Here is a 53,550-nt window from a genome sequence, read left to right as displayed (position 1 = left end):
ACATTCAGACTTCCCCTTTTTGCCCCCCGACTCGTCACTTTGGGGAAAAAACCTGGCCAAGGGAAGAGGGCGCTGCGGCGAACACTTTTTGTTCCGCCACGGAACCGGGACCGGCAGCTTCGAGTTCCCTTCGCGCGATCCCCGGATTGGCAATAGTAGAATGTTCTTAATTGTGCATCGCGATAAGTAAGGGTTAATTGGTCAGATCGACTCACGTACTGTGACAGTTGCAAGTCAGCCGGCGAAAGCTTGGTAATGCGTGCGGTTCGAGCCGGTGATGGGGGCATTCATCAACGGAGACTAAGCTCATGCGTGGTATTCTGACAGGTGTGATGATTGCGTACGCGTCCTGCATCCAGATCGGTTCGGCCAGTGCCCACGAGGCGCACAGTTCGACCGGCGTGACCTGGAAATATGACGGATTCTGCTGCAACGGCGACAACCATACAGGCGACTGCCAGATGATCGCGACCAAGAACGTCAAGATCATCGATGGCGGCTACGAGATCATTCTAGGTCCGGGCGATCATCGGCTGATCACGCGCCCGCATGATTTCAAACTGCCGCAGAGCCAGGCCAGGAGAAGCCAGGACGAGGAATACCATCTCTGTCTCTATCCGACCGAGGATACGCTGCGCTGCTTTTACGCGCCGGATATGAGCTATTAGAGGCCGTCAACGGCCAGGAGTAACAAGTCCAGCCAGTTTTCCGTCCAGCAAAGCGGCGGATAGAAAACTGACTGCTAGTCCCGGAATGTCGGCATGGTTTTCCGCATGAAGTCGCGGAAGGCACGGATTTTCTTGGAATTCCGGCGGGCTTCCGGATAGACCAGCCAATAGTCGCTCCCGTCATAGCCGAGAATGTCGAATGGCTGGACCAGCCGCCCGAGCGCGATATCGTCGGCATAAAATTCCGGCTGCAGAATTCCGACCCCCTGGCTGGCGATCGCGGCGGCGGCTTCGAAGGCCTGCGCGCCCATTCTGCTCACCGGCCGGCCGCTGAGGTCGACATCCGGCACCCCGGCTGCGGCAAACCAGAACGGCCACCATGGATCGCCGGGATCGATGATCCTCAGCTTCAGAATGTCTTCAGGCGTCTTTACGCCGCGGATCGTGGCGGCCAGATCCGGGCTTAGCATCGGCGTGAAATGATTTCGCATCAGAAAATGCCGGCGCAAGCCCGGCCATTCATCCTTGCCGCTGCGAATCGCGATGTCCGCCTGCGAGCGCGAAAAATCGATCATCTCCTGCGATGTCTCCAGCCTGACGGCAATGCCGGGATTTTCGAGCTGAAAGGTGCCGAGATGGCGCGCCAGCCAGCGCGAGGCGAAGGTCGCCGTCGAATGGATGGTCAGCGTGCCCTCCGATGCGTCGTGCAGAGTGGAGAGCGCATCGCCCATGATCGCGAAGGCCTCCGCGATCCTCGGCGCCAGCCGTTCGCCTGCCTCCGTCAACGAAACCTGCCGGGGCCGTCGCAGGAAGAGCTGTTCACCGATCGTGTCCTCGAGCAGCTTGATCTGGTAGCTCACAGCCGTCTGGGTCAGCCCGAGCTCCTCTCCGGCCCGGGTGAAGCTCATCAGCCGCGCGGCGGCCTCGAACACCCGAAGCGCATTCAGAGGAAACTGTTTCGACATCTTCATGGATAAGGTCTCTTGATCCGTGCAGACGGTAATTCGATTGGATAACCGACGCTTTGGCGCGCAATCTACCCTCCGAAAGATCAAATGAAAACGGGGTATCCCGTTGGAGGCAAGAGATGTTTTCGATCCTCAACCGGCCGTTCGAGCAGTTCATGCCGAAGCTCGGCATAGCCGATGCCATCCGCCGCCGGCTGGCGGTCCGCCGCAACAATCTCGATCTCGAAGAAATGCCGGAATCATGGCAGCGCGACCTCGGACTGCTCGATGGCCGCGACAAGCGTGGGCCGCAGGACGAGGGTGCCTTCCGCGCCGCAAGGCTTCTCTATTCGCAGCGGAATTTTTGATTGCGCAGCTGGCGGGAGGGCCGGTCTGCTTGGCCGGCCGACCCCTATTGAGCGGCGGCCTCGCTGCGATTTGCTCCCATGGCCGCGAGGTCATGGGCGAGCGCCGTCTGGAGCCAGGTCGCAAAGGCCGTGATCTTCGCCGCATTTCGCCGCGCCGGCGCGTAACACAGCCAATAGGTCTTGCCGTCGCCGACGCAGAGGTCGAAAGGCTGGAGGAGACGGCCGGATGCCAGATCTTCCCGGAATAGGAACGGGCTCAGCATTGCCACGCCATGGCCGGACATGGCGGCCCTTGCCTCCAGGTCGAGCGCGCCGAGAGCGTTCAGGCTCGTGTGCCTGATCTGCTTCGAGTCGATTTGAGTAGCCTCAAACCACTCGTGCCACCAGTCACGGGTGTCGGTGATCCAGGGCAGTTTCAAAAGATCGGAAGGCTGCCGTATGCCACCCACGCTTTCCGCCAGTTGCGGAGACAGCATGGGCGCATAGTTCAGCCGAAAGAGAGGATGGCTGATCAACCCGTCGGATGGCCGGGCGCTGATACAGATCGTGATATCGGCCGAGCTATGGTGGTGGTCGTTATCCAGTTGGCGCAGCAGGCGGACCTCGATTTGCGGGTGCAGGGCCTTGAAAATGTGGAGATGCGGCGAGAGCCATTGGGCCGCGAATGTGGGCGGCGAGTGGATTTCCAACGTTTCCTCGATGCCGTTGCGCGTCGATTGCACCGCCTCGGTCAGCAGGGTGAAAGCCTCCGCCACTTTCGGAAGCAGCTTTTCACCCGTTTCGGTGAGTTTCAGCGCCCGTGGGCGGCGCAGAAAAACGGTGTCGCCGAGAAAATCCTCCAAGAGCTTGATCTGGTAGGTCACCGCCGTCTGGGTCATGCCGAGTTCTTCCGCGGCACGGGTGAAATTTTCCAGGCGCGCGACGGCCTCGAAGACCCGAAGTGCATTCAGCGGAAACCGGCGTGATAATTTCATCGATAAGTTCTCTTGATCGCGACCGACTGTATTTGAATTGGAATTTCCCGGCAATCGGCTCCATTGATGGTTGCAACCAAATAATCCTTTCCTGTCGATGTGGAGCAACCATGCTGTCCGCGGACGCCTATCCGTTGCCTTTGAAATCCTCCCGCCCGGTGTCCGCCTGGCGGCAGCTCGGCCGGTTTTTCCGCAGGCTCCTGCAGCCCGCGGGTCCAAGCATCCCGGCACTGCCGGACGATCTGCGCGGCGATGTCGCGCTCCCGGAAGCCGGGGCGCAAAGCCGCGAGGCGGCATTCTGGGACGGGAAACGGCGCTCAGGCGGTCGGGATCTGCCGCTTTGAGGTCTGCGCCTGCCGAGCGGCGTAAGTTTCCAGCAATTCGGCGGCGACGAGTGCTGCGATCACGGCCGGTCGCTTGTCCCTGACCGCCGTGCCGCCGATCGGCAGCACGAGACGGGAGAGCAGCTCATCACCGCCGCCCTCTCGCTTCAGCCAGTTGGCGAAGGTGGCGCGTTTGGTCCGCGAGCCGATCATGCCGACATAGGTTAGATCGGCGCGTGCCAACGCGCGCTGGGCAATCAGGAAATCCAGTGCATGGTCGTGGGTGAGGATGATCGCCGCGCCGCCGGCGGGGATCTTTTCGACAAAGGCTTCCGGCATCGCGGTCAGGTGTTTTTCCGTTTCGGTCGGCAGGTCTTCCAGCGCCTCGGCGCGGGTTTCGACGACTGACACCGAGAAGGGCAGGGGGGCCAGCGCCCTTGCTAGTGCCTGGCCGACATGACCTGAGCCGAACAGCGTCACAGCCGGGCGATCGTCCTCCTCGTCGCGCAGGCGTCTTTCCAGCATCTCGGCGAGTTCAGGCGTCAACGGCCGGAACGCAAGCCGGGTATGGCCGCCACAGCACTGGCCGATCTCCGGTCCGAGCGGAATGTCCATCACCGCCTCGCCGCCACCCGACAGCATCGCCCTGGCATTGTCGATCGCCATATATTCGAACTGCCCCCCGCCGATCGTCCCCCAGATCGCCTTGGTCGCGACCAGCATGAAGGTGCCGGCCTCGCGGGGGGTCGAGCCTTTCGCCCGGGTGATTTCGACGAGGATAGATTTTGAATGGGTGGTGGTGAAGGCAGTCAGGAAGAGGTCGCGCACTCGGCACCCCCCTCTGTCCTGCCGGACATCTCCCCCTCAAGGGGGGAGATCGGATGTGGCAAGGTCTCGCTCCCTTTCAATGGGATGGGCCGACGCCGTATATGAGGTTCAAGGTGGAGCGAGACGGTGCGCCTTGCCAATCTCCCCCCTTGAGGGGGAGATGTCCGGCAGGACAGAGGGGGGTAGCAACATCTACTCAAAGCGCTCGATCCCGATAATCCGCAGAAGGTGCATGCACACGTCGTCGATATGGCCGTGCACCTCGTCATTGGTGAATCTTATCACCTGCCAGCCGAGCGACGCCAATTGCTGATCTCTCGCCGAATCCCGCCTGATGCTCTGGTCGTAGGAGTGGCTCGCACCATCAATTTCGATGATCAACTTATGCTCCGGGCAGGCAAAATCGACAATATATCCGGCGATCGGCATTTGCCGCCGGAAGCCAACCCCCATGAGGCGGTGGGCGCGCACCGTATTCCAGAATTTCAGCTCCGCTTCGGTCAGCGCCCGGCGCATGTTCCGGGCGTTTTTCCGATTGGCGTCGCGGACATGGAAATGCGGCATGCGCGCTCCATCACATCGCCTTCAGCCGTTCCACCGCCATCAGCACCCGTTCCGGCGTCGCCGGGGCGTCGAGCCTCGGGCAGACCGAGTAGTCCGCAACGCTCGCAACCGCCATCGACAGGGCTTCGAGCACCGAGATCGCCAGCATGAAGGGCGGTTCGCCGACGGCCTTGGAGCGGCCGATCGTCGGTTCGGCGTTTTCGGCCCATTCAGCGAGTTGCACGTTAAAAATCTTCGGCCGGTCGGAGGCAAGCGGGATCTTGTAGGTGGAGGGCGCGTGGGTGCGCAGCCGCCCCTTGTCGTCCCACCACAACTCCTCGGTGGTCAGCCAGCCCATCCCTTGCACGAAGGCGCCTTCCACCTGGCCGATGTCGATCGCCGGGTTGAGCGACTTGCCGACGTCGTGGAGGATGTCGGTGCGTTCGACCATGTATTCGCCGGTCAGCGTGTCGATCGAGACTTCCGACACTGCGGCGCCGTAGGCGAAATAATAGAACGGTCGGCCGCGGCCCGCCTTGCGGTCCCAGTGGATGCGCGGCGTCTTGTAGAAGCCGGCGGCGGAGAGCTGCACGCGGTCGTAATAGGCGGCCCGGATGAACGTGTCGAAGGGCACGATCTCGCCGCCGATGCGCAGCCGGTTGGGCAGGAATTCGACCTTGTCGCGGCCGACCTTCCATTGCCGCATGGCGAAATCGATCAGCCGTTCCTTGATCTGGCGGGCGGCATCATAAGCGGCCATGCCGTTGAGGTCGGTGCCTGACGAGGCGGCGGTGGCGGAGGTGTTCGGCACCTTGGCCGTGGTCGTCGCGGTGATCTTTACCCGGTCGATATCAACCTGGAACGTATCGGCCACCACCTGCGCCACCTTGGTATAGAGGCCCTGGCCCATCTCGGTGCCGCCGTGGTTCAGGTGGATCGAACCGTCGTTGTAGATATGCACAAGCGCGCCCGCCTGGTTGTAGGCGGTCATGGTAAACGAGATGCCGAACTTCACTGGCGTCAGCGCGATGCCCTTGCGGATCACCGGGCTGTGTGAGTTGAACTCGAGGATCGCCTGCCGGCGGGCCTGGTATTCGGACGAGGTTTCCAGCTCGTCGACAACCCTCGCGATGATGTTGTCCTCGACGTCCTGATGGTAGGGCGTCATCGTCCGGTTCGAACCGCGCTGGCCATAGAAGTTCAGCTTGCGGATTTCGAGCGGATCCTTGCCGACCGCATAAGCGATCTCCTCGATGATCCGTTCGCCGCCGAGCATGCCCTGCGGCCCGCCGAAACCGCGGAAGGCGGTGTTCGAGACGGTATGGGTTTTCAGCGGTTGCGAGGTCAGCCGCACATGCGGATAGAAATAGCTGGAATCGGCGTGGAAGAGGGCGCGGTCGGTGACCGGGCCGGAGAGGTCGGCGGAAAAACCGCAGCGCGCCGCATAGATCGCGTCGACCGCGTGGATACGGCCTTCCTCGTCGAAGGCGACGTCGTAATCGACACGGAAATCGTGCCGCTTGCCCGTGATCGACATATCCTCGTCGCGGTCGGGGCGGAATTTCACCGCCCGCTTCAGCTTCTTGGCGGCGATTGCCGCGAGTGCCGCAAACTGGTTGCCCTGCGTTTCCTTGCCGCCGAAACCGCCGCCCATGCGGCGGGTCTGGACGGTCACCGCATTGTTGGCGACACCGAGCACGTGCGCCACCATGTGTTGCACCTCGCTCGGATGCTGGGTGGAGGACCAGACGATGACTTCATCATCCTCGCCGGGCACGGCGAGCGCGATGTGGCTCTCCAGGTAAAAATGCTCCTGGCCGCCGATATACATGTGGTTCTGGACCCGCAGGGGCGCGTTTTCGATCTCGGTTTCCGGCTCGCCGCGCTTCAGCGTCATCGGTTCGACGACATAGGGCGCGTCGTTTTCGCGGGCGCTGTCGATATCGGTCCAGTGGGGCAGGTCGCGGTATTCGATCTGGGCAAGTTTCGCGGCACGGCGGGCCTGGTCGCGGGTCTCGGCGATGACGGCGAAGATGATCTGGCCGTGGAACTGCACGTTGGTGGTGGCGAGCAGCGGCTCGTCGTGCTGGCCGGTCGAGGCGACGTCGTTGAAGCCCGGAATGTCGTCCGCGGTGATCACCCAGACGACGCCGGGTGCCGTCTTCACGGCCGAAAGATCGACCGAGACGATTTCCGCATGCGCCCGGTCGGCAAGCCCGAGGCCGCCATGCAGCGTACCTGCGGGTTCGGGAATATCGTCGATATATTCGGCGGTTCCGGTGACGTGCTTATGCGCTGAATCATGTTTCAGCGAGACGTGCATGCGGCCGTTGATGATCGGTTTGGTGTCGAACGTGGTCTTGTCCATCACGCCTCCTCCATCTCGAACCGGCGGAGTTCCGCGGGCGCTCCGGCGGTTTCCAGGAAAAAGCGGGTGAGCAGGTTACGGGCAGTGAGGCTGCGGTATTCCGCTGTCGCCCGCCAGTCGGTGAGGGGCTGGTAGTCCTCCACGAACGCATCGCGCACGGCAGAGATGGCACCCCAGCTCCAGACCTCGCCGAGGAGCGCGTCCTCGACGTGTTTCGCCCGTTTCGGGGTCGCCGCCATGCCGCCGAAGGCGATGCGGATGGTCTCGACCTTGCCGTCGGCATCGAGCAGCAGATGGAAGGCGCCGCAGAGCGCCGAGATGTCCTCGTCGCGGCGCTTGGAGATCTTGTAGACGGCGAAATGGCTGCCCTCGGCCGGACGGGGGACGAAAACCTTCTCGACGAATTCGGTCGGCAGCCGGTCCTGCTTCCCGTAGCTCAGGAAATAGTCCTCGAGCGCGATCGTGCGGCGGCCGGAATGGGAGCGCAGCGTCAGTTCGGCTCCGAGCGCGATCAAAGGCGGCGGGGTGTCCCCGATCGGCGAACCGTTGGCGATGTTGCCGCCGATCGTGCCCATGTTGCGCACCTGTTGGCCGCCGATCCGGTCGATCAGCCGGCCAAGCGACGGGATCTCGTCGGACAACACGTCGAAGGCCTGTGTGTAGCTGACGCCGGCACCGATGGTGATGCCGGTCTCGTCCGTTACGATCGACTGCAGTTCGGTCAGGTGGTTGATGAAGATCACCGGGTTGAGGAGCCGCATCTGCTTCGTCACCCACAGGCCGACATCGGTCGCGCCGGCGACGATCGTCGCCTCGGGTTCGTCGGCGAGGATGTCGGCAAAGGCAGCAACCGAAGCCGGCACGATCGAGCGGGCGCCATCCTTGGTGATGATGGTCGTGTCGTTGCCCGAATGGATGCCCCAGAGTTTCGCCATGATCTGGATACGGTCGCGCTCCAGCGGATCGAAGAGCGAGCTCGGTCGATTGACGGAGATGTGTTCGGCCGCCTTGACGATCGGCTCATAGCCGGTGCAGCGACAGAGATTGCCCTGCAGCGCGCTTTCGATATCGGCGCGCGTCGGCGTGCCGTTGGAGAGCCACAGGCCGTAGAGGGACATGATGAAGCCGGGGGTGCAGAAGCCGCATTGCGAGCCGTGGAAATCGACCATCGCCTGCTGCACCGGATGCAGCGCGCCGTCACGGCCGGCGAGATGCTCGACGGTCACCACATGGGTGCCGTGCAGGGAGCCCAAGAATCGGATGCAGGCGTTGACGCTTTCGTAGCGCAGCCCGTGTTCCGTCAACCGCCCAATCAGCACCGTGCAGGCGCCGCAGTCGCCCTCCGCACAGCCTTCCTTGGTACCTGTCAGCCGCCGCCTCAGGCGAAGATAGTCGAGAAGGGTTTCCGTCGGACCAAAATCTCCAAGGGTTATCTCTTCTCCATTCACGATGAAGCGGATGGCTTCGCTCATGTCTCTCCTTCGTCCGCCGTTGCCGGCTCTTGTATTCCGTTACCGGTCGGTCCGGTTACTGCTTTGTTCAGTTATTGGGCGGTCCAGCCGCCGTCTATCGAGATATGCGTGCCGGTAATGCTCTTCGCCGCATCGCTCGCGAGATAGATCGCGGCCTGCGCCACTTCATCGATCGCCACGAATTCCTTGGTCGCCTGCAGCTTCAGCATTACCTCGGTCTTCACCTGTTCCTCGGTGATGCCGCGTTCGCGGGCGGTATCGGGGATCTGCTTCTCAACCAGCGGGGTCAGCACGTAGCCCGGGCATATCGCATTCACGGTAATCCCGAATTCCGCAAGTTCCAAGGCCGCCGTTTTGGTTAGTCCTAAAATACCATGTTTGGCAGCCACATAGGCGGATTTGAACGGCGAGGCGACCAGCGCATGGGCGGATGCCACGTTGATGATACGGCCCTTGCCGGTCGCCTTCATCAAGGGAATGGAATGGCGCATCGTGTGGAAGGCCGAGGTCAGCAGGATGGCGATCAGCTGGTCCCACTTTTCCGGCGGGAATTCCTCGATCTTCGCCACGTGCTGGATGCCGGCATTGTTGACCAGCACGTCGACCGTGCCGAAGGACTTGACCGCGGTTGCGATCAGGTCCTCGATCTCGACGGGCTTGGTCATGTCGGCGCCGTGATAAAGCACCGTGCCGGCGCCGAGCGCATCGAGTTCGCTACGCGTCGCCTCGATCGCGTCAGCCGGTCCGAAACCGTTGATCACCACATTGGCGCCCTCGGCCGCAAACGCCTTTGCAACGCCGAGCCCGATGCCGCTCGTGGAGCCGGTGACGACGACGGTTCTGCTCATGCCCAAATCTCCCTGCGATCCAGCCTTCCGGGCGGCGTTCTGTTGCGCCGCGACGATCCGGGCAGGTTATGCCCAAATTCCCTGCGATGGCAATCAGGATCGCCGATCTCGATCGTCGGGGAGATGCTGGCCGTTGGCGACCATGGATAGTGGTGGCGCCGCAGCCTGAACACCGCTGGAGGAGCGGCCCGGACACGGCACATTGGTGATGACACCAAAACCCCGAACTGCTATGAGTCCCCAAAGGGTAGCGAAAGACCTGGGAGGGTCACATGGGACTGTTTGATGGTCTTGGGAGTGTGATCAGCGATGCCTTGGGCGGCAAGCCGGTCAATATACTGGCGGTCGCCGAAAACATCTTTCAAAATGCCGGCGGCTTCAACGGGATCATCGCCCAGCTCAACCAGGCGGGGCTTGGCGAGCAGGTGTCTTCGTGGATCGGTACCGGCTCCAATCTTCCGGTTTCCGCCGACCAGATCAGGTCGGCGCTTTCTTCCGAGCAGGTGCGCAGCCTGGCAAGTGCCTTCGGCATTAATGTCGATCAACTGCCCCAGCTTCTTGCAGATCACTTGCCGACCGCAGTCGACAAGGCGAGCCCGAACGGGGTTCTCCCGTCCTGACGGGGCTCCGTAACTTTCTCCTTAAATCAGAAATGTAGGAAAGATCATGTCTGGGAAATTGATTCTTGCTGCTGCCGGTACGATCCTTGCTGCCCTGACATTTTCATCGCCCGCCAGTGCGCTGACGATGAAGGAGTGCAGCACGAAATATCAGGCCGCAAAGGCTGACGGCTCCGCCGCCACGATGAAGTGGAACGACTACCGCGCCAAGTTCTGCGGCGCTGAAGCCGCGGTCGCGGACAAGGCCGACGAGGACGAAGTCGCAAAGACCGCCGAGAAGGAGCCGGAAAAGCCGACCATGGTTGCTCCGAAGGGCACCAAGTTCCCCAAGGCGGTCGACAAGAAATACGCAACCGAGACGCCTGCCAAGGGACGTCTGCACACCTGCGTCGACTCCTACCATGCCAACAAGGATGCCGGCACGCTCAACGATCTGAAATGGATACAGAAGGGCGGCGGTTACTGGAGCCTGTGCAACACGGCCCTCAAGGCGGCAGGCTGATTGGATGCCGACGGATAGGGAAAGGCGCGTCGCGCCCTTCCTTTTCCGTTTGACAGGCTTTTGCCGTTTCTGTTCAAACCAGTTCCAAAGCATTGCATGAACTGGGAGGGACGGCATGGGTGGTTATGTTCTGGCGATCGATCAGGGAACGACGTCGACGCGGGCGATCGTGTTCGACGGCGACATGCAGATTGCCGGCATCGGCCAGAAGGAATTCACCCAGATCTTCCCGAAATCCGGCTGGGTCGAGCATGATCCGGAGGAGATCTGGGAAACTGTGCTCTGGGCGGTCAAGCAGGCGCTCAAGGAAGCCAAGCTGAAGGCCTCCGAGATTGCCGCGATCGGCATCACCAACCAGCGTGAGACGGTCGTCGTCTGGGAGCGCGAAAGCGGCAAGCCGATCCACAACGCCATCGTCTGGCAGGACCGCCGCACCGCCAGCTATTGCGAAAAGCTGAAACGGCAGGACCTCGAAAAGCTGTTCACCCGCCGCACCGGTCTGCTGCTCGATCCCTATTTTTCCGGCACCAAGCTTTCCTGGATGCTCGCCAACGTAAAGGGTGCGCGGGCGAGGGCGGCCAAGGGCGAACTCTGCTTCGGCACGATCGACACCTTTCTGATCTGGCGCCTGACCGGTGGAAAAAGCTTCGTCACCGATGCGACCAATGCCTCGCGCACACTGATCTACAACATCGCCGATAACCGCTGGGACGAGGACCTCCTCAAAATCCTGCGCATTCCCGCCGCCATGCTGCCGGAGGTCAAGGATTGCGCCGACGAATTCGGCATCACCGACGAAAGCCTGTTCGGTGCGGCGATCCCGATTCTCGGCGTCGCGGGCGACCAGCAGGCGGCTGTCATCGGCCAGGCCTGTTTCGAACCGGGCATGATGAAATCCACCTACGGCACCGGCTGCTTTGCAGTGCTGAATACCGGCGCCGATATGGTGCGCTCCAAGAACCGGCTGCTCACCACCATTGCCTACCGCCTGAACGGCGAGACGACCTATGCGCTGGAAGGGTCGATTTTCATCGCCGGTGCAGCAGTGCAATGGCTGCGCGACGGGCTCGGCATTATCGAAAGAGCTTCCCAATCCGGGGAGTTGGCGCAAGAAGCCGATCCTCAACAGGAAGTCTACCTGGTACCCGCCTTTACCGGTCTCGGCGCGCCCTATTGGGATGCGGAAGCGCGCGGCGCGATGTTCGGCCTGACGCGTGCGACCGGTCCTGCGGAAATCTCCCGCGCTGCGCTGGAGGCGGTCTGCTACCAGACCCGCGACCTCTACGACGCGATGCAGAAGGACTGGCGCAACACCAACGGCAGCACGGTCCTGCGCGTCGACGGCGGCATGGTCGCCTCCGATTGGACGATGCAGCGGCTCTCGGATCTGATCGACGCTCCTGTTGACCGGCCGACCATCCTCGAGACGACGGCGCTTGGAGCCGCCTGGCTCGCCGGTTCCAAGGCGGGCGTCTGGCCGGACCAAAAAGCGTTCGCGAAAAGCTGGGCGCGGCAGCGCCGATTCGAGCCACAGATGGATGAAAAGACCCGTTCCGCGAAGATTCGCGGCTGGAAGGATGCCGTCAGGAGAACATTAACAAATGCGTAAGTACTTATTTTCAATTAACCATTTATCGAGAATTAGAATCAAATGCGAAACGCGTCATTTTCGCACCATGTTCGTTGCCTTATCCTCACTGAGGACGGTAAGAGGGTAGGCATGTATCGAATTCCGCAGATTTTGGCATTCCTGTTGGTGCTTGGCGCCTCTCTGGCGATCAGCCGTTCGGCAGAGGCCGGTTACGCCCATTTCATCTATGACGCGAAGAGCGGCAAGGTTCTGGCGTCGGAGAATGCCGACGAGATCAACCACCCGGCATCGCTCACCAAGATGATGACGCTCTACATGACCTTCGAGGCGCTGCGCGAAGGCCGCCTCAAATGGGACCAGGACATCGTCGTGACGCCGAACGCGGCGTCGAAGATCCCCTCCAAGCTCGGCGTGCCTGCCGGTCGGATGATCACCGTACGCGAGGCCGTGCTTGGCATGGTCGTACGCTCGGCCAATGACGCGGCGGCGACGATGGGCGACTATCTCGGCGGTTCGGAAGACCGTTTCGGCGAGATGATGACCAGGAAGGCCCGCGCGCTTGGCATGAGCCGCACCGTGTTCCGCAATGCGTCCGGCCTGCCGGACGACGAACAGGTGACGACGGCGCGCGACATGGCCCAGCTGGCGCTGGCGCTGATCCGCGACTTCCCCAGGGAATATCAGCTCTTTTCTTTGAAGAACATGGAGTTCCGCGGCAAGCGCCTGCGCGGCCACAACAACCTGATGTATCGCTATCCCGGAATGGACGGCGTCAAGACCGGCTTTACCAACGCTTCCGGTTACAATATCGCCAGCGCCGTCACCATCGACGGCCGGCGGGTGATCGGCGTGGTGATGGGCGGCAAGAGCGCCCGCAAGCGCGACGACCAGATGGCGGCGCTTCTCGACCGCTACGTGCCCGGCAACAATGCCGCATCCGGCGGTCTGGTGGCATTCGAGACCCAGAAACGACCGGCCCAAGACACGCTGCCGCTCGCGTTTGCGACGCCTTCGCCACGCAAGGAGATCACGCTCGGCGTTGCGCCCAAGACCGCGATTGCCAATCTCTATGCCGCGCCTCCGAACGCCGTTCCCCAGACCGCGCCAGTCCCGACTGCCCCATCCCGGATGGCGTCGTCTCAGACAATGACGTCGCAGCAGCCGGTCGGGTCGCTCTGGCGCATCCAGATCGCAGCCGCCGCCAGCCGCGACCAGGCATCCGCGCTGCTGGAAAAGGCAATGCCGCTGCTCGCCCAAGGTTATGGCCGCGTTGCGCCGAGCGTCGAAAGTTATGCCGATAGCGGCAAGGAAATCTTCCGCGCACGTTTCGTCGGTTTTGCCGACGGCGACGCCGCCACGCGCGCCTGCTCGGCCCTGCAGGCCAAGGCGATCAACTGCTTCGTGGTGCGCTGACTGGTCAAAGCCCGCCGCCGGATCACCGGCGGCGCGTTGCTTCCCCGACGGATCTCAGCCCTTGACCGGCGCGTTCATCGCCCAGGCGACGCCGAAGGGATCGCGGACCTGGCCGTAGCGGTCGCCCCAGAACATCACCTGCAGCTCGGTCTCCACCGTCATGCCGGCATCGACGGCGCGTTTCCACCAGAAATCGATGTCGTCGACCGGCAGCATCATGGTGAAGGCCTGCGGTTTTTCGAGCGGGTGGCCGTAATCCGGATAGGGATCGCAGAGCATTACCGAACTGCCGTTGATATAGAGATGGATGTGCATCGTGCGGCCCTGGTCATCCACCGGATGAAAGGATTCGATCTCGGCGCCGAGGGCGTTTTTGTAATATTCGGCAGCCTTCATCGCCCCGTCGAGCTGAAGATAGGCGACCACGCCGCCGCGGACGGGCGATGCCACCTGCTTGTCGTTCGTCTGGGCACTCGTATCCATGATTTTCCCTCCTGTTCAGGTCGTTCTCGTCCATGCCGGACAATACAAGGACGAACGAGAGGAGGAGACGCCGACATGGGGCGGCGAAAAAAACTAGTCCCGGCCCGCAAATTCCTTCGCCAGGCCCTCATAGGCTTCCATCGGCGGGAAGGTTTCGTAGGAATGCACGGCCGGCGTCGTCGCCCAGGGCAGCCTTTCGGACGTATAGGTCTCGATGAAGGGCACGAACCATTGCGGGTCGTCGAGCATGGTCGGACGCAGGTTGACGAACCAGTCCATGCCGACCGGCCTGGTGAACATCCAGCTCTTGCAATGCGGGCAGTGATAGTGGTGGGCGTCGTCGCCATGCAGGCCGCCGATCACCGGCTCGCCTTGCGTCACCTCGAACCCTTCGGACGGGATCGCAGCGGAGAGCGAGAAAGCGCTGGCGCTCATCTTCTGGCAGCCGGTGCAATGGCAGGCCATGGTCAGGATCGGCGGTGCGCTGATCTTCAGGCGCACCTGCCCGCAGCGGCATGAACCTTCCATGGGGAGAGTGGGTTTCGGCATGTCTTACCTCCATCTCCCCATGAATTAGGGCGGCTATGCTGTTTGATCAGGCCGGACGCTTCGGGATATCCAGGCCGCGCTGGACGGCTGGCCGTGCTAGGCCGCTCTCCAGCCATTCCGGCACGCGTTTCAGCTGGTCGTATTCCACGAATTCGCCGGCGCCGTAGAAGCCGATCAGGTTGCGGACCCAGCCGAGCATGGCGATGTCGGCGATCGAATATTCGTCGCCCATCACCCAGTCGCGGCCTTCGAGGCGGGTCTCCAGCACGCGGATGATGCGGTGCGATTCCTTGGCATAACGGTCGCGCGGGCGCTTGTCCTCGATGTCCTTGCCGGCGAACTTGTGGAAGAAACCGAGCTGACCGAACATCGGCCCGAGACCGGCCATCTGGAACATCACCCACTCGATCGTCTCGTAGCGCTTGGCCGGATCCGACGACATCAGCTTGCCGGTTTTTTCGGCGAGATAGATCAGGATCGCGCCCGACTCGAACAGCGCCAGCGGTTTGCCGCCGGGGCCGTTGGGATCGAGGATCGCCGGGATCTTTCCGTTCGGGTTGAGCGACAGGTATTCCGGCCCCCAGGTCTCATTGGCGCCGATATTGATGAAATGCGGCTCGTAGGGCAGGCCGATTTCTTCCAGCATGATCGACACTTTCACGCCGTTCGGTGTCGGCGTCGAATAGAGCTGCAGCACGTCCGGGTTTTCGGCGGGCCATCTGGAAGTGATCGGAAAGGCGGAAAGGTCGGCCATGTCGGGGTTCCTTGGGAGGCAGAGTTTTCGTTCCCGCGGAATATAGCCACCGGCGCGCGATGCGCCAGTGGCGATCTCATCGAAGTCAGCGGGCGCTGGCCGGGAAAGCCGGCAGCTTGCCGATATCGTCTGCGTCGTGCTGGACGACCAGCTTTGCGTTCAGCTGCTTGGCGATCCGGTTCATGCGCTCCATCGAGGCGAGGCTTTCGGCCCGGTCGATATTGAAGGGCGGCACGCCGTTGTTTCCGATCTGCTCTTCGAAATGCACGACGTCGCCGGAAAGCAGGACCGGTCCGCTCTGCGGTAGTTTGACGAGCAGCGCCGTCTCGCCCTTGGTGTGGCCGGGCATGGCCAGCATCATCACCGAACCGTCGCCGAACACGTCGCGATCACCCGAGGCAGGGTCAATCTTTGCCTTGCCGTCCATCCAGGGCTGGACGAGCGCCGGCATGACCCCGAAGGGCAGGGGATTTTCATGCAGGCTTTCCCAGTCGCCGGCGCCGATCATCATCGTTGCCTTCGCAAACGTCGAGGCCTGGCCGAGATGGTCGAAATGGTTGTGGCTGATGCCGACGATGCCGATCTGGTCCGGCTTGATACCGATCTTCGCGAGCTGGGTCGGGATGTCGACGGAAAGCGATGGCGCGAGCGGCTGGGTGAGGTCCGGCGCCTTGCCGATCAGGGCCGCCGGCAGGCCGGTATCCCAGAGCAGGTAATCTGCACCGTGGCGGATCACATAGCAGCTGTCGGTCAGGGTGCGGCTTTCGCCTTTATAAGCGAACGTATCGGAAAAGCTCGACAGGTCCTTGACCACGATCGAGCCGCAATCGAGCCGCCACAGTTCGAGATCGGCTGCGGCGCGAGCGGAGCCCGACAGGGTGAAGAGGGCGACGCCCGCGGCCAGAACGGAAGCGCCAAGGGTGGAAAGAGTGGCTAAGGTCTTCATTAAAAGTCTCCTGCGTTAAAGCCACGGCCTTCTGCCTGCTTTCCTTCCTCTGTCAGGGCCGGATTTTTACCGGGTTGAGCCCGAAACGCTCACTCGAAGTGTTTTTCATCGTCGGTCCTGCGCTATACTGCGGCCATGAACCTGATCGTCACCCAGCGTCTTCCTGATCTTTCCCGCGGCCTGCTCGACCGTCTGCGCCCGATGGTGGCGGGGCGTCTCAAGCCCGGCATGAACGCTTATGCGGAACAGCTGTTCATCTATTGCTGTTTTGACCGGGAAAAGGTGAAGGCGCTGGAGCTCGAAGATCCGATGATCGGCATCGTGCTCTACGGGCAGAAGGAAATCTGGTTCGGCGATCGGACGCATGCCTTCCCGCCGGGCTCCGTCTTCGTCCTGCCGCGCAAGGTGCCAATGGATGTCGTCAACATTCCCGACGAGACGACCGGGTTCTACGTCGCACTGCGCCTCGACGTTCCGTCGCTGCCGGAAGGGATACCGCCGCTCTCGACGGCGGAGCGGCTGAAGGGCGGGGAACTTGGCAATTTCGGCGTGCCGCTCAGCGATGGTCTGGTGGAGGCGCTCTGTCATGCGGCCACCACGATTGCCGACGGGGCCATCGGCGAAACGATCAAGCGGCTGCGGATGGCCGAGGTGCTGGCATTGCTCCGCCCGCTGCCGGAAGCGCGGCTGCTGTTCCGCCAGAGCCTTTCGGACGAGATCGCCTGGCTTATCGCCACAGCCCCTTCCGAACAGTGGAGCATAACCGAGGTCGCCGAACAGATCGGCATCGGTGCCTCGACGCTGCGGCGTCGCCTTTCCCTGGAGGGTGGCTCGTTCCGAGCGATCCTGCGCCGGGAGCGGCTGAAGGCGGGCCAGAACGCCATATCCTCGGGCGCCTCCAGCATCGCTGCGGCGGAGGCGGCCGGTTATGCCTCGCGGTCGCATTTCTCCCGCCGTTTTCGCGAGACTTTCGGCACCAGTCCGACCGGTCGGCCCTGATCCATCAAAAAATTGCTGCGTCCTGTCGGATGAGCCGCTAATCCTTCGTCTTCATCAAGAGAGGGAGATACGCATGCTTTACGCCATCCTTTGCTACGCCCACGAGGAAACCGTCTTCGCCTGGTCCAAGGAGGAGGAGGATTCCGTCATGGCGAAGCTCATCGAGGTGCAGACGCCTTACGCGCAGGCCGGCAAGCTCGGCCCGGTCGGACGGCTGATGCCGACGACTGCCGCCACCACCGTGCGCAAGGGCAAGGAAGAGCCGCTGGTGCTCGACGGGCCGTTTGCGGAAACCAAGGAAGTGCTGCTTGGTTTCTACACGCTCGATGTCGAGACGCTGGAAGAGGCGGTCGCCTTCTCGAAGGCGCTTTCGGCGGTCAATCCCGGATCCAGCTCATACGAAATCCGGCCTTTCTACGTCTTCCATCCCGGCGAAATCAAAAATAGCGAGACCAAGACATGACAGATATTGCCTGGATCGATCTTGCCCTGACGGCCGCCCGGCCGCAGGCGCTCGGCGCGCTCCTTCGCTACTTCCGCGATCTCGATATCGCGGAAGAGGCCTTCCAGGAGGCGTGCCTGCGCGCCATCAAGACCTGGCCGGACAAAGGCCCGCCGCGCGATCCGGCCGCCTGGCTGATCTTCGTCGGCCGCAACAGCGGCATCGACGTGGTCCGCAAGCGCTCCAAGAACGATCCATTGCCGGAGGAGGAAGCCTTCTCCGATCTGTCCGATGCCGAAGGCGACATGGCCGACCGGCTCGACAATTCCCACTACCGCGACGACATCCTGCGGCTGATGTTCATCTGCTGCCATCCGGACCTGCCGGCGACCCAGCAGATCGCGCTGGCGCTCAGGATCGTCTCGGGCCTCAGCGTTGCCCAGATCGCCCGCGCCTTCCTGGTCGGCGACAGTGCCATGGAGCAGCGCATCACCCGCGCCAAGGCGCGCGTCGCCAAGGCCGGCGTGCCGTTCGAGACGCCGGGGCCTTTGGAACGGGCAGAACGGCTCGGCATCGTCTCGTCGATGATCTATCTGGTCTTCAACGAGGGGTATTCGGCCGGCATCACCAATCCCGACAGTGCCGCATTCTGCGATGAGGCGATCCGGCTTGCCCGGTTGCTGCTGCGGATCTTCCCGTCCGAACCGGAGATCATGGGCCTTTTGGCGCTGATGCTGCTGCAGCATTCGCGCGCCAGAACGCGCATCGACAAGGATGGCCAGATCGTGCTGCTCGAGGACCAGGATCGCAGCCGCTGGGACAGCAAGCTGATCAACGAGGCCTTGGCGCTGCTCGACAAGGCGATCCGCCACCGCAAGCCTGGCCCCTATCAGGTGCAGGCGGCGATCTCGGCGCTGCATGCGCGCGCGCTCACTCCGAAGGACACCGACTGGAAGGAAATCACCATGCTTTACGGACTGCTGGAGCGCATCCAGCCGTCGCCGGTGGTGACGCTCAACAAGGCCGTCGCGGTCTCCAAGCTTGAAGGCCCGGAGGCGGCGCTCGAGATGATCGCGCCGCTTGCCGACAAGCTCGACGGCTATTTCTATTTCCACGGGGTCCGGGGCGGGCTGATGATGCAGGCCGGCCGCAGGCCCGAAGCCCGCGAAGCCTTCGACCGGGCGATCGCGCTTGCCAATTCCGCTGCCGAATGCGCCCATATCCGCCAGCAGATCGACAAGCTCGGCGTTGCCGATACGTAGCCGTGTTAGGCAGTTTCTGTATTGGGGTCCGGAATGGGCGCGCTGCTGAAGCGAAGAAATAATTCTCCGTAGTCATAAATAATATTTTCGATCTCTAATTTATAAACTCCCGATGGTACTCGCTTGCAGAGACAAGATACAGTTGACTCATCTTGTGAGCTAGGTAATTCTATCCATGGTAGTGGGGCATCAGAGATTAGAAATACCGTCAGCTAGTGGGTTGTAGTGCCGGCTGGGTGGTGCTCACGCAAAAAAATCTAGCGCGGGTGAACCCCATGGTTATTCCTCCAGCCGATAATCATCCACAAGGTCTAATCGACGGCAAAATCAATATAAACAATCTGCTCGGGTTCGGTTTCGGCGTCTTCTTCGTCACCGTCATACTGGTATTCGCTGTGGGGTTTCCAAATCCCACGCAGTTTCAATACTACGTTTTTATTGTTGTTCTTTCGCTTGCTGCTGCTGGTGTCGGAGCGATTCTACCGGGTGCACTTGGAATAGAGTGGGGCGGCGCCATTGCCGGCGTTCCTGTGGTTAAGGCGGGCGGCGCGCTCGGTCTATTTGTTGTGGTGCTGGCGTTCAGTCCGGTCTTGCAGACCGCGGCCGTTCGGTTGGTGGAGCCTACGGTTCCGGTTGAACCCGTTGCCCTTACCTATCTTCAAGCGACAGATACAGGTGACATGCAGAAGGCATGGAATCTTATGGATGAAGAAGCCAAAGGACTGGTCGTGCCGAATGTGCAGGACTGGGAAGTCACATACCGGAATTTCCGGGTGCCGCTCGGTTTGTTGGAGTCCCGCTTGCTGGTTGGAACGACAGGAATGAACTCTCCGACGGGTGTGCCCATCGGTCTCTATCGAGGGCTAACTTACAAATCAAAATTCAGTGCCGATGAGGGCCAGTGCCGTGCCGAGGTCGTTGTCTTGCGTGCAACTCAAGATTTGCAATGGAAGGTCTTTAGCCACCAAATTTCACCCACACGCATGCCGTGCTGACATATGAGGTCGACAATGAAGCGCCGTCAGCTACTCAAGTCATTTGCCGCATTGGGAGTGGGCTCTCTCGTGTCTCCGCAGGCCAGTTACGCCTATAGTCGCTGTATGGCCGCAATGAATCCGATGGGGAAGGTTTGCGAATCCGGAGTTAAGCTCCCACGGGTTCAGCACTCCTATCGAGATCAGGAGCTCAATCAGTGGTGCTGGGCTGCATCCATTTCGATGATCTTTGCATTCCACGGGTATCGCATCTCACAGCGCGAGATCGTCAAGGCTGTCTACGGTCGAGAGGTCAATCTGCCAGCAATGGCCGGTCGCACCATTTCCTCTCAGCTCAGCCGGGACTGGGTTGACAATGATGGCCTTGAGTTTTCAGTGGAAATTGAAGGCTTGTATGATTTCGACGCCGGCATCACCGGTTTGACCAATTCGATGATCATCGACGCGTTGAATGATGAACGGCCATTGATTATGGGAACTCGATCCCATGCCATGGTATTGACCAGCATCGCGTATGTTCCTGTCCCTGGAAACCCGCAGATTTTCAATATCGGTTTAGCCGACCCGTGGCCTGGTGCCGGTCTCCGGGGTGCGCGGAATCAGGGAGAATTATATCCCATGCATCTTGGGGGTGATCTGCGTTACTTGGCGCTCCCTAAAGTTGTCTGATGGCTTCAATCGGCCTCCCCAGGCTTAACGATCGCCGGATTCGCACCGGTCTTGGTTGGGGCTGCTGAATTTTCCCAAAATTTTTCGCGGCGCCTGTCGGGTTTCATCTCAGCCACACGTCCTAAGTCCAGCATCGGATGAGATGTTTTGTAAAACTCAAGGGAGACCGACGATGACCGCCAATACCGCCAAATACGCCCTGCAGATCGTCCGCGAGATGAACGTGCCGGCCGACAAGCTCTACAAGGCCTGGACCACGCCGGAACGCATGGGCGAATGGTTCTGCCCGCAGCCCTGGAAGGTGACCGAAGCCCGGATGGACATCCGTGCAGGCGGATCGAGCTTCATCCTGATGGAAGGGCCGAACGGCGAGAAGATCCCCAATTACGGGATCTACCTGGAAGTGGTGCCGAACAAGAAACTGGTCTTTACCGACGCCTATACCAGCGCCTGGGTTCCGTCGGAAAAGCCGTTCATGACTGCGGTCGTCGAATTCGAGGACCTCGGCAACGGCCGCACGAAATATATCGCGACGGCCTATCACTGGACGGAGGAAGACAAGAATGCTCATCAGCAGATGGGCTTCGAGGAAGGCTGGGGCATCGTTGCCAGACAGCTCGAAGAGATCGCCAAGACGTTCTGAAAACCCTGAATCAAATCCGGGGGATGAAGCGATCTCCTCGGGTTCCGATTCAATGCCTCCGCCGTGCCGGCGGAGGCGGGCTTCGGCTCAGGCTTTTGAAGCGAGTAAGGTCAGTCGCGATGGCGTAGCGCGTCGACGACGAGGACGAATGCCGCCGATGCCTGTCGGCGGCTCGGATAATAGAGGTGGTAGCCTGGAAACGGCGCGCACCAGTCTTCCAGGACGCGGACCAGACGGCCGGCCGCGACATGCTCGGTGACGATGTCTTCCGGCAGGAATGTCAGGCCAAGGCCGGAGAGCGCCGCGTTCAGCCGCAGTGCGACATTGTTGAAGACCAGCTGGCCCTCGACGCGCACGCGAAGCTCGCGACCATCCTTTTCGAACTCCCAGGCATAGACGCCGCCATGGGTCGGCAGGCGCAGGTTGATGCAGCGGTGCTCGGTGAGCGCCTGCGGCGTCAGCGGCTTTGGATGATCGGCGAAATAGGCGGGGGAACCGACTACTGCCATGCGCATTTCCGGACCGATCCTGACTGCGATCATGTCGCGGGCGACCTGTTCGCCAAGGCGTACTCCGGCGTCGTAACGCTCGGCTACGATGTCCGTCAGGCCATAATCGACGGTGATTTCGACATGGATGTCGGGATAGTCCGGCAGCAGTCTCGCCAGCGCCGGCCAGAGGATGGTGTCGGCGGCGTGTTCGCCGGCGGTGATGCGGATGGTGCCGGCCGGTCTTTCGCGGAATTCGCTGAGCGCGGCAAGCTCCCGCTCGATCTCGTCGAAGCGCGGACCGATCGAGAGGAGCAGGCGCTCCCCGGCCTCGGTTGGCGAGACGCTGCGGGTGGTGCGCATCAAAAGCCGAAGCCCGAGCCGGGTCTCCAGCCCGCGGATCGTGTGGCTGAGCGCGGATTGCGAGACGCCCAACCTGGCCGCGGCTTTGGTAAAACTCCGCTCGCGTGCGACAGCGATGAAGGCGGCGAGATCGTTGATCGGCTGGCGCGGCATTCATGAAACCTTCTCATAGGGCCATGCCGGTTTTACCACCTAATAGAGGGTAATCACACGCGCTAAATATCCCTCCAATAGCGGCCGCATGGATCGCCGCCCTTTGGACAAGGACATGTCATGAATATCAAGCGCAACGGATCGATCCCTTCCGCCAGGGGACCACAAGACTATTTCAGCGGCACGGTGCGCATCGACGCGCGGTTCAACGCGAGCGAGCCTGCACGGGTCGGCGGCGCGACGGTGACGTTCGAACCCGGTGCCCGCACGGCATGGCACACCCACCCGCTCGGCCAGACGCTGATCGTGCTTGCCGGAACCGGCCGGGTTCAGCGCCAGGGCGGGCCGGTCGAGGAGATCCGGCCGGGCGATATCGTCTGGTTCGAGCCCGGCGAAAAACACTGGCACGGAGCAGGGCCGGATACCGCCATGACCCATATCGCCATTGCCGAAGCGCTCGACGGCAAGGTCGTCGACTGGATGGAACACGTCACGGACGGCGAATACCGCGGATAATCGAGCGTCGGAGCAATCCGGTCCAGCAAGGAGACAGGACAATGCAGAAACGCACACTTGGAAAAAGCGGTCTCGAAGTCTCGGCCATCGGCCTCGGCTGCATGGGAATGAGCTATGGATATGGCCCGGCCACCGATACCGGGGAGGCGATCAAGCTGATCCGCACCGCCTATGACCGCGGCGTCACCTTTTTCGATACGGCCGAAGCCTATGGGCCCTACAGGAACGAGGAATTGCTCGGCGAAGCGCTGGCGCCGTTCCGCGACAAAATCGTGATCGCCACCAAGTTCGGCTTCAACTTCAATGCCGAGGGCGGGCAAAGCGGCATGAACAGCCGGCCGGATCATATCCCGGAGGTGGCCGACGCGGCGTTGAAGCGCCTCAAGACCGATGTCATCGATCTCTTCTACCAGCACCGCGTCGATCCCGAGGTTCCGATCGAGGACGTCGCAGGCACCGTCAAGGAGTTGATCCGCGAAGGCAAGGTCAAGCATTTCGGGCTTTCGGAAGCGGGTTCTCGTACTATCAGGCGCGCGCACGCCGTGCAGCCGGTGGCCGCGCTGCAGAGTGAATATTCGCTGTGGTGGCGCGAGCCGGAGGCGGAGATCATTCCAACGCTCGAAGAACTCGGCATCGGCTTCGTGCCGTTCAGCCCGCTCGGCAAGGGGTTCCTGACCGGCGCGATCAGCGAGACGACGAGGTTCGATGCCAAGGATTTCCGCAATGTCGTGCCGCGGTTCTCGCCGGAGGCGCGCAAGGCGAACCAGGCGCTGGTCGATCTGCTCGGCAAGATCGCAGCGGACAAAAAGGTGACATCGGCGCAGATCGCGCTTGGATGGCTGCTCGCCCAAAAGCCCTGGATCGTGCCGATCCCCGGTACCACCAAGATCCAACGCCTGGAGGAGAATATCGGCGCCGCCGATGTGGACCTGACGGGCGAGGATCTGCAGGCGATCGAGGACGCCGTCTCGAAGATCACGGTGCAGGGGCATCGCTATCCGGCGCATCTGCAGGCCCGGGTCGACAAATAGGGGTGCCGCGATGACAGGTTGGAACGGATTGTCCCGGCGGATGACGCTGAAAGGCTCGCTTCTGCTGCCGCTTACGGCCGGCATGACCTTTGCCGGCGGTTCCGCCGGCGCCCAGGGAGCGTCTCCGAACGCAAGGGCGCTGGTCGCCTATTTCTCGCGCAGCGGCAATACGCGCGTCATCGCCGGGCAGATCGGCCGGGCGCGGAGCGCGGATGTCTTCGAGATCGAGCCGGCGGAGCCCTATCCAGCCGACTACGACGAGACTGTCCGCCAGGCAAAACGCGAAACCGAGACGGATTACGAGCCCCCGCTGCGAGGCTCGGTTCGCGACATCGGCTCTTACGATGTGGTGTTTCTCGGTTTTCCGATCTGGGGCATGACGGCGCCACCGGTAATCCGGTCCTTCCTCTCCGCCCATGACCTATCGGGCAGGACAATCGTACCCTTCGTCACCCACGGCGGTTATGGCCTCGGGCGAAGCCTTTCGGTCGTCGCCGAACATGCGCGCCAAGCGCGGATCGTCGAGGGGTTCACCAAGCAGTCGGAGCAGGAGAGGGAAACGCTGTCTCAGGTGACGCGTTGGCTGGGGGAAGTCAGGCTGGAGTGATCCGATCGTCCAGGCTCGGTCGGTTTTGGCCCGCTTTCAAGTGTTCTCGGATCGATTCCGAAACCCGCCGCAAGTCATTGAAAATGGATTCGAATTGCGCCGGCAGTGCTCAGTTCGCCTGAGGGATCAGCGCTTCCGGTATTGTCAGGCTCGAATAGACGCGGTTGCGGCCGTTCTTTTTTGCCATGTAGAGAAGCTGATCGGCGGCGTTGAGCTGGTTGCCGAAGGTCTCGCGCTCTTCCATTTCCATGACGCCGATGGAGATCGTTACCGATATGTCCTTGTCCTGCACCGGGATACTGGTGGCCTGGATGCGGCTGCGCATCTGTTCGCAGAACGAATGAGCCTGGAAAGCATTGGTATCCTTCATGTAGACCGCAAATTCCTCGCCACCGAGGCGGGCGGCGAGATATCGGTTCTCGGCGGTCATCTCGCTCAGGATGCCGGCAAGCCGCTTCAGCACCTGGTCGCCGGCCTCATGGCCGTAGGTGTCGTTGACCGACTTGAAATGGTCGATGTCGAGGATTGCCACGGCGTCGCTTGCCGGTGCGGGCTGAAGGAGCGGGTTCTTTTCGAAGAAGAAGCGGCGGTTTGCGAGGCCCGTCAGATGGTCTCGTTCCGCCAGATAGCGCAGCCGCTTCAGCTGGGTGAGCGTCTCGACATTGTTGTCGATGCGGCATTGCAGCTCTTCCGGAACGAAAGGGCGGTAGATGAAATCCGATGCGCCGGCCTTCAGGAAGCTTGCGGAAAGGCGTCGGTCGGACGAGGACGAAACGCCGATGATGCGCAGTTCGTCCGAAGGCCGGGTAACGCGAATGCGCCTCGTCAGTTCGTGTCCGTCCATGTCAGGCATGTGGTAGTCGGTGATCACCAGTTCGATCGACGGGTTCCGGGCAAGGATATCCAGTGCCTGCTTGCCGGAGAGCGCTTCAAGGACCCGGAAGTTCTGCCGCTGCATGATCTCGACCAGACCGGAGCGCGCCGATCTCGCGTCATCGACGACGAGAACGGAAAACGCGCTGTTGGTCAGGATGCGGTTCACGGTCCTGACGACCGTATCGACCGTTCTGTTGTCGCTCTTGACGATATAGTCGATGATCTTCCGCTCGGCGTAACGGGTGCTGGTCTCCGTGTCCGATGTCGCCGTGAAGACGATTGTCGGAACCCCATGTTCGGCGAGCAGGCCGAGGATTTCGCCATTGGGCGCATCAGGCAGGTTGAGGCCGGTCACGGCCATGGTGAACTTCTGCGCAGTCAGCAGTGCGCGGGCCTGAGCCAGGCTCGCACAACAAAAGGTTCTGCCGGTCGTCTCCCGCTCGAGCCGTTGCCGCAGCAAGGCCGAAAGGGCGGCGGAATCCTCCACGATAAGGATGTCATTCGATGATTGCAGGTTCGGAACGTCCGAGTCCGGCCGATTTCCGGTGCCGTCATTCATTCGATTTACCTAAACTATTGTCTCTGCTGGCCGGGGAGTCTATGCCCGATCGATTACCATTCCCTTAGATACTAAACCTATATTTGTGTCCGAAATCTTGCAGTCCCGTGCGAGTTGTTAAATTATGGCACAGGTGCTGCCGGTCGGCCGTGCACCTATCCATTCCATCGAACGATGCCTTCGAAAGAATAGCATTTGCGTCGAAGGTGCCCGATAACTATCTGACGGACATCAACGAATGGATTTCTTCAAGATGGAACTCGGACTTCATACTTTTGGCGATGTCGATGCCGCAGCACTGGACAAGGGCGCGGAAGGCGCAAGGCGGATCAAGGATCTGCTGGAGGAGATCGCACTTGCCGACCAGGTGGGGCTCGATGTGTTCGGGCTCGGCGAACATCACCGCCCGGACTATGTTGTCTCGTCGCCCTCGACCGTGCTTGCTGCGGCCGCTGCGATCACGAAAAATATCCGGCTGACGAGCGCCGTCTCGGTGCTCTCGTCCGACGATCCGGTGCGGGTCTTCCAGCAGTTTTCGACCGTCGATCTGATTTCGAACGGAAGAGCGGAGATCATGGCGGGCCGCGGCTCGTTCATCGAATCCTATCCGCTGTTCGGCTACGATCTCGGTGACTATGACGATTTGTTTTCCGAAAAGCTCGACCTGCTGCTCGCCATCCGCGATCAGGAGATCGTCACCTGGCAGGGGGAGAAGCGCGCGCCGATCAACGGCCGCGGCGTCTACCCGCGCCCGCTGCAGAAGGAATTGCCGATCTGGATCGCCGTCGGCGGCACGCCGCAATCGGTGGCGCGGGCAGGGGCCATGGGCCTGCCGCTCGCGGTCGCCATCATCGGCGGCGAGTATCCGCGCTTCGCACCCTTCTTCAACCTCTACCGGGAGGCTGCCCGCCGCGCCAGCCAGGATCCGGCCAAGCTGAAGACCAGCATCAACGTGCATGGTTTCATCGCCGATACGACCGAGGCCGCTGCCGACCAGTTCTACGGCCCGCAGGCGGAGGTGATGAACCGCATCGGCCGCGAACGCGGCTGGGGGCCGACCAACCGGGCGCATTTCGACGAGGCGCGCTCGACGCTCGGCAATCTCTTCCTCGGCGAGCCGGAACTGGTAGCCGAAAAGATCATCGCCGCGCACAAGGTGTTCGGCATGGATCGGTTCCTGCTGCAGATGGCGATCGGTCCGATGCCGCATGCCCAGGTGATGCGCGGCATCGAACTCTACGGCACGAAAGTCGCGCCGCTGGTCAGAAAAGAACTGGGGTCGTCAGAAAAGAATTGACGGGCTCGGCCGATGGCGCGAAACCGGCCGCCTGATCGAGTTTGAACACGTTGGGACGTTAGGCAGACCATGGTTATCTCCACCGAAGACGAACTGGCCAAGCTGAAGGATATCGGCAGGCTTTGCGCGCAGGCGATGGAGACCATGGCGAAGGCACTGGAACCGGGCATCACCACCCGCGAGCTCGACGCGATCGGCCGCAAGTTCCTCGAAGCCAACGGCGCGCAATCGGCGCCGGAGACCTGCTATCAGTTCCCCGGCGCCACCTGCATCAGCGTCAACGAGGAAGTCGCCCATGGCATTCCGGGCGACCGGGTGATCCAGGCGGGCGATCTCGTCAATATCGACGTGTCGGCGGTCAAGGACGGTTTTTTCGGCGATACGGGTTCCTCCTACGCGGTGCCGCCGGTGAAGCGCGAGATCGAAAAGCTCTGCCGCGACGGCCGCCGGGCGCTGTGGACCGGGCTGCAGCAGGTCAAGGCCGGCAAGCCGCTATCCGGCATCGGCAATGCGATCGGGACTTTCGCCAAGAAGAACCGCTATACGCTGATCACCAATCTTTCGAGCCACGGCATCGGGCTGACGCTGCATGACGAGCCGAAGGAAATCCCGACCTGGCCGGATCGCCATGAGACGCGCTCGATGGAAGACGGGCTGGTGTTTACCATCGAGCCGTTCCTGTCGCTCGGCGCCAACTGGGCCGAGGACGGCGGCAATGGCGACCCCTGGGCGCTCTACAGCGACCCCAGGGCACCCACCGTGCAATACGAGCATACGATCGTCGCGACCCGTAACGGGCCGCTGATCCTGACGCTTGCAGATTGAGGGAGACCTGCCGTTACGGCAGATCGGTCAGTTGTGCTTGTTGGCGCCCGACACGGCGTCGACGCGACGATAGAAGGCGTCGGCACGCTCCGTCTGAAGGTTTCCAAGCATCTGGCGCGCATAGACGCGGGACGCACTCTGCAGCAATTGCGCGAAAGCGGCGTAACCGACAGCGTCGGCCTGGCGAAGCTGGGCGATCAACGGATCGACGAGCACTTCGGATAGGGTCAGGTCATGTTCCATGCGCATGCCTCCGCGCCCCGATGGCGATATCCAGCAGAGTGTCCCGCATTCATGTCAGCAGCAAGACAATTTCGTTAATGCGCTGCACCAATTCGTCGCGGCATATGCGCTATCGCGTATATACGGAACCATCATCCCGGCGCATCGCTGCAATGAAAATTCCTGATTTGCCGCGACCCGCTTCGGCTGCCATAACCGTTCCATGCTGCAGATCAATACGAGCTATTCCAGTCGGCCCCTGCTGATCGGCTTTGCCGGCGCCATCGCCATGGCGGCGGCGATGGGTTTCGGGCGTTTCTTCTACACGCCGATCCTGCCCGGCATGATGACCGGCATTCCGCTTTCGGCGGCCGATGCGGGGTATATCGCGGCGGGCAATTTTGCCGGTTATCTCGCCGGCGCCATTCTCTCCGCCTATGGCTGGGCGGCGGGGCGCGAGCGCAATGTGGCGCTCGGCGGGCTTCTGGCGACCGCGATCCTGCTTGCCGCCATGGCCGCGACGGACTCCGTCATCGCCTTCATCGTCATCCGGTTTCTGGCAGGCCTTGCGAGCGCACTTGCGATGATCTTCACCTCGTCGATCGTGCTGCCCTATGCGGTCGGCCGCGACAATGTGAATGTTCTGCATTTCGGCGGCGTCGGGCTTGGCATCGCGCTCTCCTCGGCGCTGGTCTTCGTCGTCAATACGATGGTCGGCGATGGCGCGCACGGCTGGCGGATAAACTGGATCGCCGGTGCGGCGATCGTGCTCGTCGTGCTCGCTGTCGTCGCGTGGATCCTGCCGAAACAGGCGATCGGCACCGGCTCAGCGGTCGAGCCGCCGCTTAAATGGCGCAGGCCGCTCGTGCTGCTCACCGCCTCCTATGGGCTGTTCGGCTTCGGCTACGTGATCACCGCGACCTTCCTCGTCACCATCGCGCGGATGGGGAATGCCGGTCCGGTCGTCGAATTCCTCGCCTGGTTCCTGACCGGCTCGGCGGCCGCCGTTTCACTCCTGCTCTGGCGGCCGGTGGTCAACCGCTTCGGGCTCGGCAAAACCTATGCCACGGCGCTCGGCCTGCAGATGGCCGGGGTGCTCGGTTCTGTCATGCTGCCGCCGACGGCGGGTGCGCTTGTCGGCGGGCTGCTGCTCGGCGTCACCTTCATGGTGATCACCGCCTACGGGCTGCAGATCGGCCGGAAACTTTCGCCGGAAAGCCCGCGCCGGGCACTCGCCTCCGCCACCGCCGCCTTCGGCACCGGCCAGATCATCGGCCCGCTGGTCGCCGGCTGGATCGCTCAAGGGAGCGGCAGTTTCGTCGCCCCGACGCTTCTTGCGGCGGCGGCCCTTGTCGTGTGCGTCCTGCTCGCACTCCCGGTTGCGCGCAGCGCTTCCTAATAATCCCGTGGTTACAATTACGTAACAAAATGACGGGGCCATTGCCGCTCCCTTGGAACTGCCTTAGTTTCCGGCTCAACAGTCGTTTCCGACATCCCGCCGACTCGAACTCAGGAAAGCCAAAGCTCCGTGTTCCACTCCTTCTTTCCCCGGCCGAAACTGTTCGCACTTTCGGGCGTCGTTTGGGCCATTGTTACCATCTTGGCCTGGTATTTCGTCTTCGACGGTGTCGGCGCATCCTTCGGATATGTGATGCCGGAGCGGGAACCTTACGATCTTTCCTATTTCCTGGTGCCGGCGAACCTTTGGTTCTATGCGTATTTCGCAGTCTGCCTATTGCTGTTCGGGGGTACCTGGAGCGTGATTGCCCATGACCATCCCTGGAAGCGCTGGTCGGTCTGGGGCTCGCTGCTGATCATCGCGGTGACCTATTTCGGGGTGCAGGTTTCGGTGGTGATCAACAACTGGCGCCGGCCGTTCGGCGATCTGCTGCAGAATGCCCTTTCGAAACAGCCCGGCATTACCGCCTGGAATTTCTACGATCTTCAGATCGTCTTCGCCCAGATCGTCTTCCTCAGCATGGCGGTCTCGATCCTGACGGACTTTTTCACCAGCCACTACATCTTCCGCTGGCGCACAGCGATGAACGACTTCTACATGTCGAAATGGGAAAAGCTGCGCCACATCGAAGGCGCCTCCCAGCGCGTCCAGGAAGATACGATGCGGTTTTCCGCAACGCTCGAGGGTCTCGGCATCAACCTGATCAACGCGGTGATGACGCTGGTCGTCTTCCTGCCGATCCTGTTCGCGCTGTCCGGTTATGTCTCCGAGCTTCCGTTCATCGGCGAGGTGCCGCATGCGCTGTTCTGGCTCGCCATCTTCTGGTCGGCGTTCGGCACGATTCTTCTGGCGACGGTCGGCATCAAGCTGCCGGGATTGAACTTCCGCAATCAGCGTGTCGAGGCGGCCTATCGCAAGGAACTGGTCTATGGCGAGGACCATGCCGACCGCGCTCGGCCGGCGACCATCAACGAGCTCTACAGCAACGTGCGGAGGAACTATTTCCGCATGTACTTCCATTACCTCTATTTCAACGTGGCGCGGTATTTCTACATTCAGGCCGACGCCGTGTTCCTGCTGCTGATGCTGGTGCCGACGATCGTCGCGGGTAAGATCACCTATGGTATCTACCAGCAGATTGCCACCGCCTTCGGCCAGGTGAGCAACTCGTTCCAGTACCTCGTCACATCCTGGACGACGATCATCGAGCTGCTCTCCATCCACAAGCGCCTCAAGGCTTTCGAAGCGGCGATCGACGACCAGCCACTGCCGACCATCGACCAGCATTACCTTGATCGCGAAGCCGAAGCCGGCGAGATCGCGGCCGACCGGCCGTATTGATCGTCATCTGAACGCAAGCAGTTTTGGCCGCGCCGGGCGTCACCCCGGCGCGGTTTTGGTTTGGGAATGGGGCAGGCGGTGTCGAGTATATGGGAGGTAGGTGGTTTTGCCTGCCCCGGCCGGTTGCTGCAGCTTTTTGGGAGTTGTCAGTTCCCGTTCCACCACATTCGACGGCCATCACCGGAAACCGGGGTCCGAAAACCCTTGAGGAGAATGCCGGTTCGCGAACCCGGTTTCCCATCCGATGACGGGGTGATTATGAAGCGGGTTCGGGAGGCGGGGACGGACGGGGACGTGAATGCGGGTAAGGAGTTGATGCCGTTGGGCTGGTTTTCCGCAGACGCCGGAAATCGTCCCCGGCAAAGACCCCTATAGCCCTGACGCCACCCGTGGTTTCTCCCGCTCGTGGATCAGCCTGATCGCCTCCGAATAACTGACGCAGGCGACGTCTTGCTTGCCGCAGACCTCGGTGACCAGCCGTTCCATCGCCCGCCAATAGGCGCCGCCGTTCATTTCGACGAAATGCAGGCCGATCTGAAAGGGGATGCGGTCGCCGTCATACTCCTTGTCGAAGGCTGCCTTGAAGGCGGAGTAGGCGCGTTCCTCGAATTCGGCGGAACTGCTCGGATTGTCGATGCCGCCGGAATGGCGGATGAAGAGGTTGTAGTCCATGGCGATGATCGGCCGATTGGACGGGCCTTCCGGAATGAGCGGCAGGCCGAAGCGGATAAGCCCGCCCTTTTCCTCCGGCATGACCGGCCCCTTGGTGACGAGGCTGGCGTCATAGCGGATGCCGGCCCGTCTTTCGGCTTCGACCAGGCCGGGGCTGGTGGAAAAATAGGGCGCGCGGAAACCATTGATCCCGGTCGCGACGAAATCCTTCCAGCCGGCGGGCTCCTCCGATCCGGCGCCGGCGGTCTTCCAGGCGTTGGTCAGCACGTCATGAAAGGTATTGAATTCGGCGGACCAATCTGCCGCTGTCCAGTCCTTGCCGTCGAAATGGCCACAGGTATGGCTGGAAATGTCGTGGCCTTCGAGATGCGCCTGCCAGACGTGGCCGAGCCGTTCGCGGGCCTCTGCGGCCGTTTGGGCAAAGCCGATATTCGACTTGCCCGGTTTCTCGTTCGGCCCCTGGTAGCTTTTGGCATTGGCGCGCTCGATCACCAGCGTGCAGGAGAGAAAGTAAGTGAAATGGGCGTTGGTGCGCCTGGCAAGATCGCGGCTGCGCTGCCAGAGGTTATTGGCGCCGGCGCCGTCGAACGAGACCATCACCAGCTGTTTCGGCTTGCCAGCGGCATTGTCGGCGGCGTTGGCTGCGACGGGCGCGGCGAGAAGACAGAGGGCGAGGGGAAGGGCAAGCGAACGCATAAGGTACCTGAATCATGGCGAAGGGCAGCGGGCTTTGTGGCCGCAGAATAAGGCGAAGCTTTGAGCGGCTAGCTTTAAGTGTGGATTCCGCCCGAAAGGTCGCCCACGAGTGTTCCCGAGCGGATGTTTTCGGGGTTGCGCTTGCCGACTTTGCAAAACCGGCGACCACTTTTGCGCGACGGGAGTTAAGGGGGGCCTTACATCTCCGGGAAAATAGGCTAGAAGGCGCTTTTCCGCATGATGGGCCGGTTGGGCCGGAGACTTTGATGGCGCAGGACGACGACAGTTTTATTCGCGAAGTGAACGAGGAGCTTCGTTCCGATCAGTTCAGGGGTGCATGGCAGCGTTACGGCAGGATTGTGATCGCGGTCGCCGTGCTGATCGTCGTCGGTACGGCTGGCTATCGTGGCTATGAATACTGGAACACGCATAATTCTTCGCAATCGGGCGACCGTTTCCTGGCGGCCCTGAAGCTTGCTTCGGAAAACAAGAACGACGAGGCGCTGGCCGCCTTCGGCGCGCTCGAAAAGGACGGCAGCGGCGCCTATCCCGTGCTCGCCAAGCTGCGCGCCGGCTCGGTGCAGCAGTCCAAGGGCGACGCCACTGGGGCGATCGCCACCTTCTCGGCGGTCGGCAAGGATGCCAAGGCGCCACAGTCGATGCGCGACCTTGCCCGGATGCGTGCCGCCTGGCTGCTGATCGACAACGGCACCTATGAACAGGTGGCCGTCGAAGTGCAGACCATGGCCGTGCCTGCCAATCCGCTTGCCAATTCCGCCCGCGAGGCGCTTGGTCTTGCCGCTTACAAGGCCGGCAAGATCGCGCAGGCCAAGGAATGGTTCCAGCAGATCGCCAATGACGCCTCTGCGCCGCGCAATGTTGCCAACCGCGCGCAGATCATGCTCGACAACATCGCCTCTTCAGGCAAGGCGCCCTGACGGTTTTCGCCCAGGGCTTTAAGGATATAGAATGAGCTTCACCGTCGCCATCGTCGGACGCCCGAACGTCGGCAAGTCCACGCTTTTCAATCGCCTGGTTGGAAAGAAACTGGCGCTTGTCGACGACACGCCGGGCGTCACCCGTGACCGCCGTCCGGGCGACGCGAAGCTCATCGACCTCAAATTCACGATCATCGATACCGCCGGTCTCGAAGAGGCCGGGCCGGAAACGCTCGAAGGTCGGATGCGCGCCCAGACCGAGGCTGCGGTCGACGACGCCGACCTGACGCTGTTCGTGGTCGATGCCAAGTTCGGCCTGACGCCGCTCGACAAGACGTTCGGCGAGCTCCTGCGCCGCAGCGGCAAGCCGGTCGTGCTGGTCGCCAACAAGTCGGAAGCGCGCGGTTCCGACGCGGGTTTCTACGACGCCTATACGCTCGGCCTCGGCGAACCGGTGCCGATCTCGGCCGAACACGGCCAGGGCATGATCGACCTGCGCGACGCGATCGTCGAGGCGCTCGGCGAAGAACGGGCGTTTCCGGAGGCCGACGACGAGGCGGAGACCAATATCGACGTCCGCGATTCCGATTTTGCCGGTGACGCCGACGAAGAGGCCGAGCCGGAATACGACGAGACCAAGCCGCTGCGCGTCGCCATCATCGGCCGCCCGAATGCCGGCAAGTCGACGCTGATCAACCGTTTCCTGGGCGAGGACCGGCTGTTGACCGGCCCTGAAGCGGGCATTACACGCGATAGCATCTCGGTCGAATGGGAATGGCGCGACCGCACAATCAAGATGTTCGACACCGCCGGCATGCGCAAGAAGGCGCGCGTCCAGGAGAAGCTCGAAAAGCTGTCTGTTGCGGATGCGCTGCGCTCGATCCGGTTTGCCGAAACGGTGGTGATCGTTTTCGACGCGACCATTCCGTTCGAGAAGCAGGACCTGCAGCTCGTCGACCTGGTGCTGCGCGAAGGCCGGGCCGCGGTGCTTGCCTTCAACAAGTGGGACCTGGTCGAGGACACGCAGGCGGTACTCGCGGATCTGCGCGAAAAGACCGAGCGGCTGCTGCCGCAGGCGCGGGGCTTGCGTGCGGTGCCGATTTCCGGCCAGACGGGCTACGGGCTCGACAAGCTGATGCAGAGCATCATCGACACCGACAAGGTGTGGAACAAGCGCATCTCGACCGCCAGGCTCAACCGCTGGCTCGACGGCGTGCAGACCCAGCATCCGCCACCGGCCGTTTCCGGCCGTCGCCTGAAGCTGAAATACATGACCCAGGTCAAAGCCCGTCCGCCGGCCTTCATGGTGTCCTGCACCAGGCCCGACGCACTGCCGGAAAGCTATATCCGCTACCTGATCAACGGGTTGCGCGCCGATTTCGATATTCCGGGTGTACCGATCCGCATGCATTTCAAGGCGGGTGAAAACCCGTTCGAGGGACGCAAGAAGAAGCGGTGAGGGGTTTCTGGGTTTGTATCTGGCGTTTTTGGCTCTCCCGCGAGGCGGGAGGTCATCGCCTGTGAGGAACGGGGCAGGGCAGAGGGGGGTGTCGCGGCACACTCTTCTGCCGCTGTATTTGCCGAACCGTCGTCACCCCCCTCTGTCACTTTCGTGACATCTCCCCCTCAAGGGGGGAGATCATTGGGAGACTGCCGCACCTTCTCTTTTCCTCACGGGCGAATATCGTCGTATGCAGGGAGAGCGCGCCTTGCGAGGCGAGAGCGGATGGGGATTGGCGGTTATACCGCCGAAGGCCGTACGCCCCCGCGCGGCGCCGGCAGCTTCGGCCGCCCCTGCGCGATCAGCACGTTGTTCAAAAACTGTTTCGACGCCGCTTCCCAGGTGAACTTGCGGGCGAGCTGCCTTGCATTTTCGCGCGAGCAGCCGAGTGCGGCAAGGCAGGCCACGCGCAGATCTTCGTTGAGCGCCCCGGCGCCCGAGCCTTCCTCGATGATATCGATCGGGCCGGTGACCGGGTAGGCGGCGACCGGCACGCCGCTGGCCAACGCCTCAAGGATCGTGTTGCCGAACGTGTCGGTCTTCGACGGGAAGACGAAGACATCGGCCTGGGCATAGGCGCGGGCGAGATCCTCGCCGGTCTTCATGCCGGTGAACAGCACGTTCGGATACCGCTTTTGCAGGTCAGCGCGGGCCGGGCCGTCGCCGACCACGACCTTGGAGCCGGGCAGGTCGAGATCGAGGAAGGCCGGCAGGTTCTTTTCCACCGCGACGCGGCCGACGGTCATGAAGATCGGGCGCGGCAGGTCGAAGGGACGCTCGTCGAGATCCATCGGGTGGAACATCGTCTGGTCGATGCCGCGGCTCCAGCGCAGCAGGTTTTTGAGGCCGAGCTTGGCGAGTTCGCGCTCAAGGCTGGCGGTCGCCACCATGCAGCCATTGCCGGCATTGTGGAACCAGCGCACGAAGCCGTGCAGCCAGCGGACCGGGATGGGGAACCGCGCCGCCACATATTCCGGAAAACGGGTATGGTAGCTGGTCGAGAAGGGTATGTTGTTCTTCAGGCACCAGCGGCGTGCGAGCAGTCCGAGCGGACCTTCGGTGGCGATGTGAACGGCAGTCGGCATCGACGCCTGAATGGCGCTGGCGATCTGCCAGCAGGTGGCGACCGAAAGGCGGATTTCCGGATAGGTGGGGCAGGGAACGCTGGTAAAGTCCTGCGGCGTCACCATCGTCACGTCGACGCCCATCTGGGCGAGTTCCCGGTTGGTATTCTCGATCGAACGGACGACGCCGTTCACCTGAGGGTACCAGGCATCCGTCACGATGGTTATTCTTGTCATGGAAGGTCGAGCCCGGTTGCCGATCCGTCCACGACTCGCGCCAACGGACACGTTTTCAGCCCTCTATCGGAAAAGTTTGTTACAGGCTGATGAAGGCGCGCGGTGGGTTTTCCCGAACTCGACCGGATCCGGTGTCGTTCCGGATCGCCGGCTGACCTCTAAGCGAGGCAGCCGGCGCCGGGGTGGTTAGTTGGCGGCGATGGTGAATTCCTGATCGAAAGTCGAGGTCTGGTCGCCGCTCATGTCGTGGATCGTGTAGGTTAGCGTGTATTTGCCTGCCGGCGCGCCCGTCAGCGTCAGGGTGAAATCCATCGAGAATTCCATGTTGGCGTTGTGGCTCTGGAGGACATTGGTGGAGAACGCCTTCTGGTCGAGCATGACCTCGCCGTTCGCAGCCTTGATCTTCAGGTCCGACACGAAGTTGAGTTCGTACATGTCGTGGGGAAGCTCTTTCCACCCAAATCCGATTGGTTCGACATAGGTGATGACCTTTTCACCCGGCTTGAAAATGCTGGACTGCTTTTCCTGGTAGATGCCGTAGCCGGTGGAGGGCGCGGTGACGAAAGTCACCAGCCGTTCCGTCAGGCCGAGCTTTCCCCATGCCTCGTAGGTCTTCGTTTCGGCCTTGGTCAGGGCGTCGATCGGAGCGGAGTGTGCAGCCGGGGACAGGGCCAGCACGGTCAGGAAGGCAAGAGCGATACGCATTTTCATTTCCTCGTTGGGAGCGATCGTTTCATCGCTGCCGACCCTTTCACATAATGACTGAAAATTGATTTATGACGCAATGCGGAAAGCCGACGGGCAACTGGCGCCGATCTCGGTCTCTATCGTCGGTGGTCGGCAGTCCGGTCCCTGTCGGTGTTTCACCCCGGCAGCAACGCCGGGCTGATCAGCGCGCCGTGGTGGCCGATGACGACGGACGCGACCGAGGCGCCGTAGGCGGCGGCCTGCGCCGGCGGGATGCCGCGGACGAGGCGGGAGAGGAAAGCGCCGTTAAAACTGTCGCCGGCGCTGGTGGTATCGACGAGTTGGGCCGCCTTGACCGAAGGGACATGGATGGATGCGGTGCCGGCAAAGCTGAGCGTCGCGCCATCCGCGCCGTTCTTGACCACGACGTTCTCGACGCCGAGCCGATGATAGTGGGCGATGGTGTCGGCCACCGTTGCGTCGCCGAAATGGGTTGTCTCGTCGTCGAAGCTCGGCAGGACCAGCGAGGCCGCGCGGGCGCCAGCCTCGATCGTCTGCAGCATATAGTCCCTGTTCGGCCAGAGGCGGGGGCGGATGTTGGGATCGAAGGCGACGGTCTTGCCGGAAGCCTTTGCGCGGCGCAGTTCCGACAGCAGCGTCTCGATCGCTTCGGGGCTAAGGATGCCCAGCGTGATGCCGGAGAAATAGAGGATGTCGGCAGCCTCGATGGCGCTGCGCAGATGGTCGGGATCGTCGGCGAGCTTTTTTGCGGCGGCGGTGTCGCGCCAGTAGCTGAAGGTGCGTTCGCCGTTCTTCAGCGTGATCAGGTAGAGGCCGGGCGTCTTGCCTTCGATGCGGCGGATGAAGCCGGTGCCGATGCCGGCATCCCTCATCATCGACAGCATTTCGGTCGACAGGGGATCGTCGCCGACCGCGGTGAAATAGTCCACCGACCATTCGGCCGGCAGGCAGGCGCGCGCATACCAGGCGGTGTTGAACGTATCGCCGGCAAAGCCCTTGCGCAGCAGGCCTTCGCCCGCCTGCGACAGCTCCACCATGCACTCGCCGATCGAAAGAAGCCGTCCGCCCAATTGCATCCCTCCCGCATTTTTAAACTCGCATAGGCCGAAGTTTCAGCCGTGGCAAGAGAGTGGTTCGGGAACTTCGCAGAGCCTTGCTTATGCGTTGTCTTTTGAACGGGGGGCACTAGGTTGGGCTGGAACATTTGAGGAAGGAGAGTCGGACGATGGCGACACAGGCGGTGAAGGCAGTCGATGCAAATTGGTGGCGCGGCGCGGTGATCTACCAGATCTATCCACGCTCCTTTCAGGACACGACCGGCGACGGGATCGGCGACATCAAGGGCATCACCGCACGCCTGCCGCATGTCGCCTCGCTCGGCGTCGACGCGATCTGGCTTTCGCCCTTCTTCACCTCGCCGATGGCCGACATGGGCTACGACGTCTCTGACTACTGCAATGTCGATCCGATGTTCGGCGCGCTTGCCGATTTCGACGAGATGATGGCGGAGGCCGAACGCCTGGGGCTGAAGGTGATCATCGACCAGGTGATTTCCCACACCTCCGACCGGCATCCGTGGTTCGTCGAAAGCCGATCGAGCCGCACCAATCCGAAGGCGGACTGGTATGTCTGGGCCGATCCGAAGCCGGACGGCACGGCGCCCACCAACTGGCTGTCGATCTTCGGCGGGCCGGGTTGGGAATGGGACGGGGTGCGCAAGCAATATTACATGCACAACTTCCTGATCGCCCAGCCGGACCTCAACTTCCACAATCCCGACGTCCAGAACGCCATGCTGGATACGGTGCGCTTCTGGCTCGATCGCGGCGTGCACGGGTTCCGGCTCGATACGGTCAACTACTATTTCCACGACAAGCAACTGCGCAACAACCCGCCGATGGTCTACGACACGGACGGCGCCGGCATGGAGACGGATACCAATCCCTATTCCATGCAGAATCACCTTTATGACAAGACGCAGCCGGAAAATATCGACTTCCTGAAGCGGCTGCGTGCACTGCTCGACAGTTACCAGGGGCGCGCGACGGTGGGCGAGGTGGGAGACGGGCCGCGTTCGCTCTCGACGCTGGCGCTCTACACGACGGGCAATGACAAGCTGCACATGTGCTACACCTTCGATTTCCTCGGCCCCGCCTTCGATGCGGCCTATATCCGCAAGGTGATGACGACGGTGGCGGACACGGTCAGCAACGGCTGGGTCTGCTGGGCGTTTTCCAACCATGACGTCATCCGCCACGTGACCCGCTTCGCCGAGTCTCCAGCCGAGCAGGACCGGGTCGCAAAACTGTCGATCACGCTGCTTTCGGTATTGCGCGGCTCGATCTGCCTCTATCAGGGCGAGGAACTGGGACTGACCGAAGCGGAACTCTCCTTCGAGGATCTGCGCGACCCCTATGGCATCCGCTTCTGGCCGGCCTTCAAGGGCCGCGACGGATGCCGCACGCCGATGGCCTGGGAGACAAGCGAGCCGCATGCGGGCTTCACCACCGGTTCGAAGACCTGGCTGCCGGTGCCGGGCGAACACGCGGCCCGAGCCGTCGACGCACAGGAGGCGCTTCCGGATTCGGTGCTGCACCATTACCGGGCGGCACTCGCCTTCCGCAAGGCGCATCCGCCGCTTGTTGACGGCGACATGACCTTCCTCGACACCAACCAGGACCTGCTCGCCTTCGTGCGCGAAAAGGGTGGCGAAAAACTGCTGTTCATCTTCAACCTGACCCGCGGGGCCCAGGATTTCACCCTGCCGAAACGGCTCGGCGAAATCCTGCCGGTCAACCTGCCGGGCTTCCTATCGCGGCTCGACAAGGGCGTGGTGAAGCTCGACGCCCTCGACGTGTTCTGCGCCCGGGTGTGAAGCTGCTTCAAGCCGGCGGCATGTTCTCGAATTTCGGCAGGGCCGGATCGAGGTGGTCCCACGCGTGGCCGGCGGCGTGCCAGGTCACGAATTGCGGCTTGTACCGGCTCGGATCGTCGAGGCTGCCGGCGCGGACGACGAAGTAGTCCGGCATGGCAGGGAACGTCATGTAGACCGGCGAACCGCAGGTGGGGCAGAAGGCCCGCCTTTTGACGGTTCCGCCATCGCCAGTCGCCTCCCAATGGGTCGCATTGCCCTCGACCTTGGCGGCAGCGCTTGGGAAGGTGAGGTGAGAGGCGTGGCCGGTGCCGCTTTCGCGCTGGCACTGGCGGCACTGGCAATCGACCATGACCGCCGGTTCGGCGGAGATTTCATAGCGAAGTGCGCCGCAGGCGCATCCGCCCGTAAAACGGGTGCTCATATCTTGTCTCCATGGGATGGCCCAGTCACGGGCGGTGGGCGTTGGCGAAACCTCCGCCCCGACTCTCCGGGGCGTCCCTGGACCATGGGGCGGAGGCGACAACGGTGCTTCAGGCCGGGATGCGGCGGTCGTATTCTTCCTTGAGGCGGCTCCAGCCTTCCCAGAACGGTTCAGGCTTGGCGCCGGTCGCCCGGGCGACCAGGATGTCGAGATGCATGTGCCAGCCGGCGCCGACCATGACCATGTTGCGGCGATCGGAAATCCGCCGATGCGTGACGGTGAGCAGGATTTCGCTGCCGGCCGGCTGAAGTTCAAAGCTGACCTCGCCGCGTGGCGGCCAGGAGAAGACGAGGCGATGCGGAGGCTCGAAGGCGATCACTTCGCTCTGAATGCTGTGTTCGGCGGGAAAGCCTTCCGGCCTGCCGTCGGCCGAGCCGGCCAGTTCGTCGTTGCGCCAGGTGAGTTCGAAGGAACTGCCCGCCTGTGCCGGTATGATGCCCGATGCGAGCCACTGGCGGCGAAGATCGCTGTCGGTGAGGTAGGCCCAGATTCTCTCGATGGGGCCTGGCAACCGGCGCTGGATGCTGAAGGCGAAAGGTTCGGCCACAGCGCCGTATTTGTTCAACGATGTCATGTCGCTCATTGGTCTTCTCCCGTTTCAGGTTCAGTTTCAGAGTTCTGTGGGGCAGAGGATTTCAACGGATTCTTCCGGATCTCGTCGCGGGCGCTCTTTTGAGCGTCCTCCTCCCTGAGAAGGCGTTCCAGGATATCGAGCCTGTTGGTCCAGAAGCGCTCATAGAAAGTGAGCCATTCATGGGCGGTCGCAAGCGGGCCGGGTTCGAGGCGGCAAAGATGGGTGCGGCCGTGAATTTCACGGCGGATTAGTCCGGCGCCTTCCAGCACCTTGATGTGTTTCGAGGCCGCCGCGAGCGACATGTCGTGCGGCTCGGCCAATTGGCTGACGGTGCGCTCGCCCTGCGCCAGCTCGCGGAGCATGCGGCGGCGCGTGCCGTCGCTGAGGGCGTGAAAGACCGTATCGATCGGATATGTGCTTAATTCAACCATGTGGTTGAATATGCGCGCATGCGATTTTATTGTCAACCGTTCGGTTGAATAATTTTCGAAACGAGGGAATCGAGCGGATCAGGCCTCGGCGTAACGGGAAGGTTCGCTGCGCAGCCTCGATATGTCCTGGATCGGCGGGGCGCCGAACAGGCGGCGGTATTCTCGGCTGAACTGCGAGGGGCTGTCGTAGCCGACCTGATGGGCGGCGGTGGCGGCATCCATGGCGTTGCCGAGGATGAGGCGGCGGGCCTCCTGCAGGCGCAGCTGCTTCTGATATTGCAGTGGGCTCATCGCCGTCACCTCGCGAAAATGCTGGTGCAGCGAGGACGTGCTCATGCGCGCTTCGACCGCGACCTGCTCGATCGAAAAGGGGGCGGAGAAGTTCTGGCGGATCCAGGAAATCGCCCGGTTGACCTGCTGCAGCCGGTTTTCAGGGGCGAGAATCTGGCGGATCATCTCGGCCTGATCGCCACGCAGCAGCCGGAACATCAGTTCCCGCTCGATCAGCGGCGCGAGATAGGCGATCTCGTCCGGGCGGTCGAGAAGCTGGGTGAGGCGGAGTGCGGCATCCAGGAATTCCGGGGTGGTATGGCTGAGGCCGATGCATTTTTTACGCATGGTCGGCGTGGCGAGCGCCGCCGGCATGTCCACCAGCATCTCGCTTAGCAGCTTCAGGTCGAGATCGAGGCGCAGGCAGAGATAGGGCTTGTCCTGCGTCGCCTCGATGACCTGGCCGGTGACGGGCATGTCGACCGAGACGACCAGATACTGGCCGGGACTGTAGCGAAAGATTTCGTCGGCCAGCATGACCTGTTTCGCCCCTTGCGCGATGATACACACCGCCGGCTGATGGATGGCATGCAGCGGCTCGGTCGGCTTCGACATGCGGATCACCGACAGGCGTGGGATCGCCGTGTCGAGCACGCCATCGTCATCGGTGTTTTGTGCAATCAGCCGGGCGATTTGGTCGAGTTTTTCCATCCTGGATCTCGTTCGAAGGTGGGAATGCCTTGAAGTGCGGCATTCCTGCGGTTTGGTGTGGACATCATATGGTGGCGTTGCCGGTCATTTCAAATGAGCTTCGGAGGATTGTGCAATCATGCCGGAGGACTGGTCTACCGCACATTCCCCACTTTCCACCATATTCGGCTCGTCCGATCGAACCAGCCCGGACGCAAATGGAGATGGTGATGAGCAATTTTCAGCACTTACTTGAAAGCCCCATCCATTGGGTCGCCGATTTTGCCGGCGGCTTCCTCAAACGCTCCCGCGGCACGCAAAGACGCCGCCGCGAACGGATACTCAGGAGGGAATATCTCAATGGCTGAACGGTTTTTTCGAGCCCACTCGGGTTTCCGAGCCCCGCTGGCGTTTGTCGCCGTTGCCGCGGCTTTCGCCTTCATCGCGACGTTTACGGCGCTTGCGCACGACATCAAGGAAGAGGAGAAAACCATGACCGAACATCCCTATGCCGGAATGTGGGTGACCGAGGACAACCACATCCGCCACGAACTGCTGCCGAACGGCCGTTATGTGGAAGCGCGCGGCACCCGCGAAAAGGCCTATGAGGGCCGCTACTGGGTGACCGGCGACCATATCGACTACAAGGACGACACCGGCTTCACCGCCGACGGCGATTTTCGCGACGGCGTGCTTTATCATGCGGGGATGGTGTTGAGGCGGAGGTGAGGGGAGGCGGCGCGCATCAAAGCGACCTTGTCTTTCCCGCACGGAATTCGGTCAAGGCATCCTCTGTGAGACGGTCGAATTCGCTTTCCGCATCGTCTTTCTCGATCTGGCGATCCCAGCGTTCAGCCTGAAATTCTTCGAACCAGAGCGAGAATGCTTCCAGCTCTTGTCGGTCCAGTTGGGCAACGGCTTTCTCGATCTGCTCCAGCTTGCTCATGGACGATCCTAACAGGATTTATGCGGCAGGACGTTTCACCGTCCTGTCGCCGCGCCCTTCCAGAAGGCCGGCGATGGAGATGTCTTCGTCGAGATCATCCCAGTGAATGCCACCCGGGCTCAGTTCGAATTTTTGGCGATCGGCCGGCTTCGCAAGAAGCAGACGAGGAAACCAGGCAAGCGGCACGCCCAATGTGCGGCCGTCGTTGAGCGAGACCCACATGGTGTCGTCGTCGAATTTCACCTCAGTTGCCAAAATGCTCATGCCATGCCCGCTTGATCAGAGAACGATTGTCGATGACGAGCCGGATAATAGCAGACAGGTCACGGCTGTTGAAGCCGTCGCTTTCCGCCACTCCTATGGTCGGCTCCAACCAGATCTTCGCATTTGCGCTACCGCCCCGGACGTGAATATGTACGGGCTCCCGCGGGTCGCCTTCATTGGAATAGAAATAGAATTTCAGGGCGCCAGAACGGAAGACGATGGGCATTGGGTCCTCTTTCAACCAATTTTCTTGAGGACAGAATAATTCGCCAATGGTTGTTACCACCAACGCGTGGCCTTCGAAGTCACCCAATCAGCGCAAACCTATCCACATCGACCATGCCCTTATCCGAAATCTTCAGGTGCGGAATGACGGGCAATGGCAGGAATGCGACCTGGAGGAAGGGTTCCTGGAGGGTGGTGCCGAGCGCGTAAGCGGTCTGGCGGAGGTGGTGGAGGGTGTCGCGGACGGTTTCGTAGGGTTCGAGGCTCATCAGGCCCGCGATCGGCAGGGCGATCTCGCCGGTGACTTTGCCGTCCTCGACCACCACGAAGCCACCGTGGATTTCGCCGAGGCGGTTGGCGGCCATCGCCATGTCGTCCTCGCTGACGCCGACGACGCAGATATTGTGGCTGTCATGCCCGACGGTCGAGGCGATCGCCCCTTTCTTCAATCCGAAACCCTGAACGAAACCATTGGCATGGTTGCCGTTCTTGCCATGCCGCTCGATGACCGCGACCTTGATGATATCGCGGTCGAGATCGATGCCGGTCTGGTTGCCCGCCGATGGCAGGCGGTAGCGGCGATGTTCGGTGATGATCTTGCCTGGCATCACGCCGATGACAGGCGTCTCGCCTTCGCTCACCGGAACGCCGAAATGCATCGCCTGGACGGGACGCGCCTTGACGCTGTCGAGGCCGACTGGGGCGACGGGTCTGCGGGTGGCAAAAAGTTCGTCCGTAACCTTGCGCCCGGCGGAAAAGACGATCTCGGCCTTGCAGTTTTCGAGGCTGTCGACGACGACGAGATCGGCTCGCCAGCCGGGTGCGACAAGGCCCCGGTCGCGCAAGCCGAACGCTTTGGCCGCAGAAATCGAGGCCGCGCGGTAGACGGCGAGTGGTTCGACGCCATGGGCGATCGCGGTTCGGATCATGTAGTCGAGATGGCCCTGTTCGGCGATGTCGAGCGGATTGCGGTCGTCGGTGCAGAGCGCCAGGTAGGGTGACAGGCGCTCGGTGAGGAGTGGCATCAGGGCGTGCAGGTCCTTCGAGACCGAGCCTTCGCGCACCAGGATGTGCATGCCCTTGCGGATCTTTTCGAGCGCCTCCTCGGCGGTGGTACATTCGTGCTCGGTGCGGATGCCGGCGGAGAGGTAGCCATTCAGGTCGTTGCCCCGCAGCAACGGGGCGTGGCCGTCGATGTGGTCGCCGTAGAAGGCGTCGAGCTTGGCGAGGCACATCGGGTCCTTGTAGATGACGCCCGGGAAATTCATGAATTCGGCAAGGCCGATGACCTTCGGGTGGTCGCGGAAGGGCAGCAGCTTTTCGATCGGCAGGTCGGCGCCGGCCGTCTCCAGGTGGGTCGCCGGCACGCAGGAAGAGAGCTGGACGCGGATGTCCATGATCGTTTCCAGCGAGGAATCCAGGAAGAATTGTATGCCCTCGGTGCCGAGCACGTTGGCGATCTCGTGCGGATCGCAGATCGCGGTGGTGACGCCGTAGGGCAGGACGCAGCGGTCGAACTCGTGCGGGGTTACCAGCGACGATTCGATGTGGAGATGCGTGTCGATGAAGCCTGGGACGACGATCTTGCCGGAAACGTCGATTTCAATCTTGCCGGTATAGTCGCCGCAGGTGCCGACGATACGGTCACCGCAGATGGCGATGTCGGAGGCGACGAGCTCGCCGGTGACGAGATCGAAGAACTTTCCGCCTTTCAGCACGATATCGGCAGGCTCGCGGCCGGTGCCCTGGTCGATGAGGCTTTCGAGACGGGTGGTCATGGCAGGCTCCTCGCGCTGAATCGGTCGCCTAACCTAACCGTTCAACGGGGAAACGGGGAGAGGCGATCGATGCAGGCGAGACGTCATGCGATGTCCGTGCGGACATTGCCGCCGCAAAGGATGGTGGCGACTGTTCGGCCTTTGAGGTTCGTGCCGTTTTCCAGCAGACCTGCAATGCCGGCGGCGCCGGCTTCCTCGACGACGAGGCCGTAATGGATGCGGCAGAAATCTCGCGCCGCGCGGATTGCCGCTTCGCTGGCTTCCCAGACGTCGTCGACGGTCGTCCTCATGCAGTCCAATGCGTAAGGAACGCATTCCCGAACCGCGATGCCATCGGCGGCGGTTGCTGTGGTTTTCGTGGAGATGAGCCGGCCGGTTTCATGAGAGTGTTTCATGGCGGGCGCATTGGCGGCGACCACACCGATGACCTTGCAGTTCGGTGCCTTGGCACGCATCCAGGCGCCGATCCCGGTCAGCAGCGCGCCGTTGCCGAGCGGCACGAGGATGGCGTCGAGTTCGACGGTTTGGCGGGAGAGGCGCTCGGTGATTTCGAGCGCGATCGTGCCAGCGCCCTCGGCGATCGTCCGCAAAGCGCCGTCTTCAACAAAGGGGCAGCCATTCGCTTCGGCATAGGCACGCGCGGCGGCCTTGGCGGCGTCGAAATCGCTGCCTTCCAGCCGCACGTCGGCGCCGAGGCGGCGCATCGCCTCGATCTTGCCGGGATTGGCGGTGGTGGCGGAAAAGATCACCACCCTGCGTCCGTGCGCCCGACCGGCATAGGCGAGCCCCTGGCCGAAATTGCCGGCGGAGGCGGAGACGACGGGGTGGTCGCCGGCCGGTTCGTTCTGCATCCACCAGTCGGTGCCGCGTCCCTTGAAGGAACGGATCGGATTGAGCGTCTCCACCTTCGCAAGGAGGCGAAGGCCGAGGGCCGTATTGGCCGTCTGTTGCTCGATCAGCGGGCTGTTGGTGAAGACGGGATCGATGCTTTTCGAAGCAGCGAGAATACCATCGGCGGAGGGGTGTGGCTGGTTCTGTGTCATGGCGTTAAGATGCCAACGAAAAGCCGGTAGGATTCCTGAAATTGTGCTCATGACCAGGAATATTTCCCGGAGTTTGTTTTGAAGCCGGGAAATCCTCTCAATGGCATTGACGAAAGCCGATCGTGAAATCCTCAAGCTGATGCAGCAGGATGCGACCATCACCTTGAACGAGCTTGCCGAGCGTGTGGGCCTCTCGCCGTCCTCGGCACAGCGGCGGCTGCAGAAGCTTCGGGAGGACAGGGTGATCCTGCGGGACGTTTCGATCGTCGATCCGAAAAAGGTCGGCACGGCCGTTTCCATGCTGGTCGAGGTGGAGCTGGAGCGCGACCGGCCGGAGCTCATGCCGCCTTTCCTGAGGTGGCTGGCGGATACGCCGGAGGTGCAGGAGGCCTGGGGGACGTCGGGCCGTGGCGATTTCACGCTGGTGATCCTCGTCCAGTCCGTCGAGCATTTCGATGTGCTGGCGGACCGGATGATGGAGATGAACCCGAATATCCGCAAATTCACGACGAGCGTCGTGCTGAAGACGTTGAAGCGGACGCTGGCGGTGCATGTCGAATGAGCCCAGCCGGCGTCCGCGAACGAGGCTCAAAACATACGGGCGCCCGAAGGCGCCCGCGGATCATGCGATTTGAATGATGTCACTCGGCGGCGACGATCTTGCCGTCTTCCCATTTGAACAAGGAAAAACTCTGCGAGGTGAGGTCGCCCGTCTTGCCATAGGTGAGCTTGCCGATGGCGGTGGCGATCGGTTCGCCGGACTTGAGGGCAGCGGCCACCGCTTCCGTATCCTCGGCGCTCTTTGCCTTTTCGATGCCGGCCTTGATCACTTCGACGGCGGCATAGGCGTTCAGCGTGAAGGCTTCGGCGGGGATCTTGCGGGCGGCGAGCGCTTCGGCGGCAGCCTTGGAATCCGGGCTCTTGGTCGCGTTGGAGGCGTTGGTGAACACCGTGCCGGCCGCGGCCTTGGTGCCGATGTTCCAGAACTCGCTGTTCGACAGGCCGTCACCGCCGACGATCGTCGCCTTGACGCCGAGATCGGCGAGCTGGCGGGCGAGCAGGCCGCCTTCCGGATGGTAACCGCCGAAATAGATCACATCGACATTCTGCGATTTCAGGCGGGTCGTCAGCGCGCTGAAATCCTTGTCGCCCGGAGTGACCGCGTCGTCGAGCACTTCCTTGACGCCGCCGGCGTTCAGCGCTGCCTTGAAGGCGTCGGCGAGGCCTTTACCATAGGCGCCCTTGTCGTTGATGATCGCGACCTTCTTGTCCTTGAAGGTCTTCAGGACGTAGTTGGCGGCGACCACGGCCTGCTGGTCGTCGCGGCCGCAGGTGCGGAACACGTTGGTGAGGCCGCGCGTGGTGAGAGCCGGTGTGGTCGCGGTCGGGGTGACCATCAGCACGCCGTTTTCGGCAAGCGCATCGGAAGCCGGCATGGCGACGCCTGACGTCACGGGGCCGACCACGAAGCGGATGCCTTCGCCGACCAGCTGGTTGGCGGCCGAAACCCCCTGTTTAGGTTCTGCGGCGTCGTCGGCCGCCTTCAGGACGACCTTTTCGCCGAGAATGCCGCCCTTCTTGTTGATTTCCGCAACGGCGGTCTCGGCGCCGTTCTTGACCTGATCGCCATAGGCCGCGACGGGGCCGGTGAGCGGGGCGATCAGGCCGATGACGATCTCGGCCTGGGCAAGCGGAGCGAAAGTCAGGGAGGCGAGTGCTGTTGCCCCCAGAAGCATCTTGAGGTTCATCTTGGTCTCCTTGGATGGGGGCTTCAACCCCGCGGTGAACGCCGCACCCCTACCTTCCGTCTTCGATATCGCGCCGGGCGCGGTCGTGCCAAGGACGGAAAGCGATGCGGTCGATACCGTGCCGAGCCATTTTTGGCTTTCGGCGGTCGGCAGCCAATTCTGTATGAATTTCGCCGGGATTCCGCAAGAAGATAACAAAACGGGATGGATTTTTGTGATTTTCACCAAGGAATGCGCGAAAATTCCGGATCTCGCCCAGATTCAGCGACGTTTGCGAAACTAGGCCTTGCGCTCCAGAGCGCCGAGGAAGGTACGGACCTGACGGTTGAAAGCCTGGAATTCCTTCGGCGGCATGCCGGACCGTTCGATCAACGTTTCGCCGAGGCATGTGCTCTTCGCGATCAGGATGCGGCCGGCGCCGGTCAACCAGACATGCACCTGGCGCTCGTCGGTCTTGCTGCGGCGGCGCTCCAGCAGTCCGGCCTGTTCGAGCCGCTTTACGGGCGGGGTGATGGTGCTCGATTCCAGGCCCAGCCTTTCCGCGATCGTGCCGATCGTCGAGCCATCCTGTTCGCCGAGCACGCTCATGACGAGGTATTGCGGATAGGTGATGCCCATATCGTCGAGCATTGGCTTATAGACGCGATTGATGGCGATATGGGCCGAATAGAGCGAGAAGCAGAGCTGCTCGTGGAGCGGCGGAAGAGGGGAGGCGGGCATGCTTGCTCCGGTGCTGTTCCAGGTTCTTCGCGACGTATAGCATAATTTTGATATCGCGATAAATATTTTTGTAGACAGGATCGGAGAATGCCGCTACCCATCTGTTTATCGCGATAACAAATATCGAGGTATGGAGATCGCGATAATCCGAAGGGTGCGGTTCAAAGGAACGACACGCAACGGTACTATGAATGTCTGGTCGGCCATTTTTTTCCGCCGCGCCCGCCATTCATGTCGCAGTCATTGAAAAATCAGTTTCGAAAGGACACGAGAACCATGACCAGCAATTTCATCACCACCAAGGACGGCACGCAGATATTCTACAAGGACTGGGGTTCGAAGGACGCCCAGCCGGTTGTTTTCCATCACGGCTGGCCGCTCTCGGCCGACGATTGGGACGCCCAGATGCTGTTTTTCCTGCACCAGGGTTTTCGCGTCGTCGCCCATGACCGACGCGGCCATGGCCGTTCGAGCCAGACCGAGACCGGCAATGAAATGGACACTTATGCTGCCGATGTCGCCGAGCTTGCGGCCCATCTCGACCTGAAAAATGCCATCCACGTCGGCCATTCGACCGGCGGCGGCGAGGTCGCACGCTACGTCGCGCAATATGGCGGCGGTGGCCGGGTGGCAAAGGCGGTGCTGATGGGCGCCGTGCCGCCGATCATGCTGAAGACGGAAAATAATCCGGGCGGCCTGCCTCTCGAAGTCTTCGACGGTTTTCGCGCAGCGCTTGCTGCCAATCGTGCTCAGTTCTTCCGTGACGTACCAGCCGGCCCGTTCTACGGCTTCAATCGGGAAGGCGCGACCGTTTCGGAAGGGGTCATCGCCAATTGGTGGCGGCAGGGCATGATGGGCGGCACCAAGGCCCATTATGATTGCATCAAGGCTTTTTCGGAAACCGACTTCACCGAAGACCTGAAGGCGATCGACGTGCCGGTTCTCGTCATGCATGGCGACGACGATCAGATCGTCCCGATCGCCGACTCGGCCCTGCTTGCGGCCAAGCTTCTCAAGAACGGTACGCTGAAGGTCTATGAAGGTTTTCCGCACGGCATGGCGACCACGCATGCGGACGTGATCAATGCGGATCTTCTGGCTTTCTTCAAGGGCTGAGGTTTTAGGGGTAGTGCTCAAACGTGAAAAGAGGCGACCGTTAAAGCCGCCTTTTTGAAAGGCCGTTCGCTCGGCGATGCCCCTCATCCGGCTACCGCCACCTTCTCCCCGTTCTGACGGGGAGAAGGGATATGCCGCACCGGTCTGCCCCAATCGCAGCGGCCTAAAACGGGCACGTCCCCTCGCCCCGCGCGCGGGGAGAGGGTTAGGGTGAGGGGCAGATTCCGTCCTCTTCGACCTCGCCTCAGATATTGCTCGTCAAGATCTCGCGCAGCTTCCCGAATATCTCGTCGATATGGTGCTTTTCGACGATCAGCGGCGGGGACATGGCGATGGTGTCGCCGGTGGTGCGGATCAGCAGGCCGTTTTCGTAGGCCTTCAGGAAGGCGGTGAAGGCGCGTTTGGTGGGTTCGCCGGCGATCGGATCGAGTTCGATCGCGCCGATCAGGCCGAGGTTTCTGATGTCGATGACATTCGGCAGGTCTTTGAGCGAATGCAGGCCCGCTTCCCAATAGGGGGCGATGTCGCGGGCGCGGTCGAAAAGGCCTTCTTCCTTGTAGGTTTCGAGCGTCGCGAGAGCGGCAGCCGAGGCGATCGGGTTGCCGGAATAGGTATAGCCGTGCATGAACTCGATCATGTGCTCCGGGCCGGTCATGAACGCGTCGTGGATCTCGGAGGTGACGAAGACGGCACCCATCGGGATCACGCCGTTGGTGAGGCCCTTGGCGGTGGTGATGATGTCCGGCTTGACGTCGAAATACTGGGCCGCGAACGGCGCGCCGAGGCGGCCGAAACCGGTGATGACTTCGTCGAAGATCAGAAGGATGCCGTGCTTGGTGCAGATCTCGCGCAGCTTCTGCAGATAACCCTTCGGCGGGATCAGCACGCCGGTGGAGCCGGCGACAGGCTCGACGATGACGGCGGCGACGGTCGAGGCGTCATGTAGCGTGACGATGCGCTCCAGCTCAGTCGCAAGGTCGCCGCCATGTTCCGGCTCACCCTTGGTGAAGGCGTTCTTGCCCGGCAGGTGGGTGTGCGGCATGTGGTCGACGCCGGTCAGAAGCGTGCCGAACATCTTTCGGTTGGAGACGATGCCGCCGACCGAGATGCCGCCGAAATTGACGCCGTGATAACCGCGCTCGCGGCCGATCAGGCGGAAGCGCGAGCCGTTGCCCTTCACGCGGTGGTAGGCGAGCGCCACCTTCAGCGCCGTCTCGACCGATTCCGAGCCGGAATTGGTGTAGAGAACGTGGTTCATGCCTTCTGGCGCGATATCGACCAGACGATTGGCGAGTTCGAAAGCCTTGGGGTGGCCCAGCTGGAAGGCGGGCGCATAATCCAGCTCGCCGGCCTGTTCGCGGATCGCCTCGGTGATCTTCGGGCGGCAGTGGCCGGCATTGACGCACCAGAGGCCGGCGGTGGCATCGAGCACCTGGCGGCCGTCATGGGTCGTGTAATGCATATCCTTGGCAGCGACGAAAAGGCGGGGTTCCTGCTTGAACTGGCGGTTTGCCGTAAACGGCATCCAGAACGCCCGCAGGTCGTTGGGCGTGGTATTCAGGCGGTTGGACATGACATTCTCCATGGCCATTCGGTTTCTTCGGGTGGCCATTTCCCGGTCGGCGTCATTGCACCAAGTTTTGACTGCATGGTCAAATTATCAGGGGGATCGGAGGCGTCAACCGCCTTTGGGCAAAGGGCCGCTGCGAATTCCTGCGTTGAAGCGAAATCGATTCGGGCTGGCGTTGCTGGGTGGGGCGATCGGTACGGATTTCGATAAAGGCTCAAGATTTCAACGCGATTTCCACCGGTCGTGAAATTTGATTGCGTCTCTCTGGTCTTTTGGAGAAAGCTGCCAATATCGCGTGAAACTTCTATTCCGAGACCCTCATTGGCCGATCCCGATCCGAACGAACAAATCCATCTTGAGCGGCTGGAAGCGCTCGATGCCTATAATATCATGGACACCGAGCCGGAGCCGGAGTTCGACGATATCGTGCTTGTCGCTTCCACGCTCTGCGGCACGCCCGTGGCGCTCGTCAGCCTGGTCGAGAAAGACCGGCAGTGGTTCAAGGCGCGCATCGGTTTCGAGGCGTGCGAGACGCCGATCGGGCAGTCGGTCTGCGCCCATGCGCTCGGCAGTTCCGACGTGCTCGTCATCCCAGACCTGCAGCTCGATCAGCGCACCCGCACGAATACGCTCGTCACCGGGGAGCCGCATATCCGCTTCTACGCCGGCGCACCGCTGATCACGCCAGACGAGGTGATAATCGGCACGCTCTGCGTCATCGATGTCGAGCCGCGGCCGCAGGGCCTGGAGGAGGGGCAGAAGGCGGCGCTGCAGGCTCTTGCCCGGCAGGTTATCGCGCTCCTCGAAATGCGGCGCATCTCGCAGCGCAAGGACGACCTGTTCCGGCGTCAGAAGTCGATCAGCGCCAATATTCGCTCCAGCGTCAACGCGAGCCTGGCGGCGCAGGAGGCTGGAAGGGTCGGGACATTCGAAATTGACATCGGGACCTCAATGATGCGGGTGTCGCGGGAGTTCTGCCGCATTTTTCACCTGCCTATCGCCGATACCTATCCTACCCGAGTGGTCGAGGAGATGGTCCTGCCGCAGGACAAGGATCTGCAGTCCAACGATGCGACCAGACGGAAGGGGAGTGCCCCGCTCGACGTCGAATATCGCATTCGCGTGCCGGGCTATGGCGTGCGCTGGATCGCCCGCAATGCCAGCTTTCGCCATGATGAGAGAGGCCGCCCGATCAATATGATCGGCACCGTCAGGGATGTGACCGCCGCCAAGCGGGAGGCTGCCCGCGTGCAGGCCCTGCTCGATCTCGGCGATCGGCTGCGCGACCTCAGCGACATGGAATCGATGGCGATCGCCGCGGGCGACCTGATGGCCAGGGCACTCGACGCGACGCGCGCCGGTTTTGGCATCGTCAACGCGGCGGACGAGACGGTGTCGGTGCCGCCCGAATGGTGCGCGCCGGGCGTGAAGAGCCTTGCGGGACTGCACCATTTCCGAGATTACGGGTCGTTCGTCGACGACCTGAAGCGCGGAGAAACCGTTGTCGTCGCCGACGTCGCTACCGATCCGCGCACCCGCGACCACGCCGAAAGGCTTCTGTCGCTTGGCATCCGCGTGCTCGTCAACGTGCCGATCTTCGAGCTCGGGCGCTTCAAGCTCGTCGCCTTCATCCATCACGACCAGCCTTATCCATGGATCGACGAGGAGATTTCCTTCGTCCGCAGCTTCGGCAATCGCATCCAGATCGCGATGTCGCGGGTTCAGGCCGAGTTGGAGCAGCAGATGCTCAGCAGGGAAATGAGCCATCGGCTGAAGAACACCCTGTCGATGGTGCAGGCGATCGCGACACAGACGCTCCGGCCGGTGACCGAGCGCGACCATGTGGAGGCTTTCGAAAAGCGGCTGCATGCGCTGAGCACCGCCCATGACATCCTGTTCGAGCAGAACTGGACGAGCGCCTCGGTCTATGCCGTCGTCGACCGGACGATGAACGGGATCGGCATGCGGGACCGGATCGACGCGCAGGGTCCGAACGTTCGGTTCGGGCCAAAGGGCTCGCTTTCGCTTTCCCTGCTGCTGCACGAATTGACGACCAATG

Annotated in this window: 60 protein-coding genes (2 of these 60 only partly in view); 29 read left to right on the top strand and 31 right to left on the bottom strand. The window is 61.9% G+C overall.

Features of this window, described 5'->3' with window-relative positions:
* Nucleotides 1-4, bottom strand: the 5' portion of a protein-coding gene (puuD, locus tag RG540_RS13100; RefSeq protein ID WP_038588580.1) for a urate hydroxylase PuuD. The gene continues 1,223 nt to the left of window position 1, outside the view; the window shows 4 of its 1,227 coding nt (coding positions 1-4); its start codon is at nt 2-4; its stop codon lies off the left edge, out of view.
* Nucleotides 5-308: 304 nt separating this feature from the next.
* Between puuD and RG540_RS13095 the strand changes: the two genes are divergently transcribed.
* Nucleotides 309-668, top strand: a complete 360-nt coding sequence (locus RG540_RS13095; RefSeq protein ID WP_038544430.1) for a hypothetical protein — start codon at nt 309-311, stop codon at nt 666-668.
* Nucleotides 669-742: 74 nt separating this feature from the next.
* Here RG540_RS13095 and RG540_RS13090 read toward each other — a convergent pair whose 3' ends face one another.
* Nucleotides 743-1,639, bottom strand: a complete 897-nt coding sequence (locus RG540_RS13090; protein WP_038588577.1) for a LysR substrate-binding domain-containing protein — start codon at nt 1,637-1,639, stop codon at nt 743-745.
* Nucleotides 1,640-1,755: 116 nt separating this feature from the next.
* On the opposite strand from RG540_RS13090, the gene RG540_RS13085 reads away from it, so the two are divergent.
* Entirely contained in the window at nt 1,756-1,983 is a 228-nt protein-coding gene (locus RG540_RS13085) for a hypothetical protein (RefSeq protein WP_038588574.1), read from the top strand.
* 44 nt (nt 1,984-2,027) lie between these two features.
* Here RG540_RS13085 and RG540_RS13080 read toward each other — a convergent pair whose 3' ends face one another.
* Nucleotides 2,028-3,065, bottom strand: a complete 1,038-nt coding sequence (locus RG540_RS13080; RefSeq protein WP_322789611.1) for a LysR substrate-binding domain-containing protein — start codon at nt 3,063-3,065, stop codon at nt 2,028-2,030.
* Nucleotides 3,066-3,067: 2 nt separating this feature from the next.
* Between RG540_RS13080 and RG540_RS13075 the strand changes: the two genes are divergently transcribed.
* Entirely contained in the window at nt 3,068-3,301 is a 234-nt protein-coding gene (locus RG540_RS13075) for a hypothetical protein (RefSeq protein ID WP_038588568.1), read from the top strand.
* Here RG540_RS13075 and xdhC read toward each other — a convergent pair.
* The 5 genes from xdhC to RG540_RS13050 form a co-directional block, all read right to left on the bottom strand.
* On the bottom strand, nt 3,275-4,108 hold the full coding sequence (gene xdhC / locus RG540_RS13070) for a xanthine dehydrogenase accessory protein XdhC (protein ID WP_046601314.1): 834 nt from the start codon (nt 4,106-4,108) through the stop codon (nt 3,275-3,277). The two genes, RG540_RS13075 and xdhC, sit on opposite strands and share 27 nt — an antisense overlap.
* A gap of 192 nt (nt 4,109-4,300) precedes the next feature.
* A complete protein-coding gene (locus RG540_RS13065) occupies nt 4,301-4,672 on the bottom strand; it encodes an endonuclease domain-containing protein (RefSeq protein WP_038588565.1) in 372 nt (123 codons plus the stop codon).
* A 10-nt stretch (nt 4,673-4,682) separates the two neighbouring features.
* Complete coding sequence (xdhB, locus tag RG540_RS13060; RefSeq protein ID WP_038588563.1) at nt 4,683-7,019, bottom strand: xanthine dehydrogenase molybdopterin binding subunit; 2,337 nt, start codon at nt 7,017-7,019, stop codon at nt 4,683-4,685.
* Nucleotides 7,019-8,491: a xanthine dehydrogenase small subunit gene (gene xdhA / locus RG540_RS13055; RefSeq protein WP_038588562.1), complete on the bottom strand. Its 1,473-nt coding sequence runs from the start codon at nt 8,489-8,491 to the stop codon at nt 7,019-7,021. Before xdhA ends, xdhB begins: the two co-directional genes overlap by 1 nt.
* A gap of 71 nt (nt 8,492-8,562) precedes the next feature.
* Entirely contained in the window at nt 8,563-9,339 is a 777-nt protein-coding gene (locus RG540_RS13050) for a 3-hydroxybutyrate dehydrogenase (RefSeq protein WP_038588560.1), read from the bottom strand.
* 272 nt (nt 9,340-9,611) lie between these two features.
* Between RG540_RS13050 and RG540_RS13045 the strand changes: the two genes are divergently transcribed.
* The 4 genes from RG540_RS13045 to RG540_RS13030 all read left to right on the top strand — a co-directional run bounded on the left by RG540_RS13045 (nt 9,612) and on the right by RG540_RS13030 (nt 13,465).
* Nucleotides 9,612-9,959, top strand: coding sequence for a YidB family protein (locus tag RG540_RS13045; RefSeq protein WP_038588558.1), 348 nt, complete (start codon nt 9,612-9,614; stop codon nt 9,957-9,959).
* A 46-nt stretch (nt 9,960-10,005) separates the two neighbouring features.
* Nucleotides 10,006-10,461: a hypothetical protein gene (locus tag RG540_RS13040; RefSeq protein ID WP_038588556.1), complete on the top strand. Its 456-nt coding sequence runs from the start codon at nt 10,006-10,008 to the stop codon at nt 10,459-10,461.
* A gap of 115 nt (nt 10,462-10,576) precedes the next feature.
* Nucleotides 10,577-12,070: a glycerol kinase GlpK gene (gene glpK / locus RG540_RS13035; RefSeq protein WP_038588552.1), complete on the top strand. Its 1,494-nt coding sequence runs from the start codon at nt 10,577-10,579 to the stop codon at nt 12,068-12,070.
* Nucleotides 12,071-12,181: 111 nt separating this feature from the next.
* Complete coding sequence (locus tag RG540_RS13030) at nt 12,182-13,465, top strand: D-alanyl-D-alanine carboxypeptidase (RefSeq protein WP_051909389.1); 1,284 nt, start codon at nt 12,182-12,184, stop codon at nt 13,463-13,465.
* Between the two features lie 54 nt (nt 13,466-13,519).
* Here the strand turns inward: RG540_RS13030 and RG540_RS13025 are convergent, their stop codons facing one another.
* The 4 genes from RG540_RS13025 to RG540_RS13010 form a co-directional block, all read right to left on the bottom strand.
* Nucleotides 13,520-13,948: a VOC family protein gene (locus RG540_RS13025; protein ID WP_038588549.1), complete on the bottom strand. Its 429-nt coding sequence runs from the start codon at nt 13,946-13,948 to the stop codon at nt 13,520-13,522.
* A 93-nt stretch (nt 13,949-14,041) separates the two neighbouring features.
* Nucleotides 14,042-14,497, bottom strand: a complete 456-nt coding sequence (locus RG540_RS13020; protein ID WP_038588546.1) for a GFA family protein — start codon at nt 14,495-14,497, stop codon at nt 14,042-14,044.
* Nucleotides 14,498-14,543: 46 nt separating this feature from the next.
* Nucleotides 14,544-15,251, bottom strand: a complete 708-nt coding sequence (locus RG540_RS13015; RefSeq protein WP_038588543.1) for a glutathione S-transferase N-terminal domain-containing protein — start codon at nt 15,249-15,251, stop codon at nt 14,544-14,546.
* An 85-nt stretch (nt 15,252-15,336) separates the two neighbouring features.
* Nucleotides 15,337-16,197 (bottom strand): N-acyl homoserine lactonase family protein, encoded by an 861-nt coding sequence (locus RG540_RS13010; protein ID WP_038588540.1) that lies wholly within the window; start codon nt 16,195-16,197, stop codon nt 15,337-15,339.
* A 135-nt stretch (nt 16,198-16,332) separates the two neighbouring features.
* Between RG540_RS13010 and RG540_RS13005 the strand changes: the two genes are divergently transcribed.
* From RG540_RS13005 to RG540_RS12980, 6 genes are all read left to right on the top strand, one after another.
* Nucleotides 16,333-17,196 (top strand): AraC family transcriptional regulator, encoded by an 864-nt coding sequence (locus RG540_RS13005; RefSeq protein WP_038588536.1) that lies wholly within the window; start codon nt 16,333-16,335, stop codon nt 17,194-17,196.
* A gap of 73 nt (nt 17,197-17,269) precedes the next feature.
* Nucleotides 17,270-17,659, top strand: a complete 390-nt coding sequence (locus RG540_RS13000) for a YciI family protein (protein ID WP_038588533.1) — start codon at nt 17,270-17,272, stop codon at nt 17,657-17,659.
* A complete protein-coding gene (locus tag RG540_RS12995) occupies nt 17,656-18,900 on the top strand; it encodes an RNA polymerase sigma factor (protein WP_038588530.1) in 1,245 nt (414 codons plus the stop codon). Before RG540_RS13000 ends, RG540_RS12995 begins: the two co-directional genes overlap by 4 nt.
* Before the next feature lie 275 nt (nt 18,901-19,175).
* A complete protein-coding gene (locus RG540_RS12990; RefSeq protein WP_038588527.1) occupies nt 19,176-19,895 on the top strand; it encodes a DUF4019 domain-containing protein in 720 nt (239 codons plus the stop codon).
* Nucleotides 19,896-19,910: 15 nt separating this feature from the next.
* Nucleotides 19,911-20,564, top strand: a complete 654-nt coding sequence (locus RG540_RS12985) for a papain-like cysteine protease family protein (RefSeq protein ID WP_038588524.1) — start codon at nt 19,911-19,913, stop codon at nt 20,562-20,564.
* Between the two features lie 172 nt (nt 20,565-20,736).
* On the top strand, nt 20,737-21,207 hold the full coding sequence (locus RG540_RS12980; protein WP_038588521.1) for an SRPBCC family protein: 471 nt from the start codon (nt 20,737-20,739) through the stop codon (nt 21,205-21,207).
* A gap of 110 nt (nt 21,208-21,317) precedes the next feature.
* On the opposite strand, the gene RG540_RS12975 is transcribed toward RG540_RS12980, so the two are convergent.
* Nucleotides 21,318-22,211: a LysR family transcriptional regulator gene (locus RG540_RS12975; protein ID WP_038588518.1), complete on the bottom strand. Its 894-nt coding sequence runs from the start codon at nt 22,209-22,211 to the stop codon at nt 21,318-21,320.
* 120 nt (nt 22,212-22,331) lie between these two features.
* Between RG540_RS12975 and RG540_RS12970 the strand changes: the two genes are divergently transcribed.
* Genes RG540_RS12970 through RG540_RS12960 form a run of 3 tightly spaced genes read left to right on the top strand, consistent with a single transcriptional unit; the run spans nt 22,332 to nt 24,365 of the window.
* A complete protein-coding gene (locus RG540_RS12970) occupies nt 22,332-22,727 on the top strand; it encodes a (R)-mandelonitrile lyase (RefSeq protein WP_038588515.1) in 396 nt (131 codons plus the stop codon).
* A 41-nt stretch (nt 22,728-22,768) separates the two neighbouring features.
* Nucleotides 22,769-23,758, top strand: coding sequence for an aldo/keto reductase (locus tag RG540_RS12965; protein ID WP_038588512.1), 990 nt, complete (start codon nt 22,769-22,771; stop codon nt 23,756-23,758).
* A gap of 10 nt (nt 23,759-23,768) precedes the next feature.
* Nucleotides 23,769-24,365 carry a flavodoxin gene (locus RG540_RS12960; RefSeq protein WP_051909387.1) on the top strand — a complete coding sequence of 199 codons (597 nt, stop codon included), beginning with the start codon at nt 23,769-23,771 and terminating at the stop codon, nt 24,363-24,365.
* Nucleotides 24,366-24,474: 109 nt separating this feature from the next.
* Here RG540_RS12960 and RG540_RS12955 read toward each other — a convergent pair whose 3' ends face one another.
* On the bottom strand, nt 24,475-25,800 hold the full coding sequence (locus RG540_RS12955) for a GGDEF domain-containing response regulator (protein ID WP_051909385.1): 1,326 nt from the start codon (nt 25,798-25,800) through the stop codon (nt 24,475-24,477).
* A gap of 253 nt (nt 25,801-26,053) precedes the next feature.
* On the opposite strand from RG540_RS12955, the gene RG540_RS12950 reads away from it, so the two are divergent.
* Together RG540_RS12950 and map are read left to right on the top strand one after the other, a co-directional pair.
* Nucleotides 26,054-27,097, top strand: coding sequence for an LLM class flavin-dependent oxidoreductase (locus RG540_RS12950; protein WP_038593717.1), 1,044 nt, complete (start codon nt 26,054-26,056; stop codon nt 27,095-27,097).
* Between the two features lie 69 nt (nt 27,098-27,166).
* Nucleotides 27,167-27,922 (top strand): type I methionyl aminopeptidase, encoded by a 756-nt coding sequence (gene map / locus RG540_RS12945; protein WP_038588503.1) that lies wholly within the window; start codon nt 27,167-27,169, stop codon nt 27,920-27,922.
* A 27-nt stretch (nt 27,923-27,949) separates the two neighbouring features.
* Here the strand turns inward: map and RG540_RS12940 are convergent, their stop codons facing one another.
* On the bottom strand, nt 27,950-28,165 hold the full coding sequence (locus RG540_RS12940; RefSeq protein WP_038588500.1) for a hypothetical protein: 216 nt from the start codon (nt 28,163-28,165) through the stop codon (nt 27,950-27,952).
* A 202-nt stretch (nt 28,166-28,367) separates the two neighbouring features.
* Here RG540_RS12940 and RG540_RS12935 point away from each other — a divergent pair, with 202 nt between their 5' ends.
* Nucleotides 28,368-29,543, top strand: coding sequence for a YbfB/YjiJ family MFS transporter (locus tag RG540_RS12935; RefSeq protein ID WP_038588497.1), 1,176 nt, complete (start codon nt 28,368-28,370; stop codon nt 29,541-29,543).
* 129 nt (nt 29,544-29,672) lie between these two features.
* Nucleotides 29,673-30,944, top strand: a complete 1,272-nt coding sequence (gene sbmA, locus RG540_RS12930) for a peptide antibiotic transporter SbmA (RefSeq protein ID WP_038588494.1) — start codon at nt 29,673-29,675, stop codon at nt 30,942-30,944.
* A gap of 369 nt (nt 30,945-31,313) precedes the next feature.
* Here the strand turns inward: sbmA and RG540_RS12925 are convergent, their stop codons facing one another.
* A complete protein-coding gene (locus tag RG540_RS12925; protein WP_038588491.1) occupies nt 31,314-32,312 on the bottom strand; it encodes a polysaccharide deacetylase family protein in 999 nt (332 codons plus the stop codon).
* 266 nt (nt 32,313-32,578) lie between these two features.
* Between RG540_RS12925 and RG540_RS12920 the strand changes: the two genes are divergently transcribed.
* Both RG540_RS12920 and der read left to right on the top strand, forming a co-directional pair.
* Nucleotides 32,579-33,250, top strand: coding sequence for a tetratricopeptide repeat protein (locus RG540_RS12920; protein WP_038588487.1), 672 nt, complete (start codon nt 32,579-32,581; stop codon nt 33,248-33,250).
* Nucleotides 33,251-33,281: 31 nt separating this feature from the next.
* Nucleotides 33,282-34,709: a ribosome biogenesis GTPase Der gene (gene der, locus RG540_RS12915; RefSeq protein ID WP_038588484.1), complete on the top strand. Its 1,428-nt coding sequence runs from the start codon at nt 33,282-33,284 to the stop codon at nt 34,707-34,709.
* Between the two features lie 281 nt (nt 34,710-34,990).
* Here der and RG540_RS12910 read toward each other — a convergent pair whose 3' ends face one another.
* The 3 genes from RG540_RS12910 to RG540_RS12900 form a co-directional block, all read right to left on the bottom strand.
* Nucleotides 34,991-36,052: a glycosyltransferase family 4 protein gene (locus tag RG540_RS12910; RefSeq protein ID WP_038588481.1), complete on the bottom strand. Its 1,062-nt coding sequence runs from the start codon at nt 36,050-36,052 to the stop codon at nt 34,991-34,993.
* Nucleotides 36,053-36,238: 186 nt separating this feature from the next.
* The gene (locus tag RG540_RS12905; protein WP_038588478.1) at nt 36,239-36,757 is read right to left on the bottom strand and encodes a hypothetical protein; all 519 of its coding nucleotides are present in this window, start codon (nt 36,755-36,757) and stop codon (nt 36,239-36,241) included.
* Between the two features lie 158 nt (nt 36,758-36,915).
* Nucleotides 36,916-37,830 carry a sugar kinase gene (locus RG540_RS12900; protein ID WP_038588477.1) on the bottom strand — a complete coding sequence of 305 codons (915 nt, stop codon included), beginning with the start codon at nt 37,828-37,830 and terminating at the stop codon, nt 36,916-36,918.
* Between the two features lie 155 nt (nt 37,831-37,985).
* Here RG540_RS12900 and bglA point away from each other — a divergent pair, with 155 nt between their 5' ends.
* Entirely contained in the window at nt 37,986-39,635 is a 1,650-nt protein-coding gene (bglA, locus tag RG540_RS12895; RefSeq protein ID WP_038588474.1) for a beta-galactosidase BglA, read from the top strand.
* Nucleotides 39,636-39,642: 7 nt separating this feature from the next.
* Here the strand turns inward: bglA and RG540_RS12890 are convergent, their stop codons facing one another.
* From RG540_RS12890 to RG540_RS12875, 4 genes are all read right to left on the bottom strand, one after another.
* Nucleotides 39,643-40,056: a GFA family protein gene (locus tag RG540_RS12890; protein WP_038588472.1), complete on the bottom strand. Its 414-nt coding sequence runs from the start codon at nt 40,054-40,056 to the stop codon at nt 39,643-39,645.
* 109 nt (nt 40,057-40,165) lie between these two features.
* A complete protein-coding gene (locus RG540_RS12885) occupies nt 40,166-40,699 on the bottom strand; it encodes an SRPBCC family protein (protein ID WP_038588469.1) in 534 nt (177 codons plus the stop codon).
* A complete protein-coding gene (locus tag RG540_RS12880) occupies nt 40,696-41,121 on the bottom strand; it encodes an ArsR/SmtB family transcription factor (RefSeq protein WP_080725025.1) in 426 nt (141 codons plus the stop codon). Before RG540_RS12880 ends, RG540_RS12885 begins: the two co-directional genes overlap by 4 nt.
* 78 nt (nt 41,122-41,199) lie before the next feature.
* Nucleotides 41,200-42,102: an AraC family transcriptional regulator gene (locus RG540_RS12875; protein WP_038588467.1), complete on the bottom strand. Its 903-nt coding sequence runs from the start codon at nt 42,100-42,102 to the stop codon at nt 41,200-41,202.
* 209 nt (nt 42,103-42,311) lie between these two features.
* Here RG540_RS12875 and RG540_RS32385 point away from each other — a divergent pair, with 209 nt between their 5' ends.
* The gene (locus tag RG540_RS32385; protein WP_155414776.1) at nt 42,312-42,449 is read left to right on the top strand and encodes a hypothetical protein; all 138 of its coding nucleotides are present in this window, start codon (nt 42,312-42,314) and stop codon (nt 42,447-42,449) included.
* The gene (locus RG540_RS12870; RefSeq protein WP_046601324.1) at nt 42,442-42,810 is read left to right on the top strand and encodes an Atu4866 domain-containing protein; all 369 of its coding nucleotides are present in this window, start codon (nt 42,442-42,444) and stop codon (nt 42,808-42,810) included. The genes RG540_RS32385 and RG540_RS12870 overlap by 8 nt, the downstream gene beginning before the upstream one ends.
* A gap of 16 nt (nt 42,811-42,826) precedes the next feature.
* Here the strand turns inward: RG540_RS12870 and RG540_RS12865 are convergent, their stop codons facing one another.
* The 5 genes from RG540_RS12865 to RG540_RS12845 all read right to left on the bottom strand — a co-directional run bounded on the left by RG540_RS12865 (nt 42,827) and on the right by RG540_RS12845 (nt 46,337).
* Complete coding sequence (locus tag RG540_RS12865; RefSeq protein ID WP_038544353.1) at nt 42,827-43,027, bottom strand: hypothetical protein; 201 nt, start codon at nt 43,025-43,027, stop codon at nt 42,827-42,829.
* An 18-nt stretch (nt 43,028-43,045) separates the two neighbouring features.
* A complete protein-coding gene (locus RG540_RS12860; RefSeq protein WP_038588466.1) occupies nt 43,046-43,291 on the bottom strand; it encodes a DUF2442 domain-containing protein in 246 nt (81 codons plus the stop codon).
* Nucleotides 43,272-43,604, bottom strand: coding sequence for a DUF4160 domain-containing protein (locus RG540_RS12855; protein WP_244446558.1), 333 nt, complete (start codon nt 43,602-43,604; stop codon nt 43,272-43,274). The genes RG540_RS12860 and RG540_RS12855 overlap by 20 nt, the downstream gene beginning before the upstream one ends.
* Nucleotides 43,597-45,294, bottom strand: a complete 1,698-nt coding sequence (gene ade, locus RG540_RS12850; RefSeq protein WP_038588461.1) for an adenine deaminase — start codon at nt 45,292-45,294, stop codon at nt 43,597-43,599. Before ade ends, RG540_RS12855 begins: the two co-directional genes overlap by 8 nt.
* A gap of 83 nt (nt 45,295-45,377) precedes the next feature.
* Entirely contained in the window at nt 45,378-46,337 is a 960-nt protein-coding gene (locus RG540_RS12845; RefSeq protein WP_051909381.1) for a threonine ammonia-lyase, read from the bottom strand.
* Between the two features lie 100 nt (nt 46,338-46,437).
* Here RG540_RS12845 and RG540_RS12840 point away from each other — a divergent pair, with 100 nt between their 5' ends.
* Entirely contained in the window at nt 46,438-46,899 is a 462-nt protein-coding gene (locus tag RG540_RS12840; protein WP_038588460.1) for an Lrp/AsnC family transcriptional regulator, read from the top strand.
* A 79-nt stretch (nt 46,900-46,978) separates the two neighbouring features.
* Here RG540_RS12840 and RG540_RS12835 read toward each other — a convergent pair whose 3' ends face one another.
* Nucleotides 46,979-48,085 (bottom strand): branched-chain amino acid ABC transporter substrate-binding protein, encoded by a 1,107-nt coding sequence (locus RG540_RS12835; protein ID WP_038588457.1) that lies wholly within the window; start codon nt 48,083-48,085, stop codon nt 46,979-46,981.
* Between the two features lies 1 nt (nt 48,086).
* Here RG540_RS12835 and RG540_RS12830 point away from each other — a divergent pair, with 1 nt between their 5' ends.
* Entirely contained in the window at nt 48,087-48,368 is a 282-nt protein-coding gene (locus RG540_RS12830; RefSeq protein ID WP_038588455.1) for a hypothetical protein, read from the top strand.
* On the opposite strand, the gene RG540_RS12825 is transcribed toward RG540_RS12830, so the two are convergent.
* The gene (locus RG540_RS12825) at nt 48,365-48,805 is read right to left on the bottom strand and encodes a MarR family winged helix-turn-helix transcriptional regulator (protein WP_038588454.1); all 441 of its coding nucleotides are present in this window, start codon (nt 48,803-48,805) and stop codon (nt 48,365-48,367) included. The two genes, RG540_RS12830 and RG540_RS12825, sit on opposite strands and share 4 nt — an antisense overlap.
* A 276-nt stretch (nt 48,806-49,081) precedes the next feature.
* On the opposite strand from RG540_RS12825, the gene RG540_RS12820 reads away from it, so the two are divergent.
* The gene (locus RG540_RS12820) at nt 49,082-49,921 is read left to right on the top strand and encodes an alpha/beta fold hydrolase (protein ID WP_038588452.1); all 840 of its coding nucleotides are present in this window, start codon (nt 49,082-49,084) and stop codon (nt 49,919-49,921) included.
* A gap of 244 nt (nt 49,922-50,165) precedes the next feature.
* On the opposite strand, the gene RG540_RS12815 is transcribed toward RG540_RS12820, so the two are convergent.
* Nucleotides 50,166-51,494 carry an aspartate aminotransferase family protein gene (locus RG540_RS12815; protein WP_038593704.1) on the bottom strand — a complete coding sequence of 443 codons (1,329 nt, stop codon included), beginning with the start codon at nt 51,492-51,494 and terminating at the stop codon, nt 50,166-50,168.
* 318 nt (nt 51,495-51,812) lie between these two features.
* Between RG540_RS12815 and RG540_RS12810 the strand changes: the two genes are divergently transcribed.
* Nucleotides 51,813-53,550, top strand: the 5' portion of a protein-coding gene (locus RG540_RS12810; protein WP_051909379.1) for a GAF domain-containing protein. The gene runs 266 nt beyond the window's last position; 1,738 of the gene's 2,004 nt are visible here — the first part of the coding sequence; its start codon is at nt 51,813-51,815; the stop codon falls past the right edge of the window.

The organism is Neorhizobium galegae bv. orientalis str. HAMBI 540 (genome assembly GCF_000731315.1).
In the GTDB taxonomy this organism is placed as follows: Bacteria; Pseudomonadota; Alphaproteobacteria; order Rhizobiales; family Rhizobiaceae; genus Neorhizobium; species Neorhizobium galegae.
The sequence above is the reverse complement of the archived record's forward strand: the minus strand, read 5'-3'. Positions and strand labels throughout refer to the sequence as shown.

What these genes read in the sequence shown, in the direction of transcription:
- RG540_RS13095 (WP_038544430.1), top strand. Translation starts at nt 309, where the DNA reads ATGCGTGGTATTCTGACAGGTGTGATGATTGCGTACGCGTCCTGCATC.
- RG540_RS13090 (WP_038588577.1), bottom strand. Translation starts at nt 1,639, where the DNA reads ATGAAGATGTCGAAACAGTTTCCTCTGAATGCGCTTCGGGTGTTCGAG.
- RG540_RS13085 (WP_038588574.1), top strand. Translation starts at nt 1,756, where the DNA reads ATGTTTTCGATCCTCAACCGGCCGTTCGAGCAGTTCATGCCGAAGCTC.
- RG540_RS13075 (WP_038588568.1), top strand. Translation starts at nt 3,068, where the DNA reads ATGCTGTCCGCGGACGCCTATCCGTTGCCTTTGAAATCCTCCCGCCCG.
- RG540_RS13065 (WP_038588565.1), bottom strand. Translation starts at nt 4,672, where the DNA reads ATGCCGCATTTCCATGTCCGCGACGCCAATCGGAAAAACGCCCGGAAC.
- xdhB (WP_038588563.1), bottom strand. Translation starts at nt 7,019, where the DNA reads ATGGACAAGACCACGTTCGACACCAAACCGATCATCAACGGCCGCATG.
- xdhA (WP_038588562.1), bottom strand. Translation starts at nt 8,491, where the DNA reads ATGAGCGAAGCCATCCGCTTCATCGTGAATGGAGAAGAGATAACCCTT.
- RG540_RS13050 (WP_038588560.1), bottom strand. Translation starts at nt 9,339, where the DNA reads ATGAGCAGAACCGTCGTCGTCACCGGCTCCACGAGCGGCATCGGGCTC.
- RG540_RS13045 (WP_038588558.1), top strand. Translation starts at nt 9,612, where the DNA reads ATGGGACTGTTTGATGGTCTTGGGAGTGTGATCAGCGATGCCTTGGGC.
- RG540_RS13040 (WP_038588556.1), top strand. Translation starts at nt 10,006, where the DNA reads ATGTCTGGGAAATTGATTCTTGCTGCTGCCGGTACGATCCTTGCTGCC.
- glpK (WP_038588552.1), top strand. Translation starts at nt 10,577, where the DNA reads ATGGGTGGTTATGTTCTGGCGATCGATCAGGGAACGACGTCGACGCGG.
- RG540_RS13030 (WP_051909389.1), top strand. Translation starts at nt 12,182, where the DNA reads ATGTATCGAATTCCGCAGATTTTGGCATTCCTGTTGGTGCTTGGCGCC.
- RG540_RS13025 (WP_038588549.1), bottom strand. Translation starts at nt 13,948, where the DNA reads ATGGATACGAGTGCCCAGACGAACGACAAGCAGGTGGCATCGCCCGTC.
- RG540_RS13020 (WP_038588546.1), bottom strand. Translation starts at nt 14,497, where the DNA reads ATGCCGAAACCCACTCTCCCCATGGAAGGTTCATGCCGCTGCGGGCAG.
- RG540_RS13015 (WP_038588543.1), bottom strand. Translation starts at nt 15,251, where the DNA reads ATGGCCGACCTTTCCGCCTTTCCGATCACTTCCAGATGGCCCGCCGAA.
- RG540_RS13010 (WP_038588540.1), bottom strand. Translation starts at nt 16,197, where the DNA reads ATGAAGACCTTAGCCACTCTTTCCACCCTTGGCGCTTCCGTTCTGGCC.
- RG540_RS13005 (WP_038588536.1), top strand. Translation starts at nt 16,333, where the DNA reads ATGAACCTGATCGTCACCCAGCGTCTTCCTGATCTTTCCCGCGGCCTG.
- RG540_RS13000 (WP_038588533.1), top strand. Translation starts at nt 17,270, where the DNA reads ATGCTTTACGCCATCCTTTGCTACGCCCACGAGGAAACCGTCTTCGCC.
- RG540_RS12995 (WP_038588530.1), top strand. Translation starts at nt 17,656, where the DNA reads ATGACAGATATTGCCTGGATCGATCTTGCCCTGACGGCCGCCCGGCCG.
- RG540_RS12990 (WP_038588527.1), top strand. Translation starts at nt 19,176, where the DNA reads ATGGTTATTCCTCCAGCCGATAATCATCCACAAGGTCTAATCGACGGC.
- RG540_RS12985 (WP_038588524.1), top strand. Translation starts at nt 19,911, where the DNA reads ATGAAGCGCCGTCAGCTACTCAAGTCATTTGCCGCATTGGGAGTGGGC.
- RG540_RS12980 (WP_038588521.1), top strand. Translation starts at nt 20,737, where the DNA reads ATGACCGCCAATACCGCCAAATACGCCCTGCAGATCGTCCGCGAGATG.
- RG540_RS12975 (WP_038588518.1), bottom strand. Translation starts at nt 22,211, where the DNA reads ATGCCGCGCCAGCCGATCAACGATCTCGCCGCCTTCATCGCTGTCGCA.
- RG540_RS12970 (WP_038588515.1), top strand. Translation starts at nt 22,332, where the DNA reads ATGAATATCAAGCGCAACGGATCGATCCCTTCCGCCAGGGGACCACAA.
- RG540_RS12965 (WP_038588512.1), top strand. Translation starts at nt 22,769, where the DNA reads ATGCAGAAACGCACACTTGGAAAAAGCGGTCTCGAAGTCTCGGCCATC.
- RG540_RS12960 (WP_051909387.1), top strand. Translation starts at nt 23,769, where the DNA reads ATGACAGGTTGGAACGGATTGTCCCGGCGGATGACGCTGAAAGGCTCG.
- RG540_RS12955 (WP_051909385.1), bottom strand. Translation starts at nt 25,800, where the DNA reads ATGAATGACGGCACCGGAAATCGGCCGGACTCGGACGTTCCGAACCTG.
- RG540_RS12950 (WP_038593717.1), top strand. Translation starts at nt 26,054, where the DNA reads ATGGAACTCGGACTTCATACTTTTGGCGATGTCGATGCCGCAGCACTG.
- map (WP_038588503.1), top strand. Translation starts at nt 27,167, where the DNA reads ATGGTTATCTCCACCGAAGACGAACTGGCCAAGCTGAAGGATATCGGC.
- RG540_RS12940 (WP_038588500.1), bottom strand. Translation starts at nt 28,165, where the DNA reads ATGGAACATGACCTGACCCTATCCGAAGTGCTCGTCGATCCGTTGATC.
- RG540_RS12935 (WP_038588497.1), top strand. Translation starts at nt 28,368, where the DNA reads ATGCTGCAGATCAATACGAGCTATTCCAGTCGGCCCCTGCTGATCGGC.
- RG540_RS12925 (WP_038588491.1), bottom strand. Translation starts at nt 32,312, where the DNA reads ATGCGTTCGCTTGCCCTTCCCCTCGCCCTCTGTCTTCTCGCCGCGCCC.
- RG540_RS12920 (WP_038588487.1), top strand. Translation starts at nt 32,579, where the DNA reads ATGGCGCAGGACGACGACAGTTTTATTCGCGAAGTGAACGAGGAGCTT.
- der (WP_038588484.1), top strand. Translation starts at nt 33,282, where the DNA reads ATGAGCTTCACCGTCGCCATCGTCGGACGCCCGAACGTCGGCAAGTCC.
- RG540_RS12910 (WP_038588481.1), bottom strand. Translation starts at nt 36,052, where the DNA reads ATGACAAGAATAACCATCGTGACGGATGCCTGGTACCCTCAGGTGAAC.
- RG540_RS12905 (WP_038588478.1), bottom strand. Translation starts at nt 36,757, where the DNA reads ATGCGTATCGCTCTTGCCTTCCTGACCGTGCTGGCCCTGTCCCCGGCT.
- bglA (WP_038588474.1), top strand. Translation starts at nt 37,986, where the DNA reads ATGGCGACACAGGCGGTGAAGGCAGTCGATGCAAATTGGTGGCGCGGC.
- RG540_RS12890 (WP_038588472.1), bottom strand. Translation starts at nt 40,056, where the DNA reads ATGAGCACCCGTTTTACGGGCGGATGCGCCTGCGGCGCACTTCGCTAT.
- RG540_RS12885 (WP_038588469.1), bottom strand. Translation starts at nt 40,699, where the DNA reads ATGAGCGACATGACATCGTTGAACAAATACGGCGCTGTGGCCGAACCT.
- RG540_RS12880 (WP_080725025.1), bottom strand. Translation starts at nt 41,121, where the DNA reads ATGGTTGAATTAAGCACATATCCGATCGATACGGTCTTTCACGCCCTC.
- RG540_RS12875 (WP_038588467.1), bottom strand. Translation starts at nt 42,102, where the DNA reads ATGGAAAAACTCGACCAAATCGCCCGGCTGATTGCACAAAACACCGAT.
- RG540_RS32385 (WP_155414776.1), top strand. Translation starts at nt 42,312, where the DNA reads ATGAGCAATTTTCAGCACTTACTTGAAAGCCCCATCCATTGGGTCGCC.
- RG540_RS12870 (WP_046601324.1), top strand. Translation starts at nt 42,442, where the DNA reads ATGGCTGAACGGTTTTTTCGAGCCCACTCGGGTTTCCGAGCCCCGCTG.
- RG540_RS12865 (WP_038544353.1), bottom strand. Translation starts at nt 43,027, where the DNA reads ATGAGCAAGCTGGAGCAGATCGAGAAAGCCGTTGCCCAACTGGACCGA.
- RG540_RS12860 (WP_038588466.1), bottom strand. Translation starts at nt 43,291, where the DNA reads ATGAGCATTTTGGCAACTGAGGTGAAATTCGACGACGACACCATGTGG.
- ade (WP_038588461.1), bottom strand. Translation starts at nt 45,294, where the DNA reads ATGACCACCCGTCTCGAAAGCCTCATCGACCAGGGCACCGGCCGCGAG.
- RG540_RS12845 (WP_051909381.1), bottom strand. Translation starts at nt 46,337, where the DNA reads ATGACACAGAACCAGCCACACCCCTCCGCCGATGGTATTCTCGCTGCT.
- RG540_RS12840 (WP_038588460.1), top strand. Translation starts at nt 46,438, where the DNA reads ATGGCATTGACGAAAGCCGATCGTGAAATCCTCAAGCTGATGCAGCAG.
- RG540_RS12835 (WP_038588457.1), bottom strand. Translation starts at nt 48,085, where the DNA reads ATGAACCTCAAGATGCTTCTGGGGGCAACAGCACTCGCCTCCCTGACT.
- RG540_RS12825 (WP_038588454.1), bottom strand. Translation starts at nt 48,805, where the DNA reads ATGCCCGCCTCCCCTCTTCCGCCGCTCCACGAGCAGCTCTGCTTCTCG.
- RG540_RS12820 (WP_038588452.1), top strand. Translation starts at nt 49,082, where the DNA reads ATGACCAGCAATTTCATCACCACCAAGGACGGCACGCAGATATTCTAC.
- RG540_RS12815 (WP_038593704.1), bottom strand. Translation starts at nt 51,494, where the DNA reads ATGTCCAACCGCCTGAATACCACGCCCAACGACCTGCGGGCGTTCTGG.